This window comes from Flagellimonas lutaonensis, from assembly GCF_000963865.1.
GTDB classification, from domain to species: domain Bacteria; phylum Bacteroidota; class Bacteroidia; order Flavobacteriales; family Flavobacteriaceae; genus Flagellimonas_A; species Flagellimonas_A lutaonensis.
In genome coordinates, this window is record NZ_CP011071.1 from 3047922 (window position 1) to 3105592 (window position 57671).

51 protein-coding genes (2 of these 51 cut by a window edge) are annotated in these 57671 nt (G+C 45.7%); 31 read left to right on the top strand and 20 right to left on the bottom strand.

Translation table 11 applies throughout. From position 1 onward, the window contains the following. Both VC82_RS14110 and VC82_RS14115 read left to right on the top strand, forming a co-directional pair. Positions 1-389: the 3' portion of a nucleoside phosphorylase gene (locus tag VC82_RS14110; protein ID WP_045802931.1), read on the top strand. Its footprint begins 484 nt before the window's first position; the window shows 389 of its 873 coding nt (coding positions 485-873); the start codon falls outside the window, past its left edge; the stop codon is at positions 387-389. Positions 390-401: 12 nt separating this feature from the next. After that, entirely contained in the window at positions 402-1250 is an 849-nt protein-coding gene (locus VC82_RS14115) for a substrate-binding domain-containing protein (protein WP_045803486.1), read from the top strand. Positions 1251-1279: 29 nt separating this feature from the next. Here the strand turns inward: VC82_RS14115 and VC82_RS14120 are convergent, their stop codons facing one another. Further along, positions 1280-1717 (bottom strand): response regulator, encoded by a 438-nt coding sequence (locus tag VC82_RS14120; protein ID WP_045802932.1) that lies wholly within the window; start codon positions 1715-1717, stop codon positions 1280-1282. A 56-nt stretch (positions 1718-1773) separates the two neighbouring features. Next, positions 1774-2439 carry a uracil-DNA glycosylase gene (locus VC82_RS14125; RefSeq protein WP_045802933.1) on the bottom strand — a complete coding sequence of 222 codons (666 nt, stop codon included), beginning with the start codon at positions 2437-2439 and terminating at the stop codon, positions 1774-1776. Positions 2440-2536: 97 nt separating this feature from the next. Here VC82_RS14125 and VC82_RS14130 point away from each other — a divergent pair, with 97 nt between their 5' ends. The 7 genes from VC82_RS14130 to VC82_RS14160 all read left to right on the top strand — a co-directional run bounded on the left by VC82_RS14130 (position 2537) and on the right by VC82_RS14160 (position 9960). Beyond that, entirely contained in the window at positions 2537-3574 is a 1038-nt protein-coding gene (locus tag VC82_RS14130) for a dipeptide epimerase (protein ID WP_045802934.1), read from the top strand. A 95-nt stretch (positions 3575-3669) separates the two neighbouring features. Beyond that, the gene (locus tag VC82_RS14135; protein ID WP_045802935.1) at positions 3670-4704 is read left to right on the top strand and encodes an N-acetyltransferase DgcN family protein; all 1035 of its coding nucleotides are present in this window, start codon (positions 3670-3672) and stop codon (positions 4702-4704) included. A 57-nt stretch (positions 4705-4761) separates the two neighbouring features. Then, positions 4762-5457, top strand: coding sequence for a 3-keto-disaccharide hydrolase (locus VC82_RS14140; RefSeq protein WP_045802936.1), 696 nt, complete (start codon positions 4762-4764; stop codon positions 5455-5457). Positions 5458-5597: 140 nt separating this feature from the next. Next, positions 5598-6278 (top strand): sigma-70 family RNA polymerase sigma factor, encoded by a 681-nt coding sequence (locus tag VC82_RS14145; RefSeq protein WP_045802937.1) that lies wholly within the window; start codon positions 5598-5600, stop codon positions 6276-6278. Between the two features lie 221 nt (positions 6279-6499). Continuing rightward, positions 6500-7219 carry a DUF3307 domain-containing protein gene (locus VC82_RS14150; protein ID WP_045802938.1) on the top strand — a complete coding sequence of 240 codons (720 nt, stop codon included), beginning with the start codon at positions 6500-6502 and terminating at the stop codon, positions 7217-7219. A gap of 40 nt (positions 7220-7259) precedes the next feature. Beyond that, positions 7260-7736 (top strand): hypothetical protein, encoded by a 477-nt coding sequence (locus VC82_RS14155; RefSeq protein WP_045802939.1) that lies wholly within the window; start codon positions 7260-7262, stop codon positions 7734-7736. Positions 7737-7785: 49 nt separating this feature from the next. Continuing rightward, the gene (locus VC82_RS14160) at positions 7786-9960 is read left to right on the top strand and encodes an endonuclease MutS2 (RefSeq protein WP_045802940.1); all 2175 of its coding nucleotides are present in this window, start codon (positions 7786-7788) and stop codon (positions 9958-9960) included. Positions 9961-10009: 49 nt separating this feature from the next. Here VC82_RS14160 and VC82_RS14165 read toward each other — a convergent pair whose 3' ends face one another. Continuing rightward, a complete protein-coding gene (locus tag VC82_RS14165) occupies positions 10010-11623 on the bottom strand; it encodes a thiol-activated cytolysin family protein (protein WP_045802941.1) in 1614 nt (537 codons plus the stop codon). Positions 11624-11933: 310 nt separating this feature from the next. Between VC82_RS14165 and VC82_RS14170 the strand changes: the two genes are divergently transcribed. From VC82_RS14170 to VC82_RS14180, 3 genes are all read left to right on the top strand, one after another. Further along, positions 11934-13829 (top strand): tetratricopeptide repeat protein, encoded by a 1896-nt coding sequence (locus tag VC82_RS14170; RefSeq protein WP_045802942.1) that lies wholly within the window; start codon positions 11934-11936, stop codon positions 13827-13829. Positions 13830-14091: 262 nt separating this feature from the next. Continuing rightward, entirely contained in the window at positions 14092-14499 is a 408-nt protein-coding gene (locus VC82_RS14175; protein ID WP_045802943.1) for a thiol-disulfide oxidoreductase DCC family protein, read from the top strand. A gap of 107 nt (positions 14500-14606) precedes the next feature. Continuing rightward, positions 14607-16697, top strand: coding sequence for a DUF4139 domain-containing protein (locus VC82_RS14180; protein ID WP_045802944.1), 2091 nt, complete (start codon positions 14607-14609; stop codon positions 16695-16697). A gap of 6 nt (positions 16698-16703) precedes the next feature. Here VC82_RS14180 and VC82_RS14185 read toward each other — a convergent pair whose 3' ends face one another. The 5 genes from VC82_RS14185 to aroC all read right to left on the bottom strand — a co-directional run bounded on the left by VC82_RS14185 (position 16704) and on the right by aroC (position 22333). Beyond that, a complete protein-coding gene (locus VC82_RS14185; RefSeq protein WP_417935070.1) occupies positions 16704-17873 on the bottom strand; it encodes a flavohemoglobin expression-modulating QEGLA motif protein in 1170 nt (389 codons plus the stop codon). Next, a complete protein-coding gene (locus tag VC82_RS14190; RefSeq protein WP_045802946.1) occupies positions 17873-18700 on the bottom strand; it encodes an N-formylglutamate amidohydrolase in 828 nt (275 codons plus the stop codon). The genes VC82_RS14185 and VC82_RS14190 overlap by 1 nt, the downstream gene beginning before the upstream one ends. Next, the gene (gene gshB, locus VC82_RS14195) at positions 18693-19724 is read right to left on the bottom strand and encodes a glutathione synthase (RefSeq protein ID WP_084598240.1); all 1032 of its coding nucleotides are present in this window, start codon (positions 19722-19724) and stop codon (positions 18693-18695) included. Before gshB ends, VC82_RS14190 begins: the two co-directional genes overlap by 8 nt. Positions 19725-19783: 59 nt before the next feature. Beyond that, positions 19784-21109, bottom strand: coding sequence for a dicarboxylate/amino acid:cation symporter (locus VC82_RS14200; protein WP_045802948.1), 1326 nt, complete (start codon positions 21107-21109; stop codon positions 19784-19786). 159 nt (positions 21110-21268) lie between these two features. Further along, entirely contained in the window at positions 21269-22333 is a 1065-nt protein-coding gene (aroC, locus tag VC82_RS14205) for a chorismate synthase (protein ID WP_045802949.1), read from the bottom strand. A gap of 191 nt (positions 22334-22524) precedes the next feature. Between aroC and VC82_RS14210 the strand changes: the two genes are divergently transcribed. Beyond that, positions 22525-23433 carry a UDP-2,3-diacylglucosamine diphosphatase gene (locus VC82_RS14210; RefSeq protein WP_045802950.1) on the top strand — a complete coding sequence of 303 codons (909 nt, stop codon included), beginning with the start codon at positions 22525-22527 and terminating at the stop codon, positions 23431-23433. Here VC82_RS14210 and VC82_RS14215 read toward each other — a convergent pair. After that, positions 23392-26304 (bottom strand): FAD-binding and (Fe-S)-binding domain-containing protein, encoded by a 2913-nt coding sequence (locus tag VC82_RS14215; protein ID WP_045802951.1) that lies wholly within the window; start codon positions 26302-26304, stop codon positions 23392-23394. The genes VC82_RS14210 and VC82_RS14215 overlap by 42 nt on opposite strands. Before the next feature lie 87 nt (positions 26305-26391). Between VC82_RS14215 and VC82_RS14220 the strand changes: the two genes are divergently transcribed. Continuing rightward, positions 26392-26886: a hypothetical protein gene (locus VC82_RS14220; RefSeq protein ID WP_045802952.1), complete on the top strand. Its 495-nt coding sequence runs from the start codon at positions 26392-26394 to the stop codon at positions 26884-26886. Between the two features lie 96 nt (positions 26887-26982). Beyond that, positions 26983-28092: a TlpA disulfide reductase family protein gene (locus VC82_RS14225; protein ID WP_045802953.1), complete on the top strand. Its 1110-nt coding sequence runs from the start codon at positions 26983-26985 to the stop codon at positions 28090-28092. A gap of 72 nt (positions 28093-28164) precedes the next feature. On the opposite strand, the gene VC82_RS14230 is transcribed toward VC82_RS14225, so the two are convergent. Then, positions 28165-29808: an LVIVD repeat-containing protein gene (locus VC82_RS14230; protein ID WP_045802954.1), complete on the bottom strand. Its 1644-nt coding sequence runs from the start codon at positions 29806-29808 to the stop codon at positions 28165-28167. Between the two features lie 101 nt (positions 29809-29909). Further along, the gene (locus VC82_RS14235) at positions 29910-30560 is read right to left on the bottom strand and encodes a rhomboid family intramembrane serine protease (protein WP_045802955.1); all 651 of its coding nucleotides are present in this window, start codon (positions 30558-30560) and stop codon (positions 29910-29912) included. A gap of 53 nt (positions 30561-30613) precedes the next feature. Between VC82_RS14235 and VC82_RS14240 the strand changes: the two genes are divergently transcribed. Together VC82_RS14240 and VC82_RS14245 are read left to right on the top strand one after the other, a co-directional pair. After that, complete coding sequence (locus tag VC82_RS14240; protein ID WP_045802956.1) at positions 30614-31525, top strand: lysophospholipid acyltransferase family protein; 912 nt, start codon at positions 30614-30616, stop codon at positions 31523-31525. A 46-nt stretch (positions 31526-31571) separates the two neighbouring features. Beyond that, positions 31572-33239 carry a formate--tetrahydrofolate ligase gene (locus VC82_RS14245; RefSeq protein WP_045802957.1) on the top strand — a complete coding sequence of 556 codons (1668 nt, stop codon included), beginning with the start codon at positions 31572-31574 and terminating at the stop codon, positions 33237-33239. Between the two features lie 12 nt (positions 33240-33251). Here the strand turns inward: VC82_RS14245 and glmM are convergent, their stop codons facing one another. Further along, the gene (gene glmM / locus VC82_RS14250) at positions 33252-34640 is read right to left on the bottom strand and encodes a phosphoglucosamine mutase (protein ID WP_045802958.1); all 1389 of its coding nucleotides are present in this window, start codon (positions 34638-34640) and stop codon (positions 33252-33254) included. Between the two features lie 89 nt (positions 34641-34729). On the opposite strand from glmM, the gene VC82_RS14255 reads away from it, so the two are divergent. The 5 genes from VC82_RS14255 (at position 34730) to VC82_RS14275 (ending at position 38926) form a co-directional block, all read left to right on the top strand. Continuing rightward, entirely contained in the window at positions 34730-35323 is a 594-nt protein-coding gene (locus VC82_RS14255; RefSeq protein ID WP_045802959.1) for an acyl carrier protein phosphodiesterase, read from the top strand. Continuing rightward, positions 35311-36996: a gamma-glutamyltransferase gene (gene ggt / locus VC82_RS14260; RefSeq protein WP_045802960.1), complete on the top strand. Its 1686-nt coding sequence runs from the start codon at positions 35311-35313 to the stop codon at positions 36994-36996. The genes VC82_RS14255 and ggt overlap by 13 nt, the downstream gene beginning before the upstream one ends. 79 nt (positions 36997-37075) lie before the next feature. Next, positions 37076-37777 carry a hypothetical protein gene (locus tag VC82_RS14265; protein WP_045802961.1) on the top strand — a complete coding sequence of 234 codons (702 nt, stop codon included), beginning with the start codon at positions 37076-37078 and terminating at the stop codon, positions 37775-37777. A gap of 6 nt (positions 37778-37783) precedes the next feature. After that, positions 37784-38386: a short chain dehydrogenase gene (locus VC82_RS14270; RefSeq protein ID WP_045802962.1), complete on the top strand. Its 603-nt coding sequence runs from the start codon at positions 37784-37786 to the stop codon at positions 38384-38386. A gap of 36 nt (positions 38387-38422) precedes the next feature. Next, positions 38423-38926: a DUF3124 domain-containing protein gene (locus VC82_RS14275; RefSeq protein ID WP_045803487.1), complete on the top strand. Its 504-nt coding sequence runs from the start codon at positions 38423-38425 to the stop codon at positions 38924-38926. A 4-nt stretch (positions 38927-38930) separates the two neighbouring features. Here the strand turns inward: VC82_RS14275 and VC82_RS15605 are convergent, their stop codons facing one another. Beyond that, positions 38931-39389 carry a substrate-binding periplasmic protein gene (locus VC82_RS15605; RefSeq protein WP_045802963.1) on the bottom strand — a complete coding sequence of 153 codons (459 nt, stop codon included), beginning with the start codon at positions 39387-39389 and terminating at the stop codon, positions 38931-38933. Next, complete coding sequence (locus VC82_RS14285; protein WP_045802964.1) at positions 39356-40003, bottom strand: transporter substrate-binding domain-containing protein; 648 nt, start codon at positions 40001-40003, stop codon at positions 39356-39358. Before VC82_RS14285 ends, VC82_RS15605 begins: the two co-directional genes overlap by 34 nt. Before the next feature lie 132 nt (positions 40004-40135). Between VC82_RS14285 and VC82_RS14290 the strand changes: the two genes are divergently transcribed. Then, a complete protein-coding gene (locus VC82_RS14290; RefSeq protein ID WP_157518151.1) occupies positions 40136-40582 on the top strand; it encodes a MamS/MamX family magnetosome protein in 447 nt (148 codons plus the stop codon). A 41-nt stretch (positions 40583-40623) separates the two neighbouring features. On the opposite strand, the gene VC82_RS14295 is transcribed toward VC82_RS14290, so the two are convergent. Further along, positions 40624-41385, bottom strand: coding sequence for an XRE family transcriptional regulator (locus VC82_RS14295; protein ID WP_045802966.1), 762 nt, complete (start codon positions 41383-41385; stop codon positions 40624-40626). 202 nt (positions 41386-41587) lie between these two features. Between VC82_RS14295 and VC82_RS14300 the strand changes: the two genes are divergently transcribed. Beyond that, positions 41588-42850 carry a putative DNA modification/repair radical SAM protein gene (locus VC82_RS14300; RefSeq protein ID WP_045802967.1) on the top strand — a complete coding sequence of 421 codons (1263 nt, stop codon included), beginning with the start codon at positions 41588-41590 and terminating at the stop codon, positions 42848-42850. A 134-nt stretch (positions 42851-42984) separates the two neighbouring features. Beyond that, a complete protein-coding gene (locus tag VC82_RS14305) occupies positions 42985-43761 on the top strand; it encodes a TIGR03915 family putative DNA repair protein (RefSeq protein WP_045802968.1) in 777 nt (258 codons plus the stop codon). A 33-nt stretch (positions 43762-43794) separates the two neighbouring features. Here the strand turns inward: VC82_RS14305 and deoD are convergent, their stop codons facing one another. From deoD to VC82_RS14325, 4 genes are all read right to left on the bottom strand, one after another. Then, positions 43795-44493, bottom strand: a complete 699-nt coding sequence (deoD, locus tag VC82_RS14310) for a purine-nucleoside phosphorylase (protein ID WP_045802969.1) — start codon at positions 44491-44493, stop codon at positions 43795-43797. 10 nt (positions 44494-44503) lie between these two features. Further along, the gene (deoC, locus tag VC82_RS14315; RefSeq protein WP_045803488.1) at positions 44504-45145 is read right to left on the bottom strand and encodes a deoxyribose-phosphate aldolase; all 642 of its coding nucleotides are present in this window, start codon (positions 45143-45145) and stop codon (positions 44504-44506) included. A 50-nt stretch (positions 45146-45195) separates the two neighbouring features. Then, positions 45196-45723 carry a hypothetical protein gene (locus VC82_RS14320; protein WP_045802970.1) on the bottom strand — a complete coding sequence of 176 codons (528 nt, stop codon included), beginning with the start codon at positions 45721-45723 and terminating at the stop codon, positions 45196-45198. Between the two features lie 157 nt (positions 45724-45880). Next, the gene (locus tag VC82_RS14325) at positions 45881-46777 is read right to left on the bottom strand and encodes a nucleoside hydrolase (protein ID WP_045802971.1); all 897 of its coding nucleotides are present in this window, start codon (positions 46775-46777) and stop codon (positions 45881-45883) included. A gap of 107 nt (positions 46778-46884) precedes the next feature. On the opposite strand from VC82_RS14325, the gene uvrA reads away from it, so the two are divergent. The 5 genes from uvrA (at position 46885) to VC82_RS14350 (ending at position 56312) form a co-directional block, all read left to right on the top strand. Continuing rightward, positions 46885-49746: an excinuclease ABC subunit UvrA gene (gene uvrA, locus VC82_RS14330; RefSeq protein WP_045802972.1), complete on the top strand. Its 2862-nt coding sequence runs from the start codon at positions 46885-46887 to the stop codon at positions 49744-49746. Between the two features lie 12 nt (positions 49747-49758). Then, on the top strand, positions 49759-50445 hold the full coding sequence (locus VC82_RS14335) for an LOG family protein (protein WP_045802973.1): 687 nt from the start codon (positions 49759-49761) through the stop codon (positions 50443-50445). Between the two features lie 14 nt (positions 50446-50459). Next, positions 50460-53288 carry a gluzincin family metallopeptidase gene (locus VC82_RS14340; protein ID WP_313777703.1) on the top strand — a complete coding sequence of 943 codons (2829 nt, stop codon included), beginning with the start codon at positions 50460-50462 and terminating at the stop codon, positions 53286-53288. A gap of 167 nt (positions 53289-53455) precedes the next feature. Further along, the gene (locus VC82_RS14345; protein ID WP_045802975.1) at positions 53456-55867 is read left to right on the top strand and encodes an alpha-ketoacid dehydrogenase subunit alpha/beta; all 2412 of its coding nucleotides are present in this window, start codon (positions 53456-53458) and stop codon (positions 55865-55867) included. Positions 55868-55934: 67 nt separating this feature from the next. Beyond that, positions 55935-56312, top strand: coding sequence for a DoxX family protein (locus VC82_RS14350; protein ID WP_045802976.1), 378 nt, complete (start codon positions 55935-55937; stop codon positions 56310-56312). Here VC82_RS14350 and holA read toward each other — a convergent pair whose 3' ends face one another. Beyond that, positions 56313-57314, bottom strand: a complete 1002-nt coding sequence (gene holA, locus VC82_RS14355; RefSeq protein ID WP_045802977.1) for a DNA polymerase III subunit delta — start codon at positions 57312-57314, stop codon at positions 56313-56315. It abuts the gene before it with no gap. 238 nt (positions 57315-57552) lie between these two features. Between holA and VC82_RS14360 the strand changes: the two genes are divergently transcribed. Continuing rightward, positions 57553-57671, top strand: partial view of a DUF4838 domain-containing protein gene (locus tag VC82_RS14360; RefSeq protein ID WP_045802978.1) — the beginning only. It continues 2107 nt past the right edge of the window; 119 of the gene's 2226 nt are visible here — the first part of the coding sequence; its start codon is at positions 57553-57555; the stop codon falls past the right edge of the window.

Genomic DNA, 57671 nt, shown 5'->3' on the forward strand with positions numbered 1-57671 from the left:
AATTCGATTTTGGAACCAGTGGTATTCGACCCTACGTGGTTGATGCGAGCAAAAAATTGATGGCAAGGTTCGATGAAAATCGTATACGATTTGGAATGACCCTCACCAACATAGGTTTTTACGGGCCCCAAGGCCGAAACCTGCGCATAGCGCCCAGGTTTGAGAACTTGGTGGGCTCTTTGGCACAGTTCGATTTCGAAGGGCGCCAAATCACCAATCTTGAAATGGAAACAGCCGCCATTTACGGTTTGGCGCGTTTGCTCGGGCACCAGGCCCTTTCGCTCAACGTGGTTTTGGCCAATCGTATGAACGGACAGTTTTCTACGAAGCCTGGAGAGTCCATCAACAGGCTCATCGAATTTAGTTTAGAGCATATAACAGCCTCATAATTGTTGTTTGAAATGAAGAAAGTTCGTGTGGTCGGGGTGCCCGAACATTTTAATCTGCCCTGGCATATGGCCCTGGAAGAAGGGGCTTTTGAAGACCGTGGCATTGAACTGGAATGGACGGATATACCCGAAGGTACCGGTCGCATGGCCGATATGCTGGCCAAGGGCGAAACCGACCTGGCCATTATCTTGACCGAGGGGGTCATCAAGGCCATTTCTGACGGAAACCCGTCGATGATCCTGCAAGAGTACATAGGCTCTCCCCTACTCTGGGGCATCCACGTAGGCGCCGACAGCTATTTTAAAGCCCTCTCAGAGCTCAAAAACACAAAAGCGGCCATCAGTAGGTTTGGAAGCGGAAGCCATCTCATGGCCTTTGTAAATGCCCAGAACAATGGGTGGGACACTTCTAGATTACAGTTTGAGGTCGTCAACAATCTAGAGGGGGCCGTAGAAGCCTTGACGCAGGGCAGCGCCGATTATTTTATGTGGGAGCACTTTACCACCAAACCCCTTGTGGACCAAGGAATTTTCAGGCGATTGGGCGACTGCCCTACCCCGTGGCCCTGTTTTGTGGTCGCCGCAACGAAATCCTTTGTTGCAAAAGACCCCGCGCCCGCGCGCCATGTGCTTGAGGTCATCAACAATTATACTGCAGAGTTTGCCAGCATACCAAGCATCAACCGCACCCTGGCCAACCGATACGGCCAAAAGGTGTCCGATATCGACCAATGGCTCGCGCAAACCCAGTGGAGCCAGCGGCCATTGGCCCGTAAAACTTTTGATAAAGTACAGCAGACTTTGCTGCAATTGAATTTGATAAACGAAAAAAAGGACTACGCCCACTGTGTGCGGGAATAATACTTGTCAAATACTTGCGCAATTATGGACTATGCCTTCGTTTCCTCTAAAAAACCAGGATAGTATTTATTTATCACCCGCTGGAATTGCTCATCTGAAAGTGGTTTGGCCAACACCTCTCTAACCGAGGTAAATTCGCTTGCCTTCCTTGCAATCTCCTCACTGCTGTGAATCGACAATACCATTAAGTTTACACGGCTTTTTTGTTCATCAGTGAATTCTTTCTCGTACACTTCCAAAAATTGCCATCCATCCATTACCGGCATTTCAATGTCAAGTACCAAAAGACAGTTGCCAAACATGGGGTCTTCGAGATGTACCCTTAAAAAATCCAGGGCTTCTTCACCGTTCTCGGCCGTATTGACCTCAAGTTCCGGGGTTAGACTTTGCAAAAAGAGCTTGTTCAAAAAAATGGTAGTTTCATCATCATCCACCATCAATACTGAGTTTAGTTCGGTTTGGATCATTTTGAATCAAGTTGTTTCTCTAGCAAACGTAGGTATTTTCGGAATATTTTGTAATACTACCAATTTATTTTTTCCTTACCCATCCTTTCCAGTAATTCATTGGTCTTGCTAAAGTGTTGGTTGCCAAACCAAAGCCCCCTATTGGCGCTCAGTGGAGAGGGATGACCGGAGGTCAAGATATGGTGCTTTCTTTGGTCTATCAGTCTGGACTTTTTCTTGGCAAAACCGCCCCATAAAAGAAAAACGACTCCCTCAAGGTGTTCGGATATCGATTGGATGACCGCGTCGGTAAAGGTTTCCCATCCTTTGTTCTGATGACTGCCCGCCTGATGCGCACGCACTGTCAATACCGCATTGAGCAAGAGCACCCCTTGGTCGGCCCAGCGCTCAAGATTGCCACTTTTAGGGTAAGGCACGCCAACATCGACCTTGATCTCTTTGAAGATGTTGACGAGCGAGGGAGGGTGTGGCACCCCATCCTTGACGGAGAAACAAAGGCCATTGGCCTGATTGGGGCCATGGTAGGGATCTTGCCCGATAATGACCACTTTGGTTTCGTGAAACGGGCAGTGATCAAACGCGGCAAAAATGTCCTTCCCCTTGGGGTAGCAGGTGTGCGAACGGTATTCTTGCTTGACAAAGTTGGCCAGTTGCTGAAAATAGGGCTTTTCAAATTCGGGCTGTAAACGGGTTTTCCAACTGGGGTCTATGTTGACGTTCATCGGGTAATTTTATGGTACAAAAGTAAACTTTGCGGTAATTTTTGGTGAAGTATTCCGAAAATCGAATATTTTCGGAACTGATTTCAGTACGTGAACCATGCAAGTAGACTACAAAATCAGATACCTCAAAAAGTTGTTCCCGCTGCGCATCAGTCGTGGTGTGCGTGACGGACAGCACAATTTGTTCGTTTCGGTGCGTGATGGTGGCCATACGGGATGGGGCGAGACCTCGCCCGGAGCCAGTGAGGGCGCTGAGACCGCGGAGGAAGCACAATCACAACTGGAAGCCTTTCTGAAAGACGGCACCAACCTGCAATCGGTGTTTGAAACCTACGATGCCGCCCTCGAGGCCAAAGTGGCACCCTGTGCCCTTGCTGCACTGGATATGGCCCTATGGGATCTTTTGGCCAAAAAGGCCGACATGCCGCTATATAGGTTGCTGGGATTTCCCAAGCCCTCAAAACCCACTTCCATAACGCTCGGTATCATGTCGCCCGAAGAGGCCCGTGGGCGCTTACCGCTGATTTTGGAAAATATGCACATAAAGACCCTTAAAGTGAAGCTGGGCAGCAATGACGGTATTGAGGCAGACAAGGCCCTGTACGAAGAAGTGTTGGCATACCACAAGAAATATCCGATATCGATTCGGGTAGATGCCAACGGTGGTTGGAATTTGGAAGAAGCCCACCATATGATGAAATGGTTGGCCGAGCGACATTGTGAGTATGTTGAGCAACCACTTAAAGAAGGACTTGAAAATGAGCTACCTTTCCTACACAAAAACAGGCCATTGCCCATTTTCGTGGACGAATCGTGCCGGTTTGCTACCGATATTCCCAAGTGGGCCCATAGCGTTGACGGGGTCAACATGAAATTGATGAAGTGTGGGGGCATCACAGGTGCTTTGCGCATTATTGCCACGGCAAATGCCTTTGGTTTGAAGACAATGATCGGCTGTATGGGCGAAACCTCCATTTCCATTGCTGCTGGGGCTGCGGTTTCCGGCATGTTGGACCATATTGACCTTGATTCGCACTTGAACCTGAATCCCGACCCCTGTATCGGCGCACCTTTGGTGAATGGAATCACAATGCCACAAGAGGTGCCCGGCCATGGAGGGGGATTCAAGAAGTAGAAATTTGAAATGCGAAACACGAAATAACTATCCCCTTGAGGAGACAATCAAAAACCATGCTTTTGACAGGGCTGTTATGTCTAATTAAGTAATTTATGTTCAATAGAGACCAAAAAATAGCCATTTATATGGAGGGCGCGCTCGACAACGATTCGGGCAAGATGGGATTCGGGCTCATGCGCTTCTCAAAACACCCCATAGTCTGTGTAATCGACTCCAAATATGCAGGAAAAACGGTAGAGGAAGCCGTGGGATTATCGTATACGATTCCAGTTGTATCCTCTGTAAATGAGGCCATTGCCATGGAGGCAGAAATCATGGTTCTTGGCATCGCCCCCAGCGGCGGAAAATTTCCCGATGAATGGGACAAACCGGTTTCACTGGCCTTAAAATCTGGACTTTCTTTGATTAATGGTCTGCATGATGACCTCAATTCGAGGTTTGGACACCTATTGAAAAACAACAAGATTTGGGATGTCCGAAAACCAAAGTCAAACTACCCCATTGCCACGGGCAAAGCGGCCGAATTGAACAATAAAAGGGTGCTGATGGTGGGTACCGATATGGCCGCCGGCAAGATGACGGCCGGACTCGAACTGTACACTGCCCTCCGAAAGCGCGGTACCAGCGTGGGTTTTGTGCCCACCGGTCAAATCGGCATCACCCTAATGGGCAATGGTATTCCACTGGACGCGGTAAAAGTGGACCAGGCTGCTGGAGCTGTGGAACAGGCAGTGCTCGAAGAGGCGGATAAAGATATTGTCATTATCGAGGGCCAGGGATCATTGGCCCACCCCGGCAGCACCGCTACCCTACCCTTGTTGCGTGGCTCACAGGCCACACATTTGATTTTGTGCCATAAGGCCTTCCACAGCCATTTGCGGTATCCTGTCTCACATGTACCGATTCCCCCGTTGGATGAGTTCATAAAATTGAACGAAGCCGTAGCCCATGTGTGTGGTTCGCTGCAGCCTGCAAAAACAGTTGGCGTTGCCTTGAACACAAGTGGCATGACCGATAAGGAAGCAAAGGCGAAAATCGAAGAAACACAGGGGTTGACAGGACTTCCTACGACAGATGTCATACGTTTTGGGGTCGAGGTGTTGACCGACGCCGTGCTAAAAGAATAAAGGCGTGCAAGTGTAAATTTATAGTGGCCTTAAAGAAAGGGTCAAAACAAAATAATTATGGAATATTTCAGAATTTACGTCATTGTATGTTTTTTCATGATGTTGGGCTGTACCTCTTCAGATGATGGTTGGACACCCCTTTTCAATGGTGAAAACCTTGAGGGATGGCATGTGTATGGGGCAGAAAATTCCCTTGATGGTTGGTTCGTGGAAGACGGAGTGTTGGTCTTCGACTATCAATTGAAAAAAGGAGGCAGTTCAAACTTGGTGACCGATGAAAAATTCACAAATTTTGAGCTTTCTTTCGAATGGATGGTTTCTGAGCATGGCAATTCCGGGGTTTTCTGGGGCGTCGTTGAAAACGACGAATATGAGCACCCCTACCAGACCGGTCCAGAGATACAGATCTTGGATGACGGTTGGACAGCCTATGTGGAAGGCCGTGGCGATACCCACAGGGCCGGATCGTTGTACGGGCTTATGGCGCCCTCTAAAATCGTTAGTAGGCCAGCCGGGGAATGGAACCACTACCTTTTGCACATCGACCACGAAGAAAACATCGGGTTTTTAAAATTCAATGGGCAGGAGGTGTTGCGGTTTCCCGTACACGGACCTGATTGGAAGGCACTCATTGCCGGTTCCGGTTTTGCAGATTGGCCTGGGTTTGGCAAGGCCAGAACCGGGCATATCAGCCTACAGGAATATGGGGGCAAGTTGGCCTTCAGAAATATTAAGATCAAGGTCTTGCCATAAACTGATGCCTTGTTTTCAAATGGATGAACATCCCTCAGCTTCTTTCATAAGCTATAAATCTTATAAACAATTTTCATAAGTTTTTAAGCTTATAAAATATTTTTATAAGTCTTTAAACTTATATTTTGTATCTTTGTGTCATGAAGTATGCAGTCATATCGGGTGACGTGGTAGCTTTCACCAGTCTTTCCAACGTGCAGAAAGAGGCGTTAGAGGCCCGTTTGCGGGCCTTGAACATTACCTTGGCCATGCAGTTCAACACCTATTCAAGGTTGGTCAAGGGAGATTATTGGGAATGTGTGGTGCCACAACCTGCCGATGCCCTTACCGTGGCACTTTTGGCGAAAAGTTGGGTAAAGGCCTTCACGGTAAACCCCGGGCAAAACCAAGCGCGTTTAAAAAGTTTTGAGACCTATGGCATACGTTTGGCCATCGGGTACGGCCCTTTACAGCGCTTTGACCCAGAGCGGGGCATCATCGATGGGGAGGCCATTTACCTATCGGGGCGCAAGATAGGTGAAGAGGGAACCCATGGCAAAGAGCGGGTGGTCATTAAAAACACCCTGTTCTTTGTATCGGGCAACCCCCTGCTTGATCAAGAGATGGAACCGCTAATGGCCCTGCTCGACCATACCATCAACAAGGCCACCGAAAAGCAGAGCTTGGTTTTATACCATAAATTGTTGGGTAAGAGCGAAAACGAGATTGCCGACGAGCTGGGCATTTCACAATCGTCGGTGAACCAACATTCGACCAGTTTGGGGTGGAATGCCATTGAAAAAGCTGTAACTTTCTTCCGTCAAAAAATGTCTTCGTTATAAAGACTTGGGCTGTCAGGTCGTTCCGATAACTGTAGTGAGCAGTCGAGACCCAGACCATATATTGATTTTAAGGCTCCTAGTTGCTACTTCGACACTACGGCTTTGCGCAGCGCAGGCAAGCTCAGTGTGACAGCTAGCAGTAACAGCTACTGATTTATTGACCAAAGCTGATCGATGAACAAACGTTTAACCGACAAGTAAAAACATAACTGCCAATTTCAATGACTTTTACACAACTCTTGCTCGTACAACTATTGGCCCACATCTTGACCGATTTTACCTTTCAATCGTACCAACAGGCAAAAGACAAGAACGAAAAAGGCTTTAAGAGCAAGTTCTTGAAATGGCACATTCTCATCATGTTCTTGAGCTCGTGGATTTTATCTTTCCAATGGAAATTTGTGTTCGCATCGCTATTCATAGCCCTCACCCATTGGCTGGTCGATGGTCTTAAGCCCTATTTGAACCAGAACAAGTGGCTGGGTAAGTATGCCTTCTTCATCGATCAAGGGCTGCATCTCTTTTTTCTGGCCATTTCAGTGGTTGTCTACGATAAATGGTTCGCCCTTGAACCTATAATCGACATGCCCCTATCTGAAAAATGGTTGGCCATTGTGTTGGTCTTTGTGTTCTGCGGAAAAACTTGCAATGTGTTCATAAAAGAAATATTCCAATTCTTCGATATCAAGGTGGGCAACACCGAGGATTTGCCAAATGCGGGCCGCTTGATCGGCCTGACCGAACGGTGGTTGATACTGGTCTTTGTATTTATCAACCAGTTTGCGGCGGTAGGGTTTTTACTGGCCTCAAAGTCAATCCTCCGATATAAAAGTGAACAGGAAGAAGGGTTCAACAAGACCGAATACGTGCTTATTGGCACCTTGTTGAGCTTTGGTCTGGGCATTGGTTCGGCCATATTGGTGCAATTGCTATTTTGGTAAGCAACCCTGCCCGACGAAACACATCTTAAACCAAAAAAGCATGTTCCGCATTAAAAAATTCCTGCTACCGCTCCTCTTTTTGACTGCTGCCTGTTCCAATGATGACGGTGGCGATACCGATGAGTTCAATTTTTATCAAGATGCCACCATAACGGTAAACGATGCCAACTTTGCCGTCATCGAATCTGGGGAAAACCTCGTTTTTGAGTACTTTTTCAGGGCTGATGACAACCCACAGATTGCAGACGATGAATATGCAGAGCGAATTATTTTTGAGGTGGATGCAGCGGCCGAACAATTCTCTTTTTCAGATGCGGAACTTACTGCTGCCAATACCTTTTTTGACAAATATTGTTTTTGCTTTATAGAAGGCAGCATTCCCATCGAATCGGGCACCATTTCGGGGCGCAAGTTCAGTTCGAGCACTTGGCAAGTGTCGATTGACATTAGGTTCACCGAATTCGAAGAACAATCACGAACCATTTCCGGTGTATTTAAGCGCACCACCCGCCCATAGAGGGTGGTTTCTGTAACAGTTGGCTATCTTTGTTGGCCATAAGAGAAAGATGCTGCAGATCAACCAAAAAACACTTCAAGATTTAGAATTTCCCACGGTGTTGGACCACCTATCGGCACGGTGCAATACCGAATTGGGCAAAAAGTCGGTGGCCAAGATAGCGCCCATTGCCGATCAAGAAGCCTTGTTGGGGGCACTGGGGCAGACCTCAGAATACCTTACTTCGTTTAGCAACGACAACCGTATTCCCAACCATGGTTTTGACGCCATAAACGACGATTTAAAATTGTTGAAGATTGAAAATGCGGTCTTGGAGGTTTCCGGATTTAGAAGGATAGCCGCCCTTTGCGATACGGTACTCGTACACAAGAGGTTCTTGAAAAAGTTTAAGGAGTATTATCCGCTGCTCTTCAAATTGTCGGATGCCTTGGATGAAAACAAGGCCATTTCCGAAGAAATTGCCAAGGTCATCGACAAGTTTGGTGAAATACGCGATGATGCTTCGGCGGAATTAAAGCACATCCGCCAACAGATCAACGAGGTGCGCTCTAAAATCAATTCAAGCTTCAACGGTGCCCTGCAACGCTATCAAGCCGCTGACTTTTTGGACGAAATCCGTGAGTCGGTGGTCGAGAACCGGCGGGTCTTGGCCGTAAAGGCGATGCACCGCAAAAAAGTAAGGGGTACCGTCATGGGCAGCTCAAAGACGGGAAGCATCGTCTACATTATTCCCGAAGCTACCTTGGGCCATACCCGAGAGCTGACCAACCTTGAGTACGACGAAAAAGAGGAGTTACGGCGAATATTACGAGAACTGGCCAATTTTATCAGGCCATTTGCACCCTTGTTATCGGATTACCAAGACTATTTGACGAACATCGATATAACGGCGGCCAAGGCAAAATACGCCGCTGAAATGAACGCCGTGCTGCCTGGCATCAATCAAGAAAGGCAGTTGTACCTTAAAGATGCTTACCACCCCCTGCTCTATTTGACCAACAAGCGCAAAAATGAAAAGACCTGGCCGCAGACCATAGAATTGCACCCCGAAAACCGTATTATCGTTATCTCGGGCCCCAATGCAGGTGGTAAGAGCATCACGTTGAAGACAATTGGATTGCTTCAAGTAATGCTTCAATCCGGACTTCTAATCCCAGTTCATGAAAGAAGTTCGGTTTGTTTGTTCGATAAGATTCTGACCGATATCGGCGACAACCAAAGTATCGAGAACCATTTGAGCACCTATAGCTATCGGCTCAAGAACATGCAGCGATTTTTAAAGAAATGCGATGACCGCACCCTGTTTTTGATCGATGAGTTCGGTACCGGTAGCGATCCAGAGTTGGGGGGTGCCTTGGCCGAAGCGTTTCTAGAGGTGTTTTATGAGCGCGGTGCCTACGGAGTCATTACCACGCACTATGCCAACCTCAAATTGCTGGCCAACGAATTGCCGCACATGACCAATGCCAACATGCAGTTCGACGGCCGCACCCTGGAACCCACTTTTAAACTGGTCTTGGGCGAGGCAGGCAGCTCGTTTACCTTTGAAGTGGCCCAGAAAAACGGCATTCCCTATAGCCTCATCAACAAGGCCAAGAAAAAGATAGACCGGGGCAAGGTACGGTTCGATGCCACTATCTCAAAACTGCAGAAACAGCGCAATCGAATGGAAAAGACCGGTTCGCGCCTGCAGGAAGAAGAAAGCAAGGCCCGTGAAGAGGCCAAACGACTCGAAGAACTGAACGCAAAGATCAAGACCAAGCTAGAGAACTACCAAGAGCTCTACGACCATAACCAGCGCATGGTGCATCTGGGAAACAAGGTCAACGATGCCGCCGAGAAATACTTCTTGGACGGTAAAAAGCGCCCATTGATCTCTGAACTGCTTCGTATTGTCGAGACCGAGAACAGCAAGCGCAAAAAAACCAACGCTAAGCAGGCAAAGGCCAAAAAGGCCGTAAAAAAGCAGGTGGCCCAAGAATTGGAGAAAAAGATTGTGGAAGTCAGAAAAGAGAAAAAGGAGAAAAGGAAAAAGGCCCTCCAGCAAGAAAAATCCAAACCTAGACCAGTGTTTAAAGTTGGCGATCGCGTGCGTTTATTTGATGGAAAAGCTGTTGGGACTATTGATAAATTAGAAAAAAATAAAGCCGTAGTGAACTACGGCCTTTTTACCACAAATGTTGGTGTGGAACAATTAGAATTGGTGGAAGCTAAAACAAAATAACAGCCGACATCAAGTTGTTGAACCCAACCTGAGCGGCCGACTGTATTTGTTATTTTAATCTGGTAAATCTAAAATGAGCTTGAATACCTTTGGTGAATTTTAATGTATCAAGTCTAGCCTCATTAATTTTCAAAGTATTTAACTTAATTTCCTTTATGCCGCCAGCATCTCCTAAACTTACACTGCCAAGAAAACCATTGTAATCTGCTAATTCGCCAGAGCATTCAATAAAATCTATTGCTTGATTAGGTCTATATGGTTTAAAAGTATAATTGTGATCTTTTACGGTATATGATCTGGTTTTGCGAACTTCTACAAAATCCTCTTCTTTTCTGTCCCATGTTTTACCATCATCAATTCCATTATTATTAATATCTAAGCGTTCACCGCCAACCCACATCTTTACTCTTAGTTTTCCAAATACTTCGGTGTCTGTTAATTGGCTACCAGTTATTTTAAGAATTTCTGCATAATATTCAGGGTATGCCAAATCACAGTTTCTAACTTGATATTCTGTTGCTAAAACTACTCTAGCTGCTGGAAAACCTTGTTTTACATAACTCAATTTATAGGCCAATGGAGCTCCTGGAGAATCTTTAGAATAATTACCACCTTCTGCAATAAAATCATATATTTTAGAAAGACTATCATCACCTATAGTTTGTGCAGCACTCGCTCCAGAACCACCGATTATAATTGCTTTGATACTCGACTTTTCCAAAATTTCTTTTGAATCAACGTCAAGTTCAAAATCTCCTTCTCTCTTGCCAGCATCTATTGCAGCATCAAATGCAGATTTTATTTCTGATATACTAGATTCAGATTCTATAGTATACAAAACCATCCGACCATAAGTTACCGAAGAAACATATACTGGATTAGTAGCGCCCAAGCTTTCAATACTTGGCAGACTGGTAAACAAATCACTCGGAGATTTACCTGGGGAATCCAAATCCAAGGTAAAATATTTTTGAATGAATTTAAGCACATACTTTTTCTTAATCGTTGTGGAATTAAAATCAAAACTGCCCGAAATATCCTTGGTTTTGTCCCGATAATTAGCACCAAGTGCTATGGCCAACTGTTGTTCCGAATATACTTGAGACTCCTCTACAACAAGTTGAGCGGGCGTGGCACCTGTAACCTCTCGGTTTAATAACTCATTAATACCTTGTCGCACCTCGCTAAGATTATTGGGGTTATCAATAGTTACACTTGGGCTTCCGTCAATATTGCTCAACGAAATAGACATAGTAATAGGCGACCTATCTGCATTAATTCTTGAATATTCGCCGGTTGGTATGGTTTCTCCTTTTAACATGGCACCTGGATATATTACATCAGTAGTTGGATCAAGTGTAAACAGTTCATTAAACCCAGGAGCACCTTCATATGTTTTTGTAAAACATTCCAAGGTTGTGTTTTCTGAGTCACGTTCAGGTTCAGTCGAATTAGTCTCCGCTATAGGAGATTCATTAGGCTGATTAAAAGCACTTAGATTAGCAACCGCAGCATTAAAATCTAATGCATCATTGTTAGAAAAATTAGGTTGTTCTGCCCCTGGTTCTACTTCATCTTTGCTACAGCTGCTACATGCAACTAATAATAAACATAGAACAGACACATAAAGTGTAATTCTGAAAAATGATTGATTTGATTTCATAATTTCTAGTTTTTAAGATTCAACACCCCAAAACTAGAAGCGCATCGAGCCCAGTCCTAATTTTCGGCATGGACAAAGTATGGACAGCTTGTATGGATTTTAACAAATCGCCCTATGGACAAGCCACAATTTTAATAAGTCTTTATTTCTAGTTAAAGTCAATATTTTCAGTGGGTTTCAGCCTATAAGCACCCTTGTCCTAGCCTTATATTTTATGGACTTTTTATGGACAATTGATTTTGAACTGAGCCAATTTGGTTTTAATAGTCTGCTTCTATTTAGTACCTTGATCCAATAACATATATAGTTTATGAAATCTAAATCAACACTACTTTGTATTTGTTTACTTCAATTCTTCTTTACCTATAGTCAAAATCAAAAATATATTGACAGTTTAAAAACAGAATTAAAAAAAGAATCAACTAATGATTCTATTAAAGTAGTATTGCTAACTATGCTTCACGAGAAGCTAATGTTTTCTAAGCCAGAAATAGCAAAAAAATATGCCGATCAGGAGATTGATATTTATAAAAGAACAGGTTCTGAATTTGCTTATGGCCTGGGAAATTTGCACATCGGAGATTATTTCTATAATAAAAGCATGAACGACACTGCTTTATATCATTACCAATTGGCCAAAACTTCTTTTAAAAAAAATAACAAGACTCGTGGTTTAATATTTGTAGATTTTACTTTAGGAGATATTTATAAATCTCAAGGCGATTATGAAAGTGCACTTCAAATATTTACAAATAGTCTCATTGAAATTGAACAAAATATAAAAGATGAACCTTATAAGAGTCAATTTCTTGCCTCTTCTCACCTATCCATCGGATCATGCTATTTTGAAAAAGGAGATTTAAATCTAGCGCTAAAAGAATCTATTATTGCAGTGGGCTATTTTGAAAAGATTAATGATGAACTAAGAACAGCCGACACTTACAAACAATTAGGAGATATTGAAACTAAATTAAATCATCATTCATTTGCTATTGATTATTACAGCAAAGCCCGAGAGCTTTATAAAAAAAACAATGATAATATTTATGAAGCAAATACCATAATTTCAATTGGAGCAGTTTATTTATTACAAGGCAACTTGACCAAAGCTGAAAACTTTTATCTAGCAGGTATTGATCTTTCAAGAAAATTTAATCTGAAGGGATCCTTATCAAGCGCTTTAATTGATTATGGCGAGATTTTAACCAATAAAGGTGATTTGAATGAAGCCGAAAATGCTTTAAGCGAAGCTAATAGTATTGCTGCCAAAGAACAACTTACCATACAATCCATTCAATCATTAGAAGGATTAAGCAAATTAGACCTACGAAGAAATAAATTTCAATCCGCACTTCGACATATAAATGAAGCCATAGAAATTGGAACTCGTAGTGGAGCAGTTATAACACTCGAAGGTCTCTATGAAGTAAAATCGAAAATACTTGAAAAAACAGGAGATCATAAGAATGCCATAAGTTTCCTTAGAGAATCATTTGCTATTCAGGATAGTATAAGTTCTGTAGAAAAGATTAGACAAGTAGAAGAATTGAAAACAATTTACGAAACCGAAAAAAAAGAAGCAGCGATAGCTCTGCAGGAAGAAGAAATCAAAACCCTAAATGAAAAAGCCAAAGTCGATAAACTCACCAAGGGTCTCTATGCCGGGGGCATGGCCTCTGCCCTAGCCCTATTTGGACTCTCTGTATTTGGGTACCGCCAGCGTATCAAAAAGAATCGGATCGCCCGTGAAAAGCAAGAGGAAATTTACAAGCAAGAAATTGCCCATAAGAAAAAGGAACTGGCCAGCCAGACCCTGCATTTGGTGCAGAAAAACACTTTTTTGGAAGAGCTGAAGGAAAATTTGGAGAACCTCAAAAGTTCGCCTGACAAGTTCAAAATGGAGTTTCGTCGTATTGTAATGTTGTTGAAAAAGGAAAAGGCCTCCGACAAGGACTGGGAGACCTTTAAAACCTACTTTTCAGAGGTACACAACGACTTTGACCAGAAGTTAAAGACGCTCTATGCCGATATTTCTGAAAAGGAAATACGTTTGGCGGCCTTTTTACGGATGAACCTGACCACCAAAGAGATCGCAACCACTATGAACGTCTTGCCCGACAGCATTCTTAAATCAAAATACCGGCTCAAGAAGAAATTAGGGCTAAACAAAGAGACCGATTTGACTGAGTTCTTAAACACCTTGTAACATTTGGGTATTACTTCTTATTTGTGGCTCTTTAGGGCCCCATTTAGTCATTTCGAAATGAGCGGAGCGATTGAGAAATATCCAGAATGGTTAGATTTCCCATCCCGAATAGCCATGGGGGCGTTCGAAATGACATTTCTGGTTGTCTGCTGTATCTTTGCAACATAGATTAAATGGATTCCGCCGTAGTCTATCCTGAGCGTAGTCGATGGGCGGGAATGACAAAAAAACGGAGGACTCCCTCCTTCGAGGGAATGAAAAAATGGAAAGCAATAAAAAAATAATCTTATTCGATGGGGTCTGCAACCTCTGCAACGGCGCCGTGCAATTTGTCATCAAGCGTGACAAAAAAGATGTGTTCCGGTATGCGGCATTGCAAAGCGAAGTGGGCCAAAACCTGTTGGAAGCACGAAACATCGATACTTCCAAAATCGATTCCATCATTCTAATAGAGCCTGGGGTAGCCTTTTACACCAAATCGGATGCCACTCTTGAAATCGCCCGCGAATTTGGGGGTGTTTGGCGCTTGTTGCTTGTTTTTCAATGGATTCCGGGTTCAATCCGAAATATCATATACGATTTTGTGGCCCGTAACCGCTACCGTTGGTTCGGCAAAAAAGAGCAGTGTATGGTGCCTACCCCAGAACTACAGGCCAAATTTTTGCAATGACTATCCCAAAGGGCACGTTTACTCGATCATCGGCCCCATTGCATCATTCCTTCTTTTAAAAAACGGTTTTTGCAGATAGGTTTGGATGAAATCTAAATCGAACTATTATGAAAAAGCTCGTATTTCTGTTGCTTGCCCTTCCGTTTTTGTTACATGCTAACGATTCAAAGATTCCATCCAAGATCAAAGAGGTCACGGTGTACCTCAGTGGGGCCCAAATTACCCGAAAGGCCAATTGCCCGCTAAAAGAGGGCATCAACAAGGTGGTCTTTACCGGACTTTCGCCCAAAATAGACGAGAGCAGCATTCAAGTCTCGGGGCTTCAAGCGGTCTCCATCCTATCCATGGCCTACGACATCAATTATCTCGATAGATCGGAAAGCCATCCAGATACTGAAAAGTGGACCTCCCAAATAGAAGCCTTGCAAGCCCAAACAGCTTTCCTCAAGAACCATATTTTGGGCCTCGAGGAAGAAGAGCGGGTCATCAACACCAATCGTTTGGTAAGCACAGACAATCAGGCACTGAACCTTGAAAAAGTAAAGGAAATCAGCCAGTACTACCGTCAGCGCATAACCGCCATCAAGAATGAGGTGTTCGAGACCAACCAGAAGATTAAAGACCTGCAAGAAGAAATCAATAGGCTGCAACGACAGCTCAACGAACTGAACAACACGCCAGAGGAAGAACAGGGCGAGCTAACGATCTCGTTTGATGCCCCCATGCCCACCCAGTTGAACCTGACCCTTTCATACATGGTAAAAGAAGCAGGTTGGGTGCCCAATTACGATATCAAATCATCTGCCCTGAATGCACCGTTGAACCTTGCCTACAAGGCACATGTGTACCAAAAAACAGGCAAGGATTGGAACAATGTAAAGGTGATACTCTCTACGGCGACCCCAGCCCACAACATATCAAAGCCCGATCTGCAAGCCCATTATTTGAATTTTGTCAATGCCTATGCGCGAAGGCATTCGCCCACCGCTACTAAAAAAGGGTATGCCTTTAACCCCAGTGTCAAGAAAGTGGTGGGTACGGTGACCGATGCTTCGGGCCTGCCACTGCCCGGGGCAAATGTGGTAATTGAGGGTACTACAAAAGGCACCCAAACCGATTTTGATGGCAATTATTCCCTAGAGGTGCCCTATGGGCAAAGTTTGTTGTTTTCGTATCTCGGTCAAAAAGATGTAAGAATACCCATTTACGCATCCATCATCAATGTGGGTATGGAAGAGGATGCCAATACCCTCGAAGAAATGGTGGTCACTGCTTTGGGTGCTAAGCGCGAGGTAGGTTTGGGCTATGCTGTTTCTGCCGTAAACCCTGAAAAGCTTCTCCAAGGTAAGACAGCAGGCGTTAATATAAGAGGGTTTTCGGGGGACTTTAGAAATTCAAAAGTTGAACAACCGAGACCTCTTTATATCATTGACGGAGTGCCTGTGGAAGGTTTTGTGGAAGGCGATCTTGATGCCAGTGAAGTACAGAATATGGAAGTCTTAAAAGGAGAAAGTGCCACGGCCGTTTACGGTACACGCGGAAGCAACGGTGTGGTTGTGATCACAACTAAAAAGAGTACCATCAGGCAAGACGTGTCGAACACCCAATTCGTGATCAAAAAGCCCTATTCCATCGTTTCTGATGGCGATATTACGGCCATTGAGATCAACACCTTTAAACTGCCAGCCAACTACGAGTATTTTGCCGCGCCCATTGTAAACGAAAACGTGTTCTTGACGGCCCGCTTCAAAGACTGGGAAAAACACCAGCTGTTGCCTGGCGAGGCCAATATCTATTTTGAAGGCACCTATGCGGGCAAAACGGTTTTGGACCCCTACACCACCAAAAAAGAGATGGTATTGTCATTGGGCTTGGAACCGAACATTACAGTGACCCGAAAACAGCAGCGAAACTTCAAGAGCAAGTCGTTTACAGGAAGCAATCGCATTCTGAACCGCACCTATGACCTGGAAGTAAAGAATAACAAGAACGTGGCCGTCAACCTGAAGCTGATCGACCGTATTCCTTTGTCGCAAAACAAAGAGATCAAGGTGGAGGATATTGTAACCAATTCGGCGGAATATGATAAAAAGAAGGGATTGTTGAGTTGGACAATGGATTTACAGCCAAAAGAAAGCAGAAAAGAAAGCTTCTCGTTTCAGGTGAAATACCCAAGGGGCAAGTACATATCTCTCTAGCCGTGGTTACTTCAAATTGTTGAGGATAAAATCGAGCGTTTTGTTCGTGTTCATTTTTTGCTTAAAGGAAAGGTTTTCATACCTGTTGGGCAGCAGCAATCCCTTTTTTCGAAGATGTTTTAGCACCTCTTCGCTGTCCAACGAAACCTTTCCGGCAATTAAGATATCCAAAGGTTCTTCACGTTTATAACGTTTATAGATTTTGCGCAGACCGCTCAAATAAAGGCGGTCTTTGGTAAAGCCCCCTCCCCTGTGCGCCCTAAGGGTTATGGTAAAGGCTTCGTCACGGTCGAGTTTGTAGTGCCCATGTATCAGGTCGAATGTATCGGCAAAGGTGTAACCCTTGCTCAAACTGTCGGCTGCTAGTACGCGGTAGGCCAACTCCTTAAGTCGTTTCAGGGTAAGGGCACCGCCCATGTACTCACTGAATACGGCGAGACCCTCTTGGGTCTCCACATTCTTGGGAAGTCCGTTCGATAAAATCTTCAAGGGTTGCGCCGCTGCATTGAAAGTAGTGACCAAATGTACCCCAATTTCATGTGTGCCCAGAGTTAGCAATTGGTTTTTGCTGAAGCGGGCATTCTTTTTGATCAATAAGGACTGGCGGCTGTTACTGACCATGGCCTCAGCAGCAATATGGGTCGAAAAAAGGATGTTCAACGGAAAGTCATAAGCCTCCGCAAACTTCTCGAAATAGTGCTTGGCCTCTTCGGCAGAAAACACTTTCTCCATATCGACAGAAGAAGGCTCATCTTTGAAATGGAGTATAAAACGGGCATTCTGCACATCTTTTTCGGTGGGTGTTCCGAAGACCCGTAACGAATTGAAATAGAAATTGCGCCCCGTGCCGATAGTTTCGATACACTGGATCATGTTCGAATAGTAATGGATGACCTCTTGATAGAGCTTTCTGATCTTCTCATCCTCAATACGCTCTAGGCGCTGTAAAAAGAAAAGGCGGTGCAGTTTGTAAGGGTCAAATTTGAGTTTAGGATAACGAAACTCAGGCTCAACGGTATATTTAGAGGCAAAAAAGCGGTGCTTTTCTTTTTCGATGTTCAGCGGGTTGATATAGTTCAACAGTTCGATACGCTTGACCAGCCTATCTAGATTGCTGTCTATCTCAAACACATCGGCATATTGTCGTTGCAGTTCTTGTTGCTCTTTTTCCTCTATCACGGGGTGCTCATGAATTCTTCAGCCTGCAAAGGTATCAAATCTTGCAATTGGTTTTCAACAGATTGCACAACTTCTGGATAAATGATGCCCGAAAGCTCATCGCAGTACACCTTGCTGATCTCTGTGGCGAACACCAAGGTGTTGTCAAAGGTTTTGGTGATATACTTTAGAAAATGACCATTGCCCTGAAAAGTGTCGTTGATGCCTGTGGTCGATTTGATGTCGTTGGGCAGTTGCATGCCCCCGAGTTTTTCGCGCCAACTTTCGACCATATTGCCAAAGCGGTCATTGTCAATATTGCTGGTGCCAAGGTTCCAAGTGGGTACTTCCCTGTCCCATCGTTTCCAGTTGTAGCTGTGCATGTCGAAAACGAGCACCTTTGGGTGCAGTGATTCCAATTTTTCTACAAGGGCATGCACGACCCTGTAAAAGTTGTGGTGTTTTTGCAAACTAAGCTGTCGTTCGTTTTCGGGAAGGTCTTTTTTCCAAAGCTGTTTTCCCCAGGCCGTATCAAAAATGGCCATTTCGGGCGGGCGGTTCAAATCATACTCAAAACGGCTGTCGCGGCCCGCAATGACAATGGGGTGCGATTCTACCATCTGTTTGGTGCAGGGGTCTTCCTCGTACCAACGCTCATATACGGTGTGCAGGCAATTTTGCCAAAGCGATTTTCTGAACTGGTGCCCATCGTGTACCGCACCGCACACAAACGGTACGTATTCCTCGATTTTTATGGTGAATGAATAGTCATCAGAGACCGCCTCGAAGACCCTGCCATTATCGATGTTCGAAATAATTTCCTCTAGGGATAACCTCCTAAGCATCCTGCACCTCTTTTCGAAGTCGGGAACGTCGGTCGAATGCCTGAAGCTTATCGAGCACCTTGCTCTCGATAAAGTCGATTACCTGACACTGAATCTTGGTCTTGTATACCTTGTTCATGTAGGTAATGCCCCCTGGCGACATTACATTGACCTCGACCAACTTGCCGCCGATCACATCGATGCCCACAAAATAGAGTCCGTCTTTTACCAGTTTGGGCCCTATTTGTTTGCAAAGGGCTTTTTCCTGTTTTGTCAATGTATGTTTTGCTACCGAACCACCGGCAGAGACATTGGATCTATGGTCATCACTTCCCGGTATCCTTCGCATGGCCCCGATGGGCTCTCCGTTCAGCAATAAGATTCGTACATCACCTTCGTCAGCACCTTCAATGTATTCTTGAAGTATAACGTAGTTAGAGGTTCCATCTGAATTGGTTACATAAAAGTCTAGCAGTGATTTGATATTGCTCATTGCCGACTTTTCTATAAGGATTACCCCCGAACCCCCAAACCCGTTCAAAGGCTTCAAAATCATCTTGTCAGATTTGGATTCTTTGATTTGCTGTACCAAATACTTTTTGTTCTTTGATACATGGGTAACGGGAATGATATTGCTATGGCTATCACCAAAGGCAGCCGTGTAGAGTTTGTTGTTGGCCTCTCGAAGCCCTTGTATGGAATTGATGATGAAAACATCGTCTTTCACCGAATCCAAGAAGTTCAGCATCAACGGATCCAACGGAGGGTTTGCCCTCATGAATATCACATCGAACCCGGCCAAGGGAAGCATTTCTTCCCGTAACGAGGCTTGTTTATAGAATGATTTTAGGCTTGCCGGTACCTTGTCCATTTTATTGATGACGGTACAAAAGGCCGATGTGACACTGTTTCTAATGGTCAGGTTGGCAGGTGTGCAAAGGGCTACCCCGTGCTTGCGCTTTGCACATTCGTGTATCAAAGCTAGGCTGGTATCGTTTTCAGGGTTTATTTCTTCCCAGGGATACATTAAAAAGCAAATGTTCATGGTGCGGAATTATTTTTTGGCTCTTTAATTTACTGAAAATTTCGTCCAATATTGAAAAACTACTTCACCTCCTCCCAGTGGTCGTCCCAGTTCTTGACCTTAGGCTTGCCCAGTTTTCCTACCGATTTGGCAACCATCATCGATACGGTGGCATCACCGGTTACGTTTACAACCGTCCGGCACATATCCAAGGGCCTGTCAACGGCAAAAATCAGCGCCAGACCAATGGCCAATTTGTCGGGCGGAAACCCAATCGATTCTAAAACAATAACCAACATGACCATGCCTGCCCCGGGTACGGCGGCAGAGCCAATGGAGGCCAGCAGGGCAGTAAGTACAATCGTTAGCTGCCCTGAAAAATCCAACGGAAAGCCCAATGCCTGTGCAATGAACACAGCTGCCACGCCTTGATATAGGCTGGTGCCATCCATATTGATGGTGGCCCCAACGGGAAGCACAAAGCTCGAAACCTCTTTATCGACCCCTATATGCTCCTCTACCCTTTCCATGGTCACGGGCAAGGTTGCCGCGCTCGAACTGGTCGAAAAGGCAAGCAATTGTGCAGGACTGATTTTGCTCAAAAAGGTCAGGGGATTATATCGTGTGAAAGTGGAGACCGCAATACTGTAGAAAACGATCATCAGCAAGAGCCCCAAGACAACTACGCCAGCATACTTCAAAAGGGCCAGCAGCAATTCGGGATCGCTCGAAGAGACCACCACCCCTGCCAATAAGGCAAAAACAGCATAAGGAGCTGTGAGCATGATTAGGTCGACCATCTTCAGAACTACCTCGTTAAGGGAATCAAAAAAGTTTTTGAGGGGCTTTGCGTCTTTCTCACCGATCAACAGCATCGATATGCCAAAGAAAATCGCAAAAAATATTACCTGTAGCATTAAACTGTTAAAAGACATGGCAAATATGGCATTGTCTGGCACCATATCTACCAAAAACTGTAAGGGGCCACTTTCTTTTTGACGAGACGCTTCCTCAATCTTTGAGGTGACCCCTGCGTCTGCAGCATAGGTGGCCGTCAACTTGTCAATGGTGTCTTGTGAGATTCCTTCACCCGGTTTCAATGCATTTACCAACAATAAACCTATGGTTATGGCAATTACCGTTGTGCATATATAGATAATGATAGTTCGTACCCCGATATCCCTGAACCTTGAAATATCCTTTAAATCTGAAATACCCTTGATAAGCGATGCCAAAATGAGCGGAATGGCTATCAGCTTCAACAGTCTTACAAAGATGGTTCCGAACGGGTTGATCCAATCAGCGACAAAATCACGCCCCCAATCCGGGTAGGTCATAATAAATCCGAAGACAATACCGAGCAACATCCCAATCAAAATCTGCCAATGCAGTTGCAATTTTCGCATAGTTTGAGTTTTGTCGGGTAAGATACCATTTATCGCAAAAAGTACGAAATGCGAAATGGGAAGTTAGAAATACGAAATAGAATATATATGAAATACGAAATTAGAAATGTAAAAAGAGAAAAGCGATATTTGAATTATAGGATTCTGAAAGACAAACCTTTAAACTTTGTTGATGCGTGCCAACAACCAATGATCGGCCAGTACCAGTGCGGTCATGGCCTCGACTATAGGTACGGCGCGGGGCACTACACAGGGATCATGGCGGCCTTTGCCCTGAGCCTTGACCTTCTCCCCTTTTTTATTGATGGTCTCATAGCCTTGAAGTACCGTTGCCACAGGTTTAAAGGCCACATTGAAGTAAATGTCCATTCCATTGCTGATACCCCCTTGTATGCCCCCACTATGGTTGGTGGTCGTTGAACCATCGCTGTTAAAGCCATCGTTGTGCTCGCTGCCCTTCATGGCTACCCCGGCAAAGCCGCTGCCGTATTCAAAGCCCTTTACGGCATTTATGGAGAGCATGGCCTTGCCCAGATCGGCGTGCAATTTGTCAAATACGGGTTCACCAAGACCCACCGGTATGTTTTTGGCCACGCAAGTGACCACACCACCAACGGTATCACCTTGTTTTTTGATGGTCTTGATATAGTCCTCCATTTTTGCGGCCATGGTTGGGTCAGGGCAACGAACAGGATTGCTCTCGATGTTCGAGAAATCAAGTTTTTGATAGGGCGTTTCAAGTTTTATGTTGCCTACTTGCGACACAAAAGCCTGTATCTGAACGCCCTGGAGCAATTGTTTGGCAATGGCACCGGCCACTACCCTACTGGCTGTTTCACGGGCCGAACTGCGGCCTCCGCCGCGATAATCGCGAAAACCATATTTCTGGTCATAAACAAAATCGGCATGTGAGGGCCGGTACGAATCTTTGATATGCGAGTAATCTTTCGATTTTTGGTTGGTGTTGTGTATGGCAAAGCCAATGGGCGTGCCGGTGGTCTTTCCTTCAAACAAACCGGAGTAGAATTCAACGGTATCGGGTTCTTTTCGTTGGGTGGTTATGGCCGATTGTCCCGGGCGGCGGCGGTCCAATTCATTTTGAACGGCGTTTAAGTCAAGTTCCAGGCCTGCGGGGCAGCCATCGATTATGCCACCGATGGCCTTACCGTGCGATTCGCCGAATGTTGTGAGCTTGAAAAGATGTCCGAAAGTGTTTCCCGCCATATATGCTGTTTCAATGCTGTCAAAGGTAAATGTTATATGCGGTATAGAAAAACTCCAATTTTCTTAATACTACCGTAACATTGTTTTAAGGACGGTGACAATTGTTTAACACTTTTCTTAAATATACTTCACATCAACTTGATCTTAATTTCACCATGGCACCATTACTTTGCAGCTAAATTCCTGAAGTTTTGAAAAAAAGAAAATTAGAGCTGGCCGTAATCTCTGATGTACACTTGGGCACCTATGGGTGCCATGCCGACGAATTGATTGCCTATTTGAACAGTATTGAGCCCAAAAAGCTCGTTTTGAACGGTGATATCATCGACATTTGGCAGTTCAGCAAACGCTATTTTCCTGCTTCACATCTCAAAGTGCTGAAAAAATTGATAGGCATGGCCGCAAAGGGTGTTCAAGTCTTTTACATTACGGGCAACCACGACGAGGTGTTGAGAAAGTTTGCTGATACTACCGTGGGCAATGTTACCATTGCCAATAAATTGGTTTTGGAGCTTGATGGTAAAAAGGCTTGGATTTTTCATGGGGATGTTTTTGATATCTCCATCCAAAACGCTAAATGGCTGGCCAAGTTAGGCGGGTATGGCTACGACTTGCTCATTCTCTTGAACCGTATGGTCAACGGGTTCTTGAACAAAATGGGGAAAGAACGGTACTCACTCTCAAAACGAATCAAGAACGGTGTAAAAAGCGCCGTTAAATACGTAGACAATTTTGAACGTACAGCCTGCGATCTTGCCATCGAGAACGGCTATGATTATGTGGTCTGCGGACACATCCACCAACCGAAAAAGGAAATGTACGCAAATAAGATGGGTAGTTGCACCTACCTTAATTCCGGTGATTGGGTTGAGAACCTTACTGCCTTAGAGTATTCGTTTAAAAGATGGAAAGTCTACCACTTTAACCAAGACAAGCTATCATCATTCTTTGTCGATGATGATGTAAAAGAGCTCGATATCAACGAGCTGTTCACATCGATTACCGCAGAGCGTGAAAAACCCAAAAAGAAAAACGAGACCATCTCTGATGGCGAACAGTTAAAAGACCATGGCCTGTCTCAAAATGGTAACGGGGTGTAATGCCTTTCTTCCCGTACCATCCAATATCTGATGGCGGCAGCTGGTACCGTTGGCCGCTATAATGGTATCGCTATCACTCTTTCTGACGGAAGGAAACAGCTTTAGTTCGCCGATGGCCATACTTGTCGCGTAATGTTCCTTTTCGTATCCAAACGAACCTGCCATGCCACAACAACCCGAGGATATAATGGAGACCTCGTAGTTTTTGGGCAGGTTCAAGATATCAAAGGTCACCTTTTGGTTCGAAAGCGCCTTTTGGTGGCAGTGGCCATGTATTTTAATTTTTCTCGGGGTCTCTGTAAACTGTTCGGTCTTGATGTTGCCCTTAATGATCTCGCCGGCCAAAAATTCCTCTATCAAAAACGATTGGTTCGCCAAACGCCCTGCATTTTCAGAATCTTGTGCCAATCGCTTGTATTCATCCCGAAAAGTTAGGACGGCAGAAGGTTCCAGCCCTACTATCGGGGTGGCCGCCTGTACCAGTGATATTGTTCTTGAGATATTCAAATCGGCAAGTTTTTTGGCTTGTTTTAAAAACCCCTTTGAAATATAAGTGCGACCACTTTCGGCAAACAGCAATTCGACCTCATAGCCCAAACGGGTCAAAAGTTCAATGGCATCTTTGCCTACCTCAACATCTAAATAGCGGGTAAACTCATCAATGTATAAAACAACCTTTTTATTTGTTGTAATTTTCTCTTTTTTAAGTTGTTGAAGATGCTTATCAAAATCAAAACTATAAATTTTTGGGAAACTTCTTTCAGTGGCCACCCCAACGGATTTCGCCAACCATTTCGACATTATTTTTGAACCGTACAGCAAATTGGCAAGTCCACTGACCTTGCTGGCCAACCGGTTGACTTTTGTGTTGTGCGCAAACAGTTTGCTACGCAGCGAATAGCCGTTGGCCTCTTGATAGTTGTATTGAAATTCGGCTTTTAACGTTGCCACATCCACATTGCTGGGGCACTCACGGGCACAAGCCTTGCAGCTTAGGCATAGGTCAAAGACTTCTTTCAGTTCTTCATGGTCAAAACGGTTGTTTTTTTCAGAATGGGTCAAAAACTCCCGAAGGGCATTGGCTCTGCCCCGGGTGGTATCCTTTTCGTTTTTGGTGGCATGGTAGCTTGGGCACATGGCGCCGACCATATGATGGGTTTTTCGGCAATCGCCGCTACCGTTGCACTTTTCCGCGGCCCGTAAGATACCCTGACTGTCTGAAAAGTCCATTAGCGTGTCGATTTCGGGCTCTTTTCTGTCAACTTCGTACCGCAACGAGGCATCCATCGGATAGGGATCCACGATTTTGCCGGGGTTCAGAATGCCGTGTGGATCAAAAAGCGATTTGATACGGCGCAGCAATGCATAATTTTTTTCGCCTATCATCAAAGGGATGAACTCTGCCCGAACGATGCCATCGCCGTGCTCACCGCTGAAACTTCCCCTATATTTTTTGGTCAATTGGGCGACTTCGGCGGTAATTTGCCGAAATAGCTTGACATCAGAACTTTTCTTAAGGTTCAGAATGGGGCGCAGGTGCAGTTCGCCCGCCCCGGCATGGGCATAATAAACGGCTTCTTGTCCGTAGTTCCGCATGATTTCGGTGAACTCCATGATGAAGTCCTTTAAATCTTCCAAAGCCACTGCTGTATCTTCGATACAGGCTACGGCCTTGCGGTCACCTACCATATTGCCCAACAACCCCAAGCCTGCTTTTCGAAGCTCCAACGCCTTGTTGATGTCATCCCCGCACAATACCGGACTTGCATAGCTCAAGCCTGAGTTTTCAAGGGTCTGCAATAGGGCATCAAGTTGTTCTTGCAATGCTTCTTCGGTGTGTGCCCTAAGCTCGAGCATCAAAATGGCAGCAGGGTCACCCTCTACAAAAAAGCGGTTGGCCAATTGTTGGCGGTTGTTCTTGGTGCAGTCAAGAATGACCTTGTCCATCATCTCGCAGGTAAACAAACCGTGTTTCATTACAGGGGCCACATCGCCCAGACAGGCCTCTAAGGTGTTGTAGTGCGTGGCCACCATGGCAGACAACGGCGGTGGCAGATCGTCTAACTGCAAGGTTATTTCAGTGGTAAAGGCAAGGGTGCCCTCGCTGCCGCAGAGCAGTTTACAGAAATTGAAACCGTTTTCACCGTCACCAAAGAGATTGTTCATAAGTAGCTCATCAATAGCATAACCCGTGTTTCTACGGTGGATTTCAGGTTTTGGAAACTCTTTCGCTATCTCCTTTTGGGTGGTTGCATCTGACAGTTCGCTTTTGACCGTGGCATATAATTGCCCCTCAAAATCTTTTTGTGCGGCCTTTTTTTCAAACCCACTTTCATCCATCTCCCCAAAAACAGCAGTGCTTCCATCAGAAAGGATGGTTTTGAGGGCTACCACCTTATCGCGCGTCACCCCGAACTTTATAGATGTGGTTCCAGAAGAGTTATTGCCTACCATCCCCCCTATCATACAACGGTTCGAGGTTGAGGTGTTCGGCCCAAAGAACAGTCCGTATGGTTTTAGGTATTGGTTGAGTTCATCACGAATCACCCCTGGTTGTACCGTGACCTGCCTTCTATCTGTATCTACCTTCAAAATCTTGGTAAAATGTTTAGAGGTGTCAACGATTATTCCCTCGCCTACACATTGGCCTGCCAGAGAGGTACCTGCGGTACGCGGCACAAGACCAATGTTGTTTTTGTTGGCAAATTGAACCAAAACCTTGATATCTTGTTCGTTTTTCGGATAGGCAACAGCAAGTGGTAATTTGCGATACACAGAGGCATCGGTGGCATAGAGAGACCTTGTCAATTTGTCAGTATGCAGACTGCCCTGCAAGCAGGAAGAGAGTAATTTCAGGGAAGATTTGTTCAATTCGGAACAATTTTTGAGTAATGAAACAAGTTATAACCAAAATAGCGAAACAAAGCTATCCATATTTTTAAACTAAAAGAGAAACTCATGAAGATTACCACATTTTTTTCTGTCGTACTTTTAATTGCAACGGCCTCGCTGAGCGCCCAGAGTATATCAGACCATACCTTAGGCCTCCGTTTGGGCGATAGCGATGGGTTTGGTGCCGAGATCTCGTATCAGAAATCAATTGCCCAGTTCAACCGGGCAGAGTTCAACCTGGGTTGGCGAGATAGTAGAAACTTCGATGCCTTCAAGCTATCAGGCGTGTACCAATGGGTACACAATTTAGATGGCGGCTTCAACTGGTACTATGGCGTTGGCGGCGGTCTGGGAAGTGTAGATTTTGCCCCTGTGCCCGATGGTGACGATGATGACGGGCTCTTTGTTTTTGCTGCCGGTAATCTGGGCATCGAGTATGATTTTGACATCCCTTTGTTGTTATCGTTGGACTTCAGGCCAGAGATTGGAATTCTTGGTTACGATGGCTTCAGTGATAATTTTGATTTCGATATTGCGCTGGGTATCCGATACCAGTTTTAAAAGTTATCAACACGAAACAGGGCCCTTAACTTATGTTAGGGGCTTTTTTTATCCCCTGCTTTATCAATACCTTTGCGGTTCAAACAAATTTGTTCTATGAAAAAAATAGTATTTGCCCTGACCACAATTGCCATGTTCGTTGCTTGTGACCAAGCGAAGAACGGCTACACTTTGACCGGAAGTATAGATGGAGAAGTGGAAAACGGCACAAACGTTTATTTAAGAACCACCGATACCCTAAACCAGTTGATCGATGTCGACACGGTCCAGGTCAACGAGGGAGGTTTCGAGTTTGCCGGAAACCAAGAAATTCCACAGCTTCACTATCTTTTTGTGGAAGGAATCATGGGCAACGTACCGGTAATATTGGAGAATGGAGCCATTAACGTGGAATTTCAAAAAGACAGCATGGCCTTTGCCGAAATTAAGGGCACCTACCAGAATGAACGTTTTATGGAGTTTCTCGATGAGTCGCGCGACATCAACGAAAGCGGACAGTCGATCAACGATGATTTTCAAAAGGCCAACGCCGCACGCGACACCGCCATGATGGAATCGCTTCGTGAGGAGTTCTTCGAGCTGCAAGACCGGGTTAAAACGTACCATTTGGATTTTGTGAAGGAGAATCCCGATGCGTTGATATCTGCCTTGATACTTGACAATCTGCTACGCTCAAAGGTGATCGAGGCAAGTGAGGCACAGACCCTATACGATGCCTTTACCCCTGAGGTCAAGAATTCGAAACCTGGTAAGAGCATCGATAAACAACTAAAACAACAAAAGGGAACGGAAGTAGGTGCCATTGCACCGGATTTTTCGGCCCCGACACCTGATGGCGATCTGCTTGCTCTTGAAGAGGTCAAGGGCAAGGTAACCCTGATAGATTTTTGGGCGGCCTGGTGCCGGCCCTGCCGATATGAAAATCCGAATATCGTGGCGGTCTACAACAAGTACAAAGACAAGGGACTCAATATTGTCGGGGTCTCATTGGACAACAACAAAGACCAGTGGAAGCAAGCCATTGAACAAGACGGCCTTGAATGGCACCACGTGTCGCACTTAAAGCGATTTCAAGATCCCGTGGCCCAACTATATAACGTTGATGCCATACCGGCAGCTTTCTTATTGGACGAAAACGGGGTCATCGTGGCCAAAAACCTTCGCGGCCCTGCCCTAGAAGAAAAAGTGGCCGAGTTGCTGAACTAAAGGAAGCGACTGCTGACAAATAAAAAAGCCCTGATTATTCAGGGCTTTTTTTGTTGGTAGGTTATTTAGTTGCTAGAATTTGTTTTGAATATCTTCAAAGTCACCCGTTATGGTAACGTTGTCACCTTTTTTGACTTCTCCTAAAATATTGACCCGCGAACCAGTGCCCAAAAATTCTACCGTGGCCCCGTCCTCAAGTTCCAAATCCCCATAAACGGTCAGGTTGCCCTCAACTCTAAGGGTTGCCCCCTCGCCCACTTTTAGGTCTTTTCTTTTGTTGTTGCGGGCAACAATCAGCGTGCCCCTTATTTCAAAAAGTGCGTCATCGGCAACCGTGACGGTATTTTTTACGGTCCATGTGCCACATAGTAGCAACGAACCTGAAACACTGATTTGCTGAAAACGTTTTGAGCCGCTAAAGGCCAATTGCTGGTTGGCACCAACGGTCAGTTTAGAGCTGCCCTGATAGTTTGGTGAATCGGCGCACCTGGCTGCCAGACTTGGCGAAGGTTTGTTCATCTTTATCACCTGAAGGCCCGATTTTCCCGAGGCCGCAAAAATGTAATCCCCTTTCGACTCTACGTAGTTGATGGAGCCGGTCAACTCAATAATGCCCACTAGGTCGGTGCCATTGTCTTCTTCCTCAGAAAGACATAATCCTGCCCCGCCATTGGCCATCAACAACACATCTTCGTTAATGGTAACGGCATTGGTGACAATATCAGACGTTGCCACACCGTCAGGGTTGATAAGAATTGGCACATGTTCGATGAAGCTGCCGGTGGTAAAATCATAAATACCAGCACCTGCCTCGCCCTCGGATACCACAATTTTGTTGTCACTGGTAAAATCAAGGGTTCTCTTGTCCGCTGTTCTAAAGTCGGCATCAATGGCGATACTGCCCACCTGCGATAGGTTTTGGTCCAAGATACGCACGCCGAAATCGGCATCAAGCACCCCTATTTTATCGTCTTTCAGCTTCACCGACCTTAAATCGGAAAACGGGGTGTCGTTTTGGGCTTCCAGGGTGTTCTTATCGTAAACGGTCACGTAACCGTCTTTACCGCTGGTAACGATCACAGAGCTGGCAGTGGTCTCAACATCGGTTGCCACAAATCCTTCTTGAAATCCGTAGAGAATACCGGCACCAAGGTTAAAGCGGCCATTGTCTACCTTTATCTTGGCCACAAATGAATTTGATGTGGCCCGTACCGATTTTTCTGAATCAACACCGCCTGCTGCATAAACGTAGCCATTGTCATATTTTACCGAACTGATGTCGGCATTGGTATAGTACAATCTAGAAGTTACCCCTGGGCGGTTGGGGTCGGCCACGTTTACAATGTCGATGCCACCAACATAGTCTTGTCCGACGGTATTGTAGGCCACATAAGCGTAATTGCCGTGAACATGCACGTGTGAAGCGGTCAGGTTTTCGCCGCCGCTAAATTTGGGCGGAGACACCTGTGCTACCAAAGAAAGGGGGTAGTCGCCTGCCGGTTCATCTGCAAAACGCGCCAATTTACCTGTTAGACGGTCTTCACTAAAAATATCAAGTACACCGGCATTATCAAGAGAGATACTGTTTTCAAGCACAGTTTCGCTGGTCTCTAGTTCAACGGCACTCTGCTCATCTTCGTAAATAATGGTTTCGTCAGAACATGAAAAAAACAAAGCGAGCCCTGTGGCTGCCAACATCGGTAAGATTCGTTTCATAACTAGGCTATACTAAAGTGCCCCAAAATAAGGGCACAACTGGGTATTCGCCCAACTTTTGTTGTGAACGTGCCCCTATCTGTTGTAAAAAGCGGGTTACCTTAGATTTTACCCATCTTTTCAAGCACAAAGAGTATTATGATAGGGATTGCCAGCAATAGTACCATAAGTGTCTCGGTGACCAAGAGGCCCGGCAAAAATATAAGGGTCATGGCATAGCCCCCAATGGCACCACCAAAGTGGGCCGTATGCCCAATGTTGCCCAATCTGCTTTTCATGCCATATATGGAATAAAGTAGGTAGGCAATGCCCAGAACATATGCAGGCAACGGAATCGGAATGAACAGGATGCCCAATTGCATATCGGGCTGCAACAGAATAGCGGCATAGAGTATTCCCGTCACTGCACCACTGGCGCCGACAGCACTGTAATAGGGCTCGTTTTTGTGGAAGAACATGGCAAGCAAACTACCGGCAAAAAGGCTTACAAAGTAAATGACCAGAAATTTGAAGGCCCCAAACCAAGTGATGACCACATCGGCAAAAAAGAAGAGGGTGAACATGTTGAAGAACAAGTGCGAAATATCAACATGCAGGAACCCTGAAGTGAACATGCGCTCTTTTTGACCGGCCTGAATGGCAGCTATGTTGAATTTGTAGCGATCAAAGAAAGTTTGGTCGTTGAAACCCCGAAGTGTCACCAGAATATTGACAACAATAATGCCAATGGTAGCTAAGTGCAAATTGTACATGTACCCATAGGTTTGGGGTCAAATATAGCTATATTTGTGCATACCTTTTTTGCATGCAATTGATTGGTTTTATCATCGCATACCCTTTACTTTGGTTGGTTTCGCGGTTGCCTTTTAGCCTTCTTTACGGCCTGTCAAACATTCTTTATTATCTGGTTTACCATAGTATCGGCTATCGAAAAAAAGTGGTGCGCGAAAACCTTCGTCTGGCCTTTCCTGAGAAATCGATTGCAGAAATCAAAGCGATAGAAAAGAAGTTTTATCGCCATATGTGCGATATGTTTTTAGAGATGATAAAGACGATGGGGATCTCTCATGAACAATTGCAAAAAAGGTTCGTTTTTACAAATTTAGAGGTACTTCATGGCTTGGAGGCCCAGAACAAAAGTATCATGGTCATGTTTCCGCATTATGCGAGTTGGGAATGGTCTATCGCACTCGATGCGCACATCAAATCAAAGGGTTACGGCATCTACCAAAAAATCAACAACCCCTACTTCGATAAATTGATTCGCGATATACGCAAAAAATTCGGCACCTCTTTGATTTCTACAAAGGAAACCAAAGAAATCGTGGCCAAGAACCGCCGTGAAGGTCGTTTGAGCACCTATGGCATACTGAGCGACCAATCGCCCATGCGACATAAGGCCCAATATTGGACCTCGTTCATGGGCATTGTGGTACCTGTTCATGTGGGGGCCGAGAACTTGTGCAAAAAATTGGATTTGCCCGCAGTATATTTAAAGGTCAGAAAACTGAAACGCGGCCATTACCAAGGTACCTTTAAAATACTAGCTGAAAACCCCAAAGAATTCAAGGACTTTGAAATTACCGATGCCTTTTTAAGGGAAGTGGAAGACTCCATTAGGGAAGCCCCGGAATATTATTTCTGGACCCACAAGCGGTGGAAGCATCGCGGCAAAGGGCCCAAGAACATGAAGCAGACAGTACAAGACCAAAGTTAACCATAACCTTTTCACATTTGTTAACTTCGAAGACTAAACCAAAGATATGACCGACCTTCAGATTGCCCGAAACGTGCGCCTGAAACCGATAACCGAAATTGCCGAAAAGCTGGGCGTACCAACCGATTCGTTGGAGCCGTATGGCAAGTACAAAGCCAAAATGCCCGTATCGCTCATCGATTCTGAAAAATTGGCGCAATCAAATTTGATACTGGTATCGGCCATTTCGCCTACACCGGCCGGGGAAGGCAAGACCACCATGTCGATAGGGCTGACCGAAGGCCTGAACCGTTTGGGCAAGAAAGCCACTGTTGTCTTGCGCGAACCTTCATTGGGCCCCGTTTTTGGCATAAAGGGAGGGGCTACCGGCGGTGGTTATTCGCAAGTATTGCCCATGGAAGACATCAATCTGCATTTTACCGGGGATTTTGCTGCCATTGAAAAAGCGCATAACCTGCTATCGGCCTTGATAGACAATAACATTCAGAGCAAAACAGCTTCACTAGGACTTGACCCCCGTACCATCTCTTGGAAAAGAGTGATCGATATGAACGATCGTTCTTTGCGGCACATAATCGTGGGGCTTGGGGGCACTTCTTCGGGTATTCCAAGAGAGACAGGCTTTGATATTACCGCCGCCTCTGAGATCATGGCCATTCTTTGTTTGGCCGAAAACTTATCAGACCTTAAGAAAAGGCTTGGCAACATCTTTGTCGGGTATACTTTTGACCGGCAGCCCATATATGTCCGCGACCTTAAGGCAGAGGGCGCTATGGCGGCCCTGCTCAAACAAGCCATACAGCCCAATTTGGTACAGACGATGGAGGGCAATCCGGCCATTATCCACGGTGGGCCCTTCGCCAACATTGCCCAGGGCACAAATTCAGTGATCGCCACTCGAATGGGCATGACCTTTTCAGATTTTACGGTCACCGAGGCCGGGTTCGGATTCGATTTGGGGGCAGAAAAATTCTTTGACATCAAGTGCCAAAGTGCCGGTCTTTCACCAAAAGCAGTGGTGTTGACCACCACTGTTAGGGCCCTGAAATACCATGGTGGCGCTTCATTGGACGCATTGACCATACCTGATGTCGATGCCCTTAAAAATGGCTTGCCCAACCTAGAAAAGCATGTCGAGAACATCAAACGCTTTAACGTTACCCCAATTATTGCCGTTAACCAATTTACCAGCGATACTGAGGCTGAATTTGACGTTCTTCGTTCCGCAGCCGAAAAGATGGGCGTGGCCATTGCCATTGCCAATGTTTGGGGTAAGGGGGGGGAAGGCGCCCTTGACCTGGCAAGTAAAGTGGTTGAAATTGTGGCAGAAACAACAGAGCCATTTACCCCACTGTATGATTGGGAAAGCCCCGTAAAGGAAAAAATTGAGACCATCGCCACCAAAATCTATGGGGCCGAGCATGTAGATTATTCGTATCAGGCAAAGCGGGACCTAAAAAAAATACAGGATTTGGGATTGGAAAAGTTGGCCATCTGCATTGCAAAAACCCAGAAATCACTATCTGATAATCCCAAACTATTGGGGCGGCCCAAAGATTTTATCATTACCGTTCGGGAAATTGAGATTGCCGCGGGCGCTGGATTTTTGATACCGATAACGGGAAGTATTATGCGTATGCCGGGATTGCCTGCCCACCCTGCTTCAGAACGCATCGATATTGATGACGATGGAAATATCAGTGGACTTTTTTAAAGTCTGAATTATTTATAACCCGGCTATTTCCTTGATTTCTTCAATAATACTATCAGCCAAATCATCGGCCGCTTCCTGGCTTTTGGCTTCCGTATAGATACGGATAATGGGTTCGGTATTCGACTTTCTCAAGTGTACCCAGTTTTCAGGAAAGTCGATTTTGACACCGTCGATTGTCGAAATATCCCCATCCTTATATTTTTCGGCCATACCCTTCAATATTCCGTCCACATCGAGCTCTGGGGTCAACTGAATTTTTTTCTTGCTCATATAGTAGCTTGGGTAGCTGGCGCGCAATTCGGCCACGGTACCCCCTTTTTCTGCCATTAACATCAAGAACAGGGCCGTACCAACCAAGGCGTCACGTCCATAATGGCTCTCAGGATAAATGATGCCGCCATTGCCCTCACCGCCGATAATGGCATTGTTGGCCTTCATCTTGGCCACTACGTTTACCTCGCCGACTGCAGCGGCTTCGTAACTGCCGCCATGTTTTTCGGTAATGTCCCTAAGGGCACGTGACGATGAAAGGTTCGAAACGGTATTGCCCTTGGTCTTGCCCAAGACATAATCGGCGCAGGCGACCAAGGTATATTCTTCACCGAACATCTCGCCGTCGTTGCTGATAAAGGCCAAACGATCCACATCTGGATCTACCACAATGCCAAAGTCCGCCTTTTCTTCCACTACTTTTTGGCAGATGTCGCCCAGATGCTCTTTCAAAGGTTCAGGGTTGTGCGGAAAATGTCCCGTCGGATCACAGTAAAGCTCTATCACCTCTACCCCAAGTTCTTTCAAGAGTTTGGGAATGGCAATGCCCCCGGTGGAATTTACCCCATCGACCACCACTTTAAAGTTCTTTTCCCTGATGACATCGGCATCTACCAGTGATAGGTTCAAGACCTCATCTATATGGATGTCGATGTACGCATCGTTTTTGGTTACCGTGCCCAAGTCATCGACTTCTGCAAAATCAAAATCCTCATCAGCTGCCAGCGACAATATTTTGGCACCTTGTTCGGCATCTAAAAATTCGCCCCTTTCGTTCAACAGTTTCAATGCGTTCCATTGCTTGGGATTATGGCTGGCGGTCAAGATGATTCCGCCATCGGCCTTTTCCAAAGGCACGGCAATTTCAACCGTGGGAGTGGTCGAAAGCCCCAAATCCACCACATCAATCCCGAGTCCGACCAAAGTCGAGACCACGAGATTTTGTATCATTTCACCCGATAGACGTGCGTCACGTCCGATTACGACTTTTAGCTTTTCTTTTCCAGCATATTCTTTCAGCCATGTGCCATATGCAGCGGCAAATTTTACGGTGTCTATGGGTGTCAGGTTATCGTAGGTGTTTCCACCGATGGTTCCACGTATTCCTGAAATGGATTTGATAAGCGTCATTTGCTAAATTTTGTGCAAATATAAGGTCACATTACCAAAAGCACCCCTCGAATTTGTAAATTCGACCACAAAACCGACATCATCGGTCTATGAACTTTCTGGCCCATATCTACCTGTCTTTTGACGACCCCGAGATTGCCTTGGGCAATTTTTTTGCAGACCATATTCGGGGCAATAAATATGGGCACTATCCTGAAAAGGTACAAAAGGGTATTCTGCTGCACAGGGCCATCGACACCTTTACAGATACCCATCCCATACCCCGCAAAAGCAGTAAACGGTTACATAAAAACTATGGACACTACAGCCGTGTGATCGTCGATATTTTTTATGATTATTTTTTGGCAAAGAATTGGCGTGACTACTCCTCCATCCCACTTAAGGCCTTTGTCAATAATTTTTATGATTTATTGGAAGAGAACTATGGGTTGTTGCCCTTGGCTACCCAGCAGATGTTACCGTACATGATTGCCCACGATTGGTTGTGCAACTATTCGAACCTCAAGGGTATCGCACGGGTGCTGAGTGGCATGAACCGCCGCACGCAGAACCGATCTAAGATGAATTTGGCCATTATCGAACTTGAAGCCCACTATACTGATTTTGAAAAGGAGTTTTCGGCTTTTTTTGAAGAATTGATTACCTTTTCGCGCCAAAAATTTATTTTCCTATGCGAAAACTGATACTGCTACTCCCCCTATTATCCATATTCATACAGTGTAAACAACAGATTGCCCCGCCAACGGGATTGGTTACCGATAAGGCCATGGTTGTCTCGGCACGTAAAGAGGCCTCGAAAATAGGGGTCGATATCATGAAAAAGGGTGGCAATGCCTTTGATGCGATGGTGGCCACTGAACTGGCGCTTGCCGTTGCCTACCCCTTTGCAGGCAACTTGGGCGGTGGTGGCTTTATGGTCTATCGTAAAAACAATGGAGATATAGGCGGCCTTGATTACCGGGAAAAAGCCCCTTTGGCAGCGCATAAAGACATGTATCTCGATTCTCTGGGTAATGTCATTCCCGACATGAGCACGGTCGGTGCCACATCCGTTGGGGTGCCGGGTACGGTTGCCGGCGTTTTTGAGGTACACAAAAAGTTTGGGTCACTGCCCATTGAAACGATTATGGAACCCGTGATAGCTTTGGCCGAGCGCGGTGTTGTGGTCACCGAAAAGCAGGCCAGACGGCTTGAAAGCTATCGAGAGCGATTTATCAAGGTCAACGGCGACAGCACCAAGTTTGCCCAAGATTTTCAGCCCGGTGATACCATTAAATACCCGGCTTTGGCCAAGACCCTTAGAAAAATTATGGCCGAGGGCAGAGACGGCTTCTATAAAGGTGAAGTGGCCCAAAAATTGGCCAATTTCATCCAAGAGCGCGGCGGATTCATTACCGAGGAAGACCTGGATCGCTACGAGGCCAAATGGCGCTACCCCATCGTTTTTACATACAAGGATCTGCAAATTGTATCGATGAGTCCCCCCAGCAGTGGCGGCGTTACGATTAACCAGATCTTTAAGATGATCGAACCCTATGATATCGGGCAGTATGGCCATAACTCGGTAGCGGCCGTACAATTGTTCACCGAAGCGGCGCGCCGTGCTTATGCCGATAGAAATTTCTTTTTGGGAGACCCTGATTTTGTGGATATTCCTTTGGATGTGTTGCTGAGCGATGCCTATTTGCAAGCCCGCATGCAAGATTTCTCTTTTGAAAGGGCCACCCCCTCCTCTGAGGTGGCGCATGGCCATGTGGAAATTCTGGAAAGCGCCGAGACCACCCACTACTCCATTGTCGATGCTGAGGGCAATGCGGTTTCGGCCACTACCACCCTTAATGGGGGCTATGGCTCTAAACTATACGTGCCGGAGCTCGGATTTTTCTTGAACAATGAGATGGATGATTTCAGCGCCAAGCCGGGCGTACCCAATATGTTTGGGCTTATTGGTGCCGAAGCCAACAGCATAGCTCCCGAAAAACGAATGCTCAGTAGTATGACGCCCACTATTGTTGAAAGAAACGGTGAGCTTTACATGGTTGTGGGCAGCCCTGGCGGCTCCACCATAATTACCGCTGTGGCACAGACCATTCTTAATGTTTCAGAGTTCGAACTCAGTATGCAAGAAGCCGTAAATGCCCCGCGCTTTCACCACCAATGGTTGCCCGACCTTATCACTTTTGAGGAAGAGGGCTTTTCAGATGCCCTTAAAGAGAAGCTCAAGCTTAAAGGCTACGAGATAATGGAAGGCCGAACCCCTATCATCGGCAAGGTCGATGCCATTCGTGTATTGCCCGATGGACGATTGGAAGGAGGAGCCGACAAGCGGGGAGATGATACCGCTGTAGGGTTCTAGTGGGTTTAAAGATAGGGCGGATGATACATGGCCACCGCCATGCATTCATATTCTGCCTACAACAGGATATCTTTGTGCTATGAAGAAAACCTTAAAGGTTGCCGGAATTATTTTGGGTGCACTGTTTCTATCGGCCGTTGTTTTGCTATGGATAAAGCACGAACCCTTGCCAGAGGGACAAGCAGGCCCACAAGCGGATGCGTTGGCAAAAAAAATGCTCAATGCCCTAAACCACCGGGCATATAAGGAAACCCGATACTTGGAATGGTCTTTTCGAAACGGCGCCAACCGCTACGTGTGGGACAAAGATCTGGGAAAGGCAAAGGTAGTGAGTGGAAAGGTGACCGTTAACCTAAACCTGAACGACCCCTCAAGCAGCAAAGTCTTGAAAAACGGGAAAAAAGTGCATGGCCCTGATAGAAAAAAGGAAATCGAACAAGCCCTTGACAAATTCAACAATGATTCCTTTTGGCTGGTGGCACCCTATAAAGTGTTCGATAAGGGAACCCAGCGTTCACTTGTAACACTTGCCGATGGCAGCGAGGCTTTGTTGGTGACCTACACATCGGGCGGCACTACCCCCGGTGACAGCTATTTATGGTTGCTGAATGAAGATGGATTCCCATATGCCTATAAAATGTGGGCCAAGATCATACCCATTGGGGGTATTGAAGCCACTTGGGACGATTGGCTGGTTACCCAGAGTGGGGCTTTTTTGCCCAAATCACACGAATTGGGTCCCCTAACTTTAGAGCTGGGGAATGTTAAAGGATATAATTAGAAAAGTATGAAAATATTAGTGGTCGGTGGTCATGGTACCATTGGAAAACGAGTGGTCGAAACGCTTTTACAAAAAGATAAGGTTATTGTTGCAGGGCGAAAGAAGGGCGATGTTTTGGTTGATATCGCCGATAGTGCCTCTATTGAAAAAATGTTCAAAGAAATTGGCAATGTCGATGCCATTGTCTGTATAGCCGGTGAGGCCAAATGGGCAGACTTTTCGGTGCTCTCTGAAGAGGATCACTACATCGGCATCAAAAGTAAAATGATGGGACAGGTTAACCTTGTTCGCATCGGCCAGCACTACCTCAACCAAGATGGCTCTTTTACACTGACCACAGGTATCTTGGCCGAAGATCCCGTGGTGCGAACCACCAGTGCGGCCATGGTCAACGGCGCAATTCACAGTTTTGTAAAGGCAGCAGCCTTAGAGCTGACAAGGGGGCGCCGCATCAATGTAGTGGCCGCCGGAATGGTCGAAGACGCCTACGAAAAATATAAAGACTTCTTTCCGGGCCACAACCCGGTACCCATGCGAAAAGTGGTGAACGGGTATGTTCGCAGCATCTATGGCAAAGGCAATGGTGCTATTATCAGAATTTATGAATAACTTATCAAAGAAATGAAAAGGTCGCGATTGTATCATATGGCACTGGTCTTGGTTGTTTTTTCTTTGGCAGCATCGTCCTGTGATGAAACCACCAAAGGAAAAAGACCAAAAATCAGCGATTTTGATAATAGGGCCGCTGAAATAAAACCAAGCGACAGTTTGCAGTATGGTTCAACGTATCTTTCTGTTTATTCACAGATTTATAGTTTTTCAGAAAATGCGATCCATGACCTTACGGCAACCGTCAGTTTTCACAATACGAGTAGCTCAGAGAACATTATCATCACCAAAGCCGATTATTTCAACACTGATGGTGATATCATAAAATCGTACGTCAATACCCCAGTGTATATAAGGCCCTTGGAGACCCTGCAGATTGTTATTGCCGAAGAAGATGAGGATGGCGGCACTGGAGGCAACTTTATTTTTGATTGGGCAAAGGCACCTGAAAAACCAGAACCGTTGTTTGAGGCTGTTATGATTTCAACAGTGGGGCAACAGGGATTATCATTCACAACCGTTGGGCGTCGTATCCAATAATCCGTTAAAGTTCCGATAATCCATATTCGCTGAGCACCACCTGCCATTGGGGGCTTTCGATGATTTCCAAAATACGTAGTGAGATGGCCTGTTCCAACTCAATGGAGTCTTTGTTGACACCAAAAGCATAGAATTGCACATCAAACTTCAACGGCAGCACTTCGAGTTGTTGCAGGCTCGAGTCTTTTTTTATACGGTGTCTTACAATGGGAGCGTCGTAAATAAAGGCCTCTATTTTACGCTTCTTAAGGTCCACTAGCCCCGGCACTACCCCATCATAGGTTTGAACATTTTTAAAAAAGTGGGTTCTTAGAAACTCATCGGCCTCTGAGCTTTTGACGGTTCCTACCCTTCGGTCTTTAAAGTCGCTGAAATCTGCCGTTTCGTTGGCCAATTGGTTCACGGTCAAGCTCGATGCGATACTGGCGGTCAGGCCCGAAATAAATAACAGGCCTGCAAACATAAGGCCAAGGCAGTGATTTTTCCCATTCGGGTCTTTGGGGCCTTGTCTCCGTACCCTACAGTGGTCAGGGTCACAACAGACCACCAGAGTCCATCCCACAACCCTTTGGCACCAGGGCGAAAATCTTGGGGATTTTTCCTGCGTTCGAACAACCAGGCCAGAATCCCGAAAAACATCAAAATAAAGAACAACAATAAAAATCCGCGTAAAAAGTTTAGCTGAAAGAATGACTGTACAAACTGCTTTATTTTTTGGAACGATGATTTTTTGGCCACCACTATCGTCGAATGTGAGGCATAAAAAGAATCGGTAAATTCCATCTCCTTGCTTCTGTCACTTGTAATGGTCAAAGGGTTGATGCAGACATCGATGTTGCCCGCCTTTAACGAATCGAGCATTTGGGAAAAGTTCATGCGAACCATGGTATAGGGCAAACCGAGATCTTCGCTCACCCGTTTCCAGAGCCAAACGTTGATGCCCTCTAACCGACCGACCTCCTTTTCTATGATGAATGGCGCAGCTGGCGCATAACCGACCAATAAGGTGTCTTTTCCTTCACTGGAAAAAGCAAATGCCGAGCAAAGGAAAATTGCAAAAAGTATGGTTCTCTTCATAAGGAAACCGGGTTGGCGTACTAAATATAGTATAAAAGGCTTAAACGCACCCCTTTTTGTTGCGTGCCTATGACCGATATCATTGTAGCATCTTCGTACTCAGAATACCTTTGTTTCCATAATCAAAAGAAGATGAAGTCAACATTGAAAATGCTTATTCTTGTCAGCATGTTGGTAGCAATTACAGGCTATGCCCAAAATGGCATCGGTGAGCGGAACGGAGTGGTCGAAGAGGCCATCCCCATAGCGCTTATTGAAATGAACGGTACAATTGAAAAAGTAAACGAGGGGCCGTGTACCTATACGGTGGGCAATGCGGTCAACGGTATACATTTGATGGTATTGACCGAGAACCAAGAAATGGTCAACGTGCATCTGGGTCCCACATGGGCCATTTCGGTATGGGTCGATGGTATGGAGCATGGTACACATGTTGACCTAGTGGTATTCAGAACCGAAAAACTTCCCATTGGACATTACATAGCCAAAGAATTGGAATGGGACGGACAAAGGGCCCAATTTCGTGATGGATATTTGAAGCCCTTTTGGGCGGGTCGTTATGGCAAAGAGGCTTGGTAACGCAGACCATCCAATGTTTGGTCAGGTCGGTCAGGGCGCTACTAATTTTTTACCTGGCCGACCTGTTTTTTTAACTCTTCCATCGACTGTTGCAACTGCTTGAGCAATCCACGCTCTGTGGTGGCGTTCACATCAAAGGTAAGCTTGCTGCTAACCTCCCAAATCTCCTGTATTTGAAAGGGTTTGATGTCGTACGGCGGATACGCCTCGTTAAGCGAGACCAAGGTGATATTGTTAGAATTGGGCCTTCGCTCTATTTTTTTGACCATTACGGAGTCTTGCAACACCACTACGTACATCTTATTTGCATTGACGTGGTCAATATGTTCAATGGCACGGGCCAGCACCCAATCGCCCGGTCTCAGGTTGGGGAGCATACTGTCGCCCTCTACCTGAAAACCGCGGTACGTGGCGTTTCTAAATTCGGGTATCGGCATATCGAACGCCGGTAGTTGCCGGTACCAACTGGTGTCTGTTATGTTCTGCGGATAACCGGCCGCCGCCTTGGCATTGACCAACACCATATTGTCTTGGTCTGAGGTATCGACTGTCACCACTTTTGGTATGACACTGACTTTCGAGGTCTCAAGATATTTTTCATCGCTCTCACCAAAAAGCCATAGCGGGTTGATTTTAAATTGGCGCAACAGTTCGGTCACTACCTTGCCCGATAGCTTCGTGCGCCCACGCTCAATATCGGCCGTGGTGTTTGATACGCCCAACAATTCGGCAAACTCGGTCTGTGTGTAATCGAGTTCCCGCCTAATTTCGACAAACCGTTTTAGTGTGATTTCGTTTTCCATTTTTCGTGCTATTTTTAATTCCCGCGTGGGTAGGAATCCATCGCTGCTCCATCATCGGGTCTCGACTGCTCCCTATTGGCATATGGACGATCTGACAGAATATCCCAAATATACGTGAATTAGGAATATATCCAAAAATTGTTTTGGAATATTTCCATATATTGGAATATTTCCATATTTTTGATTGGAATATTTCCAAGTCATGAACTTCGAACGTATCAAAGAAAAACTTAACATATTGGCCGATGCGGCAAAATACGATGTGTCATGTGCCAGCAGTGGCAGTACGCGTGCCAACAAGAACAAAGGGCTGGGCAACAGTACCGGAATGGGCATCTGCCATAGCTATACCGAAGATGGGCGCTGCGTGTCGCTGCTGAAGATTTTGTTGACCAATCATTGCATTTACGATTGTGCCTATTGCGTAACACGGCGAAGCAACGATGTAAAACGTGCTGCCTTCAAGATCCAAGAAGTGGTAGACCTGACTATTAATTTTTATCGTCGGAATTATATAGAGGGCCTATTCTTGAGTTCCGGTATATTTAAAAATCCCGAATATACCATGGAACGCTTGGTGGCGGTGGCCAAAAAACTGCGTGAGGAAGAAAATTTTAATGGCTACATCCATCTTAAGTCCATTCCCGGGGCAAGCGATGAATTAATGTATGAGGCCGGGTTGTATGCAGACCGTCTATCGGTCAACATAGAAGTCCCCACCATTTCCGGCCTCAAATTATTGGCCCCTGACAAAAAGCACGAAGATTTTACCAAGCCGATGTTGAAGGTGAAAAACGAGATTGCCCGTTATCGCAATGAACGGAAAATCATCCGAAGTACCCCAAAGTACGCCCCAGCGGGCCAGAGTACCCAAATGATTGTCGGTGCGTCGGGTGAGACCGACAAAGACATTATATATTCGGCCACCTTCTATTATAAAAAGTACCAGATGAAGCGGGTGTACTATTCGGGCTATGTGCCGGTATTGCAAGACAGCCGACTGCCCGCTGTAGGTACGCAGGTGCCCATGCTACGCGAGAACCGCCTTTACCAGACCGATTGGCTCTTACGATTTTACGGTTTTGCCGTAAACGAGATCTTGAATGACGCCCACCCGAATTTAGAGGTGGACATTGACCCCAAACTGTCGTGGGCGCTGCGAAACCTACACCTTTTTCCGGTAGATGTGAACAAGGCCGATAAGCATATGTTGGCGCGGATTCCTGGTGTGGGCATGAACTCTGTAAACAAGATTTTACAGGCCAGAAAAATTAGAAAACTGAACTGGGACCATCTCAAAAGAATTGGGTTGGCCCTCAACCGTGCCAAATTCTTTGTGGTGTGCGATTCACGTCGTTGGGAACACCGCGATCTGGATGCGGAAAAAATCAAAGGGATGATTCTGCAAACTTCCACTGGCAAGTTTCGGAATCAGTACAGCAAGCAGTTGACGTTGTTCAATTGACAACAAAACTGTCATTTCGAATGTCACTTTGAGCGCAGTCGAAATATACATGGGAAATCTAGATTTCTCACTCCCCATAGCTATCGGAAGGTTCGAATTGACAAAAAATCGATGATATATTAAAAAATAAACCTATGAAACCATCAAAAACCCTAATCTACGACGGAAGCTTCAATGGCTTTCTTACTTCGGTCTTCGTGGCATTTGACGAGAAAATCAACGTGGCCGATATTCAAAAGAACGGTCAAGGCCAGAACGGACTTTTTTCTGATACCGAGACCATTTTTACAAATGTCGACAAGGCCAAACGTGTATGGAACGGCATCCGAAGCAAAAGCTATAACGCCATTACCAATATCTACTTTGCCTTTTTGAGTGAGGAAGAGGGCATTGAGTTGTTGCTCTACACCTATATTCAAAAATTAATGGCCGCGAAAAAGGGCAAAGAAATGGATTATTCAGATGGGTTTGTGCTCAAAATAAGCCAGTTGGCCCGGTCCGTAGGCCGTGAAAAGCACCGTATGGAAGCTTTTGTGCGGTTTCAATTGACCAAAGACAATATTTACTTTGCCAATATTGAACCGGATTTTGATGTGTTGCCCTTGATTTCCAAACACTTTCGTAACCGCTACGCCGACCAGCAATGGCTTATTTACGACGTAAAGCGCAGGTATGGAATCTATTATGACTTGGAAGGTGTTGAAATCGTTTCGTTGGATTTGAACGAGATCTACTTCAACCGTACCCGAAAAAGCAAGGTCTTTGCCGAAAAGGAGTATGACTACCAAGAACTGTGGAACGATTATTTTAAAAGCACCCACATCAAATCAAGGATCAACCGAAAACTGCATACGCAACATGTGCCCAAACGGTATTGGAAGTATTTGTCAGAGAAAAAAGAGGCTGTTTAGTTATTGGCTTCAGGCGGTAAATTGAAAGGATTTTTACACAATGTCAAGCGCCATTTTGGCCATTTGAACAAAGGAAGATTCACGGGCCTTATGGTCCATTCGCTCGCCGGTCACCAAAGAGTCTGATATGGTCAGTAGGCTCAGTGCCTCTATGCCAAATTTGGCCGCCATGGTATAAATAGCGGCTGTTTCCATCTCTACACAGAGTACCCCATAGGCTGCCCAGCGTTTGTATGCCTCTACATTGTCATTATAAAAAGTGTCTGATGACAATACATTGCCGGCCGTTATGGGAACCCCCTGTTCTTCAGCATAGCGTACGGCTTTCATAAAGAGCTGAAAATTTGCAGTGGGCGCAAACGAGGTATTTTGAAATTGGGAAGCATTGAACGACGAATCTGTTGAGGCGGCCATGGCCAACACCAGACTCCCTAGGTCCAAATCATCTTGGTATGCCCCGGCCGACCCGACCCGAATGATGCTCTTGACCCCATATTCTTTTATCAGTTCATGGCAATAGATCATGGTAGACGGAATGCCCATACCACCGCCCTGCACCGAAACGGTTTTACCCTTAAACGTACCAGTATAGCCCAACATGCCCCGAACCTTATTGTAGCAAATGCAATTGTCCAAAAAAGTCTCGGCTATCCATTTGGCCCGCATAGGGTCGCCCGGCATCAAAACCGATGGTGCGATATCACCCTTTTTTGCTTCGATATGTACCGACATAATGTGTTTTTTAAGGGTTGACTAGGTAGGGCCCCGACGAGGTGCCGATCCGGGCAGCCCCTAGTTCAATGTATTTCAAGGCTGTTTGCCTATCTCGAATACCTCCTGACGCTTTTATTTTTGCCCTCTCGCCAACTGCGGCCTTCATCAATTGCACATCTTCAAAGGTCGCCCCTCCACTACCAAAACCGGTTGACGTCTTTACAAATTCGGCTCCCGCCTCTACAGCAAGGCGACAGGCACGTTTCTTTTCCTCGTTTGTCAAAAAGCAGGTCTCTAAGATTACTTTAAGGGTGGCCTTTCCGATAGCGGTCTTCACCAAGCCGATATCTTCCTTGACCGCATCGTCCATTCCAGATTTCAGCCATCCGATATTCAAGACCATATCAATCTCGTCAGCCCCATTTTTAACGGCATCTTCTGCCTCCATCGCTTTGGCCTTTGTTGATATGGCACCCAGCGGAAAACCGATGACCGTGGCCAGCAGAACCCCATGCCCTGAAAGTCTTTCTTTCGCCAATGCCACATGGCAACCGTTTACACATACGGCCTTAAAACCGTGCACGATGGCCTCGTCACACACTTTTTTGATATCGGCCACGGTGGCATCTGGCTTTAAAAGGGTATGGTCAATGTAATCGGCTAGGTGTATCAAAAGCTATGGGTTTGAAGTTGTGCACTAAGTTAGCAATATCAAAGATGCTACGATTTGCTTCTTTCACCCACAAACTGATCGCTCTTGTTTTTGAACAGTACGTTAAAACTGGTCAGTGATCCATAGATGCGGGTTATATATTGCTGTAGGTCAACCTTTTCTTGGTCATCAAGATTTTTGCTACTGTTTATTTTCTGTTCCATTACCCGTAGGCGATCGCGAACCATAACAATCTTGTGGAAAAAGGTATCGATGGGCATTTCTTTATTGGCCAGGTCGTCACCAGGTTCTAAAATGAGCTTGCCGCCCCGCCACTTGTCTGCAAGGGGCACACGCTCATGGGTGTCGCTCCATTTTTGTAGAATACTGACCAAAGAGCGTTCAACGTCAAAGAAGCTCACGGTGTCCACCTCATCTTCAGCCGCTTCGATCACTTCAAATTCAGCGTCTAGGTCAATGGTTTCGAGTCCGCCATCGATGAAGGTCACCCAATAATGTTTAGACGATACGTTGGTAACCACCCCCTTGCCATGTTCAGGGTGGTCAATACGTGAGCCAATGCCAAGTAATTTCATATCAATTTCTGGTTAAAAGGTCAATTCGATGGGTTTCGATTTTTTTTAAGCCTTGTCGGGAATAGTTCCTTTGGCGCTTGTTCCTGTCACAATTCAATCAAAAAGCGAATTACTCGAACCGACATAGATGTTTTTTGGTTTGCCCAAAAATAACGTTCTACTTTTCAAAAGCCAATAAGGTCTTGTAAAAATCATCGTAGATAGCACTCGCATCGATAGAATCGTAAAAAGTAATGGGTCGGTTGCCGCTGTCTTTAGAGGTTATAATGGTCTGGGTGGAGGCCATTTCGGGACGTATAAAGGCGGCAACAAGGGCCAAATCCCACAGAACTCGGTTTTGCCGCCCACCGTCGAGGTGGTCTTTCCATCGTTTCTGCAAAAAGCGCCCCAAAAAATGGTCGCCGATATTAGCTTCCATCTCGTCAAAGCGCACCTCCATGGCCGCAGCTACATTGAGCGGCATAATGTGCATTTCTACTTCTGAATCCAGCAAGTAATCCAGCGCAAAGGGGTCCATCAACGGATTGAAATCATTTCGCTTCAGTACATGGGTTTCGAAATTCAAAGTGGTGCCCAACCAATATACTTTTAGCCCATCAGCTATTTCAGGGGCAATGAATAGAGCTGAGGCCACATTGGTCAGAGCGCCCAGGGCAAGAATGGTAAGTTGCCCATTTTCTTTTGCCTGCTCGATGATTTCGTAGACTGCCGCGGAATGTTGTGCGCGGTCTCCCCAATCGTACATTCGGGCCGTTGCACCCCTCAGTGTCTTGATCTGCAAACCCATTTCGCCCAATAATTGTTGGTTGAGTCGATGGCTGTTTTCCATAGAGTTTTCTACGCTCCAATGGCTGGTCTGCCAGTGGGCGGCATTCAGCGCGGTAACTTCAACCGAGGGTTCCAACAAGATGCGCACCAACGCATACAGGTCATCCACTTCATTGCCCGTGTCGGCATCGACAATGATTTTTTGCTGGGCAGGCATCAAAAATGTACCGACCAAAAAAGAAAAAATGCCCAAGACCAGAGACCTGTGGCTGTTGGTGGTTGTCATAGAAAGGCTTTTGATTCCAAGATAACCATCACCAGATTATTTACAAAATAGAAACGCAACCAGGCTTCCTTTTTAATCGGCAAATTGGTACCTTAGCAGCTTGTGCTATGATCAACTACGAAGAAAATATTGAAGTACGCGGGGCCCGTGTACACAATCTAAAAAACATTGACGTAACCATTCCCCGTGAAAAGCTGGTGGTGATCACCGGTCTGTCGGGCAGCGGTAAGTCGTCATTGGCCTTCGACACTATTTATGCCGAAGGGCAACGGCGGTATATCGAAACTTTTTCGGCCTATGCGCGTCAGTTTTTGGGTGGCCTTGAACGGCCCGATGTGGATAAGATTGATGGCCTTTCACCTGTCATTGCCATAGAACAGAAGACCACATCAAAATCGCCCCGTTCAACCGTTGGCACCATTACCGAGGTATACGATTTCTTGAGGCTGTTGTATGCCAGGGCATCTGATGCCTATAGCTACAACACCGGTGAAAAAATGGTGAGCTATAACGATGAGCAGATCAAGAACCTGATCATCGAATCGTACAAGGGCAAAAAGATCAACGTACTGGCCCCTGTCATCAAATCCCGAAAGGGACACTATAGGGAACTGTTTGAGCAGATTGCCAAACAGGGCTTTGTAAAGGTGCGGGTCGATGGCGAGATCACCGATATCGTCAAGGGCATGAAAGTAGACCGCTACAAGACCCACGACATAGAAATCGTCGTAGATCGTCTGAAGATCGGTGAAGGGGAAGAACTCGACCAACGCCTGAACGAAACCATCAACACGGCCATGTACAGCGGCAATAATGTGTTGATGGTCTTGGAAGAGGGCGAAACCATACCCCGTTATTTCAGCAGGGACCTAATGTGCCCCAGCACGGGAATCTCGTACCCCACTCCTGAGCCGAATACCTTTTCGTTCAACTCGCCCAAAGGCATGTGCCCCCATTGCAACGGTCTGGGCCATGTACATGAGGTAAACGAGCAGAAGATTTTTCCGAACAGAAAACTGTCCATTAAAAATGGGGGCATTGCCCCGCTTGGAGAATACAAAAAGTCATGGGCCTTCAAACAGTTGGAGACCATTGCGCAGCGGTATGGATTCGATTTGGGCAGCCCTATCGAAAAAATACCCCAAGAGGCCATGGACGTGATTCTGCATGGTGGCAAAGAAAGTTTTTCGGTGGACTCAAAGACCTTAGGGGTCAAGCGCAGCTATACCATAGATTACGAGGGCATTTCCAATTTTATAAAGACCCAGTTCGAAGAGGCAAATGCCACCTCTATTCGAAGATGGGCCAAAGAATATATGGACAAGATCAAATGCCCTTCCTGCAATGGCTCCCGCTTGCGGAAAGAATCGCTTTATTTCAAGGTGGCAGGCAAGAATATTGCCGAATTGGCTGAGATGGACATTGCCGAACTCGCCCAATTTTTTGAGAGTCTTGAAAACTCCCTGGAAGGAAACCAAAAAAAGATAGCCGAGGAAATTCTAAAGGAAATAAAAGCGCGGATCGGTTTTTTGTTGGATGTCGGGCTGGATTATCTTTCACTGAACCGAAGCTCAAAATCGCTCTCTGGTGGTGAGGCACAACGCATTCGCTTGGCAACGCAAATTGGTTCGCAACTGGTGGGGGTGCTCTATATTTTGGATGAACCCAGTATTGGCCTACACCAGCGCGACAATGAACGTTTGATACACTCGCTTGCCTCGTTGCGCGATATTGGCAACTCGGTGATCGTGGTAGAACACGACCGTGATATGATCGAACATGCTGACCATGTCATCGATATTGGCCCTAGGGCAGGCCGACATGGAGGTGAAATCATTTCAGAGGGTCCGCCTTCAGCGCTGGTAAAACATCATACCCTGACCGCCGATTACATAACGGGTGAAAAAGAGATTCCCGTTCCTGAAAACCGTAGAAAGGGAAATGGAAAGAAGATAGTGCTTTCGGGCTGTTCGGGTAACAACCTAAAAAACGTGACCGTGGCCTTTCCCTTGGGAAAAATGATCGGTGTTACCGGGGTATCGGGCAGTGGCAAATCCACTTTGGTCAACGAGACCCTCTACCCCATTATGAACGCGCACTATTTCAACGGTGTCAAAAAACCGATGCCCTACAAGAAAATCAGTGGCCTACAGCACATCGATAAGGTAATCGATATCAACCAGTCGCCGATTGGTCGCACCCCGCGGTCAAATCCGGCCACGTACACGGGGGTCTTTAGCGAAATACGCGCTCTTTTTGCAAAAACCACCGAAGCCACCATACGTGGTTATAAACCCGGACGGTTTAGTTTTAATGTGGCCGGTGGTCGTTGCGAGACCTGTCAAGGGGGTGGATTGAAGGTAATCGAGATGAATTTTTTGCCCGATGTTTATGTAGAGTGCGAAACCTGCAATGGTAAACGTTTTAACCGAGAGACCCTTGAAATACGGTACAAGGGCAAGTCGATTGCCGATGTGCTCGATATGACCATCAATGAGGCGGTTGATTTCTTTGAAAACGTTCCTAAAATCCATAGAAAACTCAAGACCATCAAAGATGTCGGACTGGGGTACATCCATCTTGGGCAACAATCCACAACCTTGTCAGGTGGCGAGGCACAACGTGTAAAGCTGGCTACCGAACTCTCGAAACGGGATACAGGCAACACCTTTTATATTCTTGACGAACCCACCACGGGGTTGCATTTTGAAGATATTCGGGTACTGATGGAAGTGCTGAACCGTTTGGTGGACAAGGGCAATACCGTTTTAGTGATCGAACACAACATGGATGTCATCAAAATGATGGACCATATCATCGATATTGGTTATGAGGGTGGTCGCGGGGGTGGAATGATTGTTGCGGAAGGAACACCGGAAGAAGTAGCAAAAGATACTAAAAGTTATACGGCCAAGTTTTTGAAGAAAGAGCTTGAAACATCAAAAACACAGGTGGCCAAAGCAGTTTAACCAACAGTAGTTATGAGGAAAGAACAACACCACAAAGGCTGGAATGAAATCAAAACAAACGATTCATGGGCCATATTCAAGATTATGGGCGAATTTGTAAATGGGTTCGAAAAGATGAGCGCCATTGGGCCGTGTGTTTCCATTTTTGGATCGGCGCGAACAAAAACGGGCACCAAATATTACAATTTGGCCGTTGATATTGCCCAAAAACTTGCGCAAGCCGGGTATGGCGTAATCACTGGGGGCGGACCAGGCATCATGGAGGCGGGCAATAGAGGCGCCAATCAGGCCGGCGGGGTGTCGGTAGGGCTCAACATCGATTTACCGTTTGAGCAGCACGACAACCCATACATTGACCCTGACAAAAGCCTCGATTTTGATTATTTCTTTGTTAGAAAGGTAATGTTTGTAAAGTATTCACAGGGGTTTGTGGTGCTTCCGGGTGGTTTCGGCACCTTGGATGAACTTTTTGAGGCCATGACCCTTATACAGACCCAAAAAATCGGAAAATTCCCTATAGTAATGGTGGGCTCCGAGTTTTGGGGCGGTTTGGTCGATTGGTTGCGAGACCGCCTACTGGCAGAAAAGAATATCAGCGCCACCGACCTTGAGCTTTTTAAAGTAGTCGATTCGTCAGACGAGGTTATTGAAATAATCGATAGTTTCTACAAAGGCCATATGCTGAGCCCGAACTTCTAATGCCGCTTAATAATTTGAACAGGATATCCCACATTATTGTTGTTCTTGGTCTTCTGTGCATTGCTAAGGGCACTGCACAACACATCAACCAAGTGACTGCGACCATTGACCACGAGACCAAGGAAGTACACATCAAACAACGTATTACCTATTGGAACATGTCTGGCCATGGGCTATCGTCTATTTATTTCAACGACTGGAACCATTCGTACTCCAGTAAAAGAACGGCATTGGCCAAGCGCTTTGCAGAAGAATTCAACCGTGGGCTTTATTTTGCCAAAGATGAGGAACGGGGGCGCACGACCATTACCAGTGTGGTTGACCATGAATATGTGGGGCTGCATTGGGAAAGGACCAACCAAAGGGATATCGTTAAAATTACTTTGGATAAGCCCCTACCGCCAAATGAGTCTGCGCAACTGTTTATAACCTACACCCTAAAACTGCCCCACAGCAAGTTTACCGACTATGGTTTTTATGACCACGGCGGGTATTATCTGAAAGACTGGTACCTTACCCCTGCTGTTTTTGACGGTGAATGGAAATTGTACTCAAACAAGAACCTTGATGACCTGCACACCGATTTGGCCGAGACCACAGTCAATCTAATCTATCCTTCGGGGCTTTTTGTGGCTTCCAATTTTGACAGTAGTGGAAGTGCTTCGTTTCCGGGCGGGCAGCAGATTTCGTTACGGGGCAGTCAGCGCAAAAGCTGTGAGATCATACTCACGCCCGAAAATACCTTTACCAAGCACGTAACACCCTATTTGACCATAGCCACCGACATCGAGTCGGCCAAATACAATGAGATTGCCCAAGGCATTTCAATAAATATGATTGCTGAATTCTTGCATGAAAATTTAGGGAGTTACCCCCACAATACGTTGTTGGTCAGTGAAATACAGTACAATGACAGTCCGTTGTACGGTTTGAACCAACTACCCTCTTTCATCCGTCCGTACGAAGAAAAATTTCAATTTGAGATGAAGGTGCTGAAAACGGCACTCAACAGCTATTTGAGGGAGACACTTTTCTTTGATATTAGAAAAGACCGCTGGGTAAACGATGCCATTGCCAACTATCTAATGATAAAGTATGTTGAGAAATATTACCCCGATCAAAAGCTGATCGGAAAACTGGCCAACATGTGGGGTATTCGCAGTTTTCATTTGGCCGATATGGGGTTTAATGAGCAATACGCCTTTTTTAGCATGCTGGCGGCAAGAAAAAACATCGACCAAGCACTCAACACGCCCAACGATTCTTTGATAAAGTTCAACCAAAAAATCGCCAATCGATATAAGGCGGGCCTCGGGCTGGCCTATTTGGCCGAATATGTGGGAGAAGAAAGAATCGACAGCACCATTCTCGACTTCTTCAATGTTCACAAATTGGATTCCAGAATTAAGGTGGAAGATTTCAAGAACGTGCTTGAGCAATGCTCTGACAATGAGCTTGATTGGTTCTTTGATGAATATGTGAGTACCCGTAAAAAGATTGACTACAAAATCAAGAGCATTGAAAAGACCGATGATTCCATCACCTTTACCCTAAAAAACAAACGGGGTACCAAGGTGCCCATTTCGCTGTTCGGCTTGAAGAAAGATTCGGTGGTCTCAAAATATTGGTTTACCGATATCGATAGCTCAAAGACCTTTACCATTCCCAGAAATGGTGAAGACCGTCTGGTACTGAACTATGACCAAAAAATACCTGAATTCAACCAACGTGACAATTGGAAGACACTGAACGGATTTTTTTCGAGCAACAAACCGTTAAAATTCCAATTTTTCAAAGACACTGAAGACCCTTATTACAACCAAGTATTTTATGTTCCTGTGGCCAACTTCAATATTTATGACGGAGTTACGCCGGGTCTTCGCATATACAACAAAACTTTTCTTGAGCGCCCTTTTCAGTTCGACATTGCCCCGACATATTCATTTTTGGAAAGGACATTGGTCGGCAAGGCAAGTCTGAGGTACCGAAAGTACCATGGTAAAAGTGGCCTGTACGTGTCAAACTATCAATTACAAGGTTCCACGTCGCATTTTCAGGTCAATTCCCGTTTTTCTACCCTGACACCGTCCATCTTGCTGGGTTGGCGACCAGACAACCTGATTTCGAACCGAAGGCAATTTTTGCTGTTCAGGCACCGAAGTGTATTTCGCAACATTGACGATGCCATTGCCGATGACATAGACACCGACCCAGACTATAATATTTTCAACGTTCGTTTTCAAGACATAGACAACGATATCATTAATTATAAGTCATGGTGGCTCGATGCCCAGCATTCAAGCAATTTCACCAAATTGGCCTTTGAACTCGAGTACCGGTGGCTGTATGAGAACAACCGCCAGTTCAATATCAGGTTCTATGCAGGAAAGTTTCTGCGCAACAAGACCAATTCAGACTTTTTTAGTTTTGCCCTTGACCGGCCCACAGATTATCTTTTTGACCTAAACTATCTGGGCCGCTCAGAAGACTCGGGTATTTACAGCCAACAGATCATTATTGCCGAAGGCGGGTTCAAATCAAAATTGCCCGACCCTTTCGCCAATGATTGGATAGCAACCACCAATGCCAGCATCAATCTGTGGCGATGGATAGAATTGTATGGCGATATGGGTTTTTTGAAGAATAAGGGAGAAAATACCCGATTTGTCTACGATTCTGGTATCCGATTGAATTTTGTGACCGATTACTTTGAGTTGTATTTCCCCCTACACTCCAACAATGGATGGGAAATTGGCCAGCCCAACTACGGCGAGCGCATTCGGTTTGTGGTAACCATTAGTCCGCGTACCCTGACCGGTCTCTTTACCCGAAAATGGTTCTAGCCACCATTGCGATATTTTCAAAATAGAAACACAAAAACCATCGGTTTTTGATGAATCTTTTATTTATTTACAATAAATTATCATATTGTGAAATTTTTAGCGTTTTTATTGATTGAAAAATTCATAGTTTTTTGTTAATTTCGCGTCGAACTTCTACATAAAGCTTAATGAAGCCCAATCAAGAGACCAGCAATGAAATTTCGTTCGATGATTTTCAAGAGCAAATCTTGAAAGATTACGAGATTGCGGTCACTAGCCGTGAGTGCAGTGTCTTGGGTCGACGTGAAGTACTGACCGGAAAGGCAAAGTTTGGCATTTTCGGCGATGGTAAAGAGCTACCACAACTAGCCATGGCAAGGGCGTTTCAAGACGGTGATTTTAGAAGTGGTTATTACCGCGACCAAACCTTTATGATGGCACTGGGCCATTTGGGGCCCAAAGAATTTTTCCATGGCCTTTATGCCACCCCTGATATAGGCCTGGACCCCATGAGTGCCGGGCGTCAAATGGGAGGCCATTTTGGCACCCACAGCCTTAATGAAGATGGCACATGGAAAGACCTTACCAAGCAAAAAAACAGCAGTTCTGATATTTCATGCACAGCTGGCCAAATGCCAAGACTCTTGGGGCTGGCCCATGCCTCTAAAATATACCGTCAGGTAAAGGGTATTGACCAAACCAACTTTTCGAAAAATGGCAATGAGGTCGCATGGGGCACCATAGGAAATGCAAGTACCAGTGAGGGGCATTTCTTTGAAACCTTGAACGCCGCCGGGGTCATGCAGGTTCCGATGGTCATCAGTATCTGGGATGACGAATATGGTATTTCCGTTCCGGCGGAATACCATACCACAAAGGGTGACATTTCCGAAGCTTTGAAGGGCTTGCAACGTGATGAGAACAATAAGGGCTTTGAAATATTCAAGGTGCCGGGGTGGGACTATACCGCACTGATCCATGCCTTTGAAAACGCAGGTGAAATCGCGCGCGAAGAGCATGTTCCCGTGCTGCTCCATGTAACCGAACTAACACAGCCACAGGGGCATTCTACCTCTGGTTCGCACGAACGATACAAAACACCCGAAAGGTTGCAATGGGAAAAAGAACATGACTGCAACCGAAAGTTCAGAAACTGGATACTTGAGAATGGCATCGCTACGGAAGAGGAGCTAAAGGCACTTGAAAAGGAAATCAAGCAAAGGGTCAGAAAAGCCAAGAATGAGGCATGGGCCGATTTCTTGCGACCCAACATTGAAGAAAAGAACAAATTGATCCACCTGTTGGATGCCATGGCGGCCAAAAGCCCGAACAAGGCCTTTATCAACAAAGTGAAGAATGACTTGGTCGCCATTCGAGAACCCTTGAAAAAAGATGTTGCCTCCCACGGTAGAAAGGCCTTGAAATATGTATTGGGTGAAACAACGCCCGAAAAAACCGCCCTTCAGCAGTGGATCAACACGTATCTAGATAAAACACAGCCCAAGTTCAGTTCGCATCTTTACAGTGAACTTCCCAATAAGGCGACCACGGTGCCGGCGGTACCTCCTGTGTATACTGAAAATCCTGAGGAGGTAGATGGCAGGATCGTTCTTCGAGACAATTTTGACAAACTTTTTGACAAGTATCCGAACGCCCTGATCTTTGGTGAAGATACCGGTAGAATTGGTGATGTGAACCAAGGTTTGGAAGGCTTGCAAAAGAAATATGGTGAGTTGCGAATTGCGGATACCAGCATTCGTGAGGCGACCATAATTGGCCAAGGCGTCGGACTTGCCATGCGCGGTCTCAGGCCCATAGCCGAGATACAGTATCTCGACTATATTCTTTATGGCCTGCAGATCATGAGCGATGATCTTGCCACACTATTGTATAGAACCGTGGGCAAACAAAAGGCACCGTTGATTGTCAGAACCCGAGGGCATCGCCTAGAGGGCATTTGGCACTCTGGCTCACCCATGGGCGGATTGATCCACTTACTAAGGGGCATGTACATACTTGTGCCCAGAAACATGACCCAAGCCGCTGGTTTTTACAATACCTTGATGAAAAGCGATGAGCCAGCTCTCGTTATTGAAAGTCTCAATGGATATCGCTTGAAAGAAAAATTGCCTTCAAACCTTGGGGAGTTCTGTACCCCGATTGGTAAGGTTGAAACGTTGAAAGAGGGTACAGACATTACTTTGGTGTCGTATGGCTCAACCTTGCGGATAGTAGAGGCAGTTGCAAAAGACTTGTTGGAGGTGGGTATAGATGCCGAGGTTATCGATGCCCAATGCCTATTGCCATTCGATTTGGGGCATGAGGTGGTTGAAAGTGTCAAGAAGACCAACAGGCTTTTGGTAATCGATGAAGACGTGCCAGGAGGCTGCTCGGCATATCTTGTCCAACAGATTGTAGAGGTACAGGGAGGGTACAGATATCTCGACAGTGCCCCACAGACACTTGCCTCACAACCGCATAGACCTGCGTATGCCTCTGATGGGGATTATTTCTCAAAACCCAATGCAGAAGATATTTTTGAAAAGGTCTATTCGATCATGCACGAGGCCGATCCCGAGTCGTACCCACAACTTCGCTGATGAACAGTAGATTGCGGTATATGCGCTAAAAATCTATCTTTGTAAAAACTTAAAATCCCCCGAAGAAATGAAAAGGAGTGCCCTAAACCATCTTGCGCTGGCCATTTTGCGCATTGTACCCTCTGCCTTTATGCTCACGCATGGTATTCCCAAATTTAAAAAACTCATTTCGGGCAATATAGAATTTATAAACCCCTTAGGTTTGGGTGAAGCCCCTACCCTATTTTTGGCAGTTTTGGGCGAGTTTGTATGCCCTATTCTTATCATTTTAGGTTTTAAGACCAAATGGGCCACCCTACCCACCATGGCCACTATGGCAGCGGCTGCATTTATTGTGCACGCCCCGGATCCCTTCGCAAAAAAGGAGTTGGCGTTGCTTTACCTTACGATTTTTCTGGTCATCTTTTTGTTGGGCCCGGGTAAATACAGCATTGACAGGAAGTAATCACATTACGTTTACCAGCAATTCTTTGAGCAGATCTGCTTGCGAGGCATTGTAGGCACCAACGCCTTTGCCCTTCATGTCGAGTTTTCGCAGCTCAGAAATAATGTGGCTGACCTGTTTCATCGGGTAGTTTCTTGCTGCCGTTTGAAACTCACCGACAAAATAGGGATTGATTCCCAAGGTCGAAGCGACATTTTTAGACGAATGGTCGCTTAGGCCATGGTACTGCAACAACTGGGTAAAAAAGGTGTTCAACAGAGTGATGGTCACCACAAACGGATTGTCTTTTGGGTTTTGGGCAAAATAATTGATAATGCGCGTGGCCTTTTTCACATTGCGCTCGCCAATGGCCTTTTTTAGTTCAAAGTTGTTGAAATCCTTACTGATGCCGATATGTTGTTCGATCAACTCAGAAGTTATCTCGGTGTCGGCCTCCACCACCATGAGCAGTTTTTTAAGCTCGTTGTCTATTTTGCTCAAATCGGTCCCCAGAAACTCGACCAATAGGGCACTGGCCTTAGGGGAAATCTTTCTTTTTTTACCCGCCAAGGTGCGCCGTATCCAATCGGCCACTTGGTTTTCGTACAGTTTTTTGCTCTCAAAGAGCACCCCCTTCTTTTTAATGGTCTTGTAAAGACTTTTCCGCTTGTCGAGTTTTTTGTACTTGTAGCAGATTACCAAAATGGTCGTGGGCTGCGGATTTTCGACATATGCTACCAAGTTTTCAATGGTTCTGGACAAGTGCTGGGCCTCCTTTATAATGACCACCTGATGTTCGGCCATCATAGGAAAACGCTTGGCATTTGATACAATCTCCTCTATGTTGGTATCCTTGCCGTAAAGGGTCATCTGGTTGAAACCCTTTTCCTCTTCACTCAACACATGGTCTGCAATGTACTTTGCGACTTTGTCGATATAATAAGGCTCATCCCCCATTAAAAAGTATATGGGGTATAGCTTTCTTTCATTGATTTCCTCAACTATTTTCTTTGCCTGCTCCATTTATGAAATACGGGGTTTTTGGTGTTTCCTAAAAAAACAATTTTACGCCAAGGGCAGAACTGGAAAACCAAGGATTAAAAGTAAGCACTTTACCTGTTTTGGCAATGTCCATTACGGCAATATTATGCTTTGTTCGGCCCGTGCGCAGGGTTGTTGGTCTAATTATATCGGAAATAACATAAAAATTCAACATCTTCAACCTACAAGGCTTGATGAAGCTCCCGAAATAAGTTGTCTTATGCGCAATACAAGTTTATCGCTGGTTTTCTGCCTTTTATTGGTTTCATGTGCCGACCAGAAGCTTTATTTGGCCGACAATGGCACATCAGAATATGCAATAGTGGTTGACAACGCTGT

Bases quoted from the DNA above. Each gene is read 5' to 3' on its own strand.
- VC82_RS14160 (WP_045802940.1), top strand. From the start codon at position 7,786: ATGCTGCAGATCAACCAAAAAACACTTCAAGATTTAGAATTTCCCACG.
- VC82_RS15605 (WP_045802963.1), bottom strand. From the start codon at position 39,389: ATGTTTGCAGGCCTGTTATTTATTTCGGGCCTGACCGCCAGTATCGCA.
- aroC (WP_045802949.1), bottom strand. From the start codon at position 22,333: ATGGCGGGAAACACTTTCGGACATCTTTTCAAGCTCACAACATTCGGC.
- VC82_RS14295 (WP_045802966.1), bottom strand. From the start codon at position 41,385: ATGGAAAACGAAATCACACTAAAACGGTTTGTCGAAATTAGGCGGGAA.
- ggt (WP_045802960.1), top strand. From the start codon at position 35,311: ATGCGAAAACTGATACTGCTACTCCCCCTATTATCCATATTCATACAG.
- VC82_RS14150 (WP_045802938.1), top strand. From the start codon at position 6,500: ATGACTTTTACACAACTCTTGCTCGTACAACTATTGGCCCACATCTTG.
- VC82_RS14170 (WP_045802942.1), top strand. From the start codon at position 11,934: ATGAAATCTAAATCAACACTACTTTGTATTTGTTTACTTCAATTCTTC.
- VC82_RS14220 (WP_045802952.1), top strand. From the start codon at position 26,392: ATGAAGATTACCACATTTTTTTCTGTCGTACTTTTAATTGCAACGGCC.
- VC82_RS14175 (WP_045802943.1), top strand. From the start codon at position 14,092: ATGGAAAGCAATAAAAAAATAATCTTATTCGATGGGGTCTGCAACCTC.
- VC82_RS14180 (WP_045802944.1), top strand. From the start codon at position 14,607: ATGAAAAAGCTCGTATTTCTGTTGCTTGCCCTTCCGTTTTTGTTACAT.
- VC82_RS14270 (WP_045802962.1), top strand. From the start codon at position 37,784: ATGAAAATATTAGTGGTCGGTGGTCATGGTACCATTGGAAAACGAGTG.
- VC82_RS14290 (WP_157518151.1), top strand. From the start codon at position 40,136: ATGAAGTCAACATTGAAAATGCTTATTCTTGTCAGCATGTTGGTAGCA.
- VC82_RS14140 (WP_045802936.1), top strand. From the start codon at position 4,762: ATGGAATATTTCAGAATTTACGTCATTGTATGTTTTTTCATGATGTTG.
- deoD (WP_045802969.1), bottom strand. From the start codon at position 44,493: ATGTCGGTACATATCGAAGCAAAAAAGGGTGATATCGCACCATCGGTT.
- VC82_RS14245 (WP_045802957.1), top strand. From the start codon at position 31,572: ATGACCGACCTTCAGATTGCCCGAAACGTGCGCCTGAAACCGATAACC.
- VC82_RS14165 (WP_045802941.1), bottom strand. From the start codon at position 11,623: ATGAAATCAAATCAATCATTTTTCAGAATTACACTTTATGTGTCTGTT.
- VC82_RS14240 (WP_045802956.1), top strand. From the start codon at position 30,614: ATGCAATTGATTGGTTTTATCATCGCATACCCTTTACTTTGGTTGGTT.
- VC82_RS14200 (WP_045802948.1), bottom strand. From the start codon at position 21,109: ATGCGAAAATTGCAACTGCATTGGCAGATTTTGATTGGGATGTTGCTC.
- VC82_RS14345 (WP_045802975.1), top strand. From the start codon at position 53,456: ATGAAGCCCAATCAAGAGACCAGCAATGAAATTTCGTTCGATGATTTT.
- VC82_RS14325 (WP_045802971.1), bottom strand. From the start codon at position 46,777: ATGACAACCACCAACAGCCACAGGTCTCTGGTCTTGGGCATTTTTTCT.
- VC82_RS14190 (WP_045802946.1), bottom strand. From the start codon at position 18,700: ATGCTTAGGAGGTTATCCCTAGAGGAAATTATTTCGAACATCGATAAT.
- VC82_RS14235 (WP_045802955.1), bottom strand. From the start codon at position 30,560: ATGTACAATTTGCACTTAGCTACCATTGGCATTATTGTTGTCAATATT.
- VC82_RS14305 (WP_045802968.1), top strand. From the start codon at position 42,985: ATGAAACCATCAAAAACCCTAATCTACGACGGAAGCTTCAATGGCTTT.
- VC82_RS14155 (WP_045802939.1), top strand. From the start codon at position 7,260: ATGTTCCGCATTAAAAAATTCCTGCTACCGCTCCTCTTTTTGACTGCT.
- VC82_RS14115 (WP_045803486.1), top strand. From the start codon at position 402: ATGAAGAAAGTTCGTGTGGTCGGGGTGCCCGAACATTTTAATCTGCCC.
- holA (WP_045802977.1), bottom strand. From the start codon at position 57,314: ATGGAGCAGGCAAAGAAAATAGTTGAGGAAATCAATGAAAGAAAGCTA.
- VC82_RS14135 (WP_045802935.1), top strand. From the start codon at position 3,670: ATGTTCAATAGAGACCAAAAAATAGCCATTTATATGGAGGGCGCGCTC.
- VC82_RS14275 (WP_045803487.1), top strand. From the start codon at position 38,423: ATGGCACTGGTCTTGGTTGTTTTTTCTTTGGCAGCATCGTCCTGTGAT.
- gshB (WP_084598240.1), bottom strand. From the start codon at position 19,724: ATGAACATTTGCTTTTTAATGTATCCCTGGGAAGAAATAAACCCTGAA.
- VC82_RS14265 (WP_045802961.1), top strand. From the start codon at position 37,076: ATGAAGAAAACCTTAAAGGTTGCCGGAATTATTTTGGGTGCACTGTTT.
- VC82_RS14350 (WP_045802976.1), top strand. From the start codon at position 55,935: ATGAAAAGGAGTGCCCTAAACCATCTTGCGCTGGCCATTTTGCGCATT.
- VC82_RS14145 (WP_045802937.1), top strand. From the start codon at position 5,598: ATGAAGTATGCAGTCATATCGGGTGACGTGGTAGCTTTCACCAGTCTT.
- VC82_RS14125 (WP_045802933.1), bottom strand. From the start codon at position 2,439: ATGAACGTCAACATAGACCCCAGTTGGAAAACCCGTTTACAGCCCGAA.
- VC82_RS14130 (WP_045802934.1), top strand. From the start codon at position 2,537: ATGCAAGTAGACTACAAAATCAGATACCTCAAAAAGTTGTTCCCGCTG.
- VC82_RS14120 (WP_045802932.1), bottom strand. From the start codon at position 1,717: ATGATCCAAACCGAACTAAACTCAGTATTGATGGTGGATGATGATGAA.
- VC82_RS14285 (WP_045802964.1), bottom strand. From the start codon at position 40,003: ATGAAGAGAACCATACTTTTTGCAATTTTCCTTTGCTCGGCATTTGCT.
- glmM (WP_045802958.1), bottom strand. From the start codon at position 34,640: ATGACGCTTATCAAATCCATTTCAGGAATACGTGGAACCATCGGTGGA.
- VC82_RS14255 (WP_045802959.1), top strand. From the start codon at position 34,730: ATGAACTTTCTGGCCCATATCTACCTGTCTTTTGACGACCCCGAGATT.
- VC82_RS14300 (WP_045802967.1), top strand. From the start codon at position 41,588: ATGAACTTCGAACGTATCAAAGAAAAACTTAACATATTGGCCGATGCG.
- VC82_RS14320 (WP_045802970.1), bottom strand. From the start codon at position 45,723: ATGAAATTACTTGGCATTGGCTCACGTATTGACCACCCTGAACATGGC.
- VC82_RS14335 (WP_045802973.1), top strand. From the start codon at position 49,759: ATGAGGAAAGAACAACACCACAAAGGCTGGAATGAAATCAAAACAAAC.
- VC82_RS14230 (WP_045802954.1), bottom strand. From the start codon at position 29,808: ATGAAACGAATCTTACCGATGTTGGCAGCCACAGGGCTCGCTTTGTTT.
- uvrA (WP_045802972.1), top strand. From the start codon at position 46,885: ATGATCAACTACGAAGAAAATATTGAAGTACGCGGGGCCCGTGTACAC.
- VC82_RS14225 (WP_045802953.1), top strand. From the start codon at position 26,983: ATGAAAAAAATAGTATTTGCCCTGACCACAATTGCCATGTTCGTTGCT.